Raw genomic sequence first — 54383 nt, forward strand, 5'->3', positions numbered from 1 at the left:
TCATGGCCTGGTCGTGAGCGTCGCCGAGGCTCGGCTGATTGGCCGCGTCGCCGGCCGCACCGTCCTCGAGCACGGCCAGGACCGTGCCGTCGACGGCCTTCACCGTGAGGCGGATTTCTGCCCGGTAGACGACCGTCCAGCGGGGCTTGCCGTTCGGCTGCGCGGGCGGGTGCTCGATCTGGGCGACCAGATCCAGGGACTTCGTCTCGATGTTGAAGCCACCGAACCCGAAGACGCGGATCAGGTGCCGGCGGATGTCCCACGCCTCGAGGTGGCTGTTGCCACGCAGTTGCCGGACCCGGGTCGGCTTGATCGCGTCGACGAGAAAGCCGTACTGGCTGGGTGTCAGCTTGAGGTCCATCTCGTTGCTCACCTCTCGGCGTTCTGGCGGGTGGCCTGCTCGTTGAGGTCGACCCGCTTGCAGTCCGGGCACTTCGAGCTGCCGACGGCGAACAGCAGGTCGAAGGGCGGCCACTCGTCCTCGGGCAGGTCGCAGGTGACGCAACTGTTCACCGCCTCCTCCCGCCACTCGTCCTCGGCGGGGTCGATCCCGTACGAGCGCAGGAAGTCGTAGAGCAGCTCGCCGACCGCACCGCCCTCATCGAGGGCCGCGTACACGTCCTTGGCGATCTCGTCGGCGTGGTCCTTCGCGTAGATCTGCACGTTGCGGAGCACGTCCGCGACGGCGAAGCAGTCGATGGCGATGTGCAGGCACATCTCGCGGAGGTTTTTGTCGGCCTCGGACTGGTCCTTGCCCCGGGTGGCGGTCCATCGGGTCCAGCCCTGCCAACCCATCACGGTGTAGGAGCGGGCCAGCTTGTCGGCGGTGACCTCGTCGACCTCGGTGGGCCATGGGGCGAACTTGTCGGTGTCGGTGGTCATCGCTTTCCTCCTTGGATGAGTCGCAGTGGCTGCTGGCCCGTTTCACAGCCGGGGTGCCGGTCGAAGACACCGGGGGTGCCGTCCGCGCCGAGGGTGGCGGCCGGGTCGACGGGCCACCGGCAGCCGCCGGCGCAGGGCTGGCCGCCGTTGAGGGCGGCGTGGGTGGCGGCGCCGATGTCCGCCCAGGTGCCGGTGGTCACGCCGCTTTCCCGACGTGCGCGGCCGGGTCGGCCTCCCACTCGGTGGCCAGCACCAGTCGGCGCAGCCCGTCGCGGTACTCGAAGTGCGCCTCGGTGGCGTCGGCCACCGTCTTCGCGGCGAACTTGGCGTCGATGTCCTCGAAGGGCTCCAGCAGTTCGAAGACGGTCCGCTCGGCGTGGACGGCGGCCAACGGGTCGATGGTCTTGGGCATGGCGGACTCCTCAGCTCAGCGAGCGGATCGGGACGACGGTGTGCTGGTAGGTCAGGTCCGCGTCGTCGGGTGACGTGACCTGCACCGGCTTGTACGGGTGGGCGATGTGCAGTTCGGCCTTCTCGGACCGCATGGCGGTGAGGGCGTCGGCCAGGTACAGCGGGTTGAACCGGACGGTGATCGGGTCGCCGTCGTAGTCGCAGGTGACCTGCTCGTCGGTGACCGCGGCGGTGTCGCCGCTGCTGGCGCCGACCGTCACCACGTCGTGGTCGAAGTCGAGGACGACGGGCGCGGTCTTGTCGGCCCGGACCAGGTCGGCCCGCTTGAGGGCGGCGATCAGGTCACGGGTGGGTACGGTGGCCGGCTGCTCGGAGCGGCCGGGGAAGAACGTGCGGGTGGCGAGGATGGGGAACTGGTTGTTCATCAGCCGGGTGGTGACGTGGCGCCCGTCGGCGGCCAACCCGAGCAGGTTGGCGTCGCAGGAGACGGTGACGTTGCCGGCCCCGTCGAGCGTCTTGGCGGCGTCGATGAGCATCCCGGCGGGTACCAGCGCCGTTTCGGCACCACCGGCGACCGGTTGCCAGGTCGCAACTCCGATGGCGATGCGGTAACGGTCGGAGGCGGTGGCCTCCAACGTGTCACCGAAGGTGAGGTGGATGCCGCGCAGGAACTCCAGGCCCTTGTTGCCGGCCACCTCGGCGGCGATGCCCACCCGGGCGATGAGCGCGGCCAGGTCGACGGCGGCGATGGTGCCGACGACCGGTGGTGCGGCTGGCAGCGCCGGGTAGTCCTCGACGACCATCAGCGGCAGGGTGAGTTTGGCGCTGCCACAGGTGACGACCATGGTGGTGTCGGTGGTGGTGACGGTGACCGGCTTGTCGGGGAACGTCTTGGTGACGTCGGCGAGGAACTTGCCGGGCACCAGCACCCGCCCGCTGGTGTCGCTGTCGACGCCGAGGGTGGCGGTGACGGCGGTGTCGTAGTCGAACGCGGATGCGGTGACCTGCCCGTCGGCGACGGTGAGCAGGATGCCGGCCGTGATCGGGTGGGTGGGCTTGTGCGGGAGGTGCTTGGCGACCCAGCCGATGGTGTCGGCGAAGGTGCGGGCGTTGGCGGTGAACGCCAGTCGGGCGAGTGTGGTGGTCATGCCGTCACCGCCGGTCCGGCGCCGCGACGCTTCATCTGGCGGCGCTCCCGCTCGGACAGGCCACCCCAGATGCCGAACCGCTCGTCGTGGCCGAGGGCGTACTCCAGGCACTCCGTCTTGACCTCGCACCGGCCGCAGATCCGCTTTGCCTCGCGGGTGCTGCCACCCTTCTCGGGGTAGAAGGCCTCCGGGTCGGTCTCGGAGCAGAGGGCCCGTTCCTGCCATTCGGGCTGGCTGTCCAGCAGGTCGCTTGCGCTGATCACTGGTCCGCTCCTTCCGTGGTCTGGTCGGCGATGTGCGCCCCGCCGGCGGCCCACCGCTGGATCTCGTCGTCGGTGGCGACACCGACGGGTTGGGTCCACTGGTTGGTGGGGGTGATGTCGCGGGGTGCCAGGAGTCCGGTGTCTTGGTCGACGTCGGCGTGGACCTGCTCGCGGGTGCGGGTGACGAGTTGCAGGGTTGCGGGGGTGAGGAGGTGGATGGTTTTGACGGGGGTGGCGACGACGCGTCGGCCGTGTTCGTTGATGGGTCCGCCTCGGTTCCAGCGGTGTCGGCCGACGTACTTGGTGTTGGTGGGTGCCCAGGCGTGGACGGTGCCGTCGCGGAGGTCGTAGCTCACGACGCCACCGCCGGGGTGTAGATGCCGCGCTCGCAGTCGTAGCCGGGGGCGCAGTTCGGGCAGCGGTGCTCGGCGGCAGCCTCGGCCTTCGGCAGGGCGTCCACGGCGGCGTTGAGGGCGGCGATGGCCTCGCGGTGGTCGCCAGCGGTGCTGCCGCTGAAGCGCCACACCTTGGCGGCCTCGACGACGACGGCGTGTGCGTTGGCGCGCTGCTCGACGCGTTCGATGACCTCGGTGTCGTCGGTGCGGCGGTTCGCGGCGGTGAGCTGCTCGCGCACCTTGGCCAGCTCGGCGCGGAGCTTCTCCAGCTCGGTCTTCTCGACCATGGCGAGGGACGGGCGTCCGCAGGTGCAGCCCTCGTCGGCGAAGGCGCAGGTGTTCCAGTTGATGTCGGTCATCGGATGCTCCAGATCAGGACGGTCGCGCAGATCACGATGGCGAAGGCGACGAGCAGGCCACGGAAGGTGCGAACGGCTTCGGCCTGCTCCGGGTCGGTGGTCACGGCTTGTCTCCGTTCGTGCGGGCGGCCCGGGTCATGGCCTCGGCCAGCGCCTCGTAGTCGCAGCAGGGGTCGGGTCGGGTGAAGGGGGCGGTGATCGCGGCGGCGATGGCGTCGAGGGCCATCCGCAGGCGGGTCACGCGTGGCGCCGGGTGACGTAGGAGCCGACCCCGTGGTGCGACCGGATCAGCCCCGTCTCGGCGACCTTCCGGATGGCCCGGCCGACCGTTGCGCCACTCACGCCGTACCGCCGGGCCATCAGTCGAGATCCGGGCACCAGATCACCGGGTCGGAGGTCGCCGCGCTCGATGGCCTCACGGATCCGCTCGGCGATTTGAGCGTCGGTCGGGCGAGGGTCGCGGCTGTCCAAGTCGCGAAGCAGCCACGGGTTGGGGTCGTTGCGCCCGTGCATTACGTGCGCCATTACGCGGACCTCCGGGAGTGGAAGTGGGGCAGGTGCACTCGGGGCAGCCGTGGCAGGCGCACTAGGTCCCGGATCCGCTGCCGGTACACGGCGGCCACCTGGGCGAGGTACGCGGGGGTGCTGATGGCCGTTTCGGCGGCACGCAGTTGGTGGCGCAGGCCCCGCCACGCCCGCCACCAGTCGCCGGCGCGGAAGGCGAGGGCGTGGGTGAGGGCGAGGACGGCAATGGTGATGAGGAGGTCCATCACCGGTCCCACACCTTCATGCGGCGGATCCAGACCTCGTCGACCCCGTTCTCGGTGCCCATCCAGGCACCGACCCCGGTGGCCTTAGGCGTGAAGCCGTAGGTCCGCTGGCACCAGCCCTTGGCCCCATCGAGGTTGGAGAACGCCATCTCGGGGTCGTGGCCCTCGTCGGTCTCGCCCTTGCAGACGATGTAGACCTGCGGCGCGGCCATCTCAGGCCACCTCCCCGCGTGCGGCCCGGGTGCGGACCATGGCGGCCCGCAGGTCGGTGACGGTGGCCCGGCAGCCGTCGATCAGGGCGTCCGTGCCGTCGACCAACTCCTGCAGCCGGGTGAGGTCGGTGACCTGGGGTCCGGGGCGTTCGCCGTTTCCCGTGCCGGGGCCGGTGGGCGGTGGGCTCGTCGGGCCGGGCTGGAACGGTGCGAAGCCGGCGGTGAGGGTGGGCATGTCGCGGAGGTCGTAGCTCACGACGCCACCGCCTTCAGCTCGGAGAGCTTCACCGGCAGGTTCTCGGCGGCGCACTCGAAGCACCCGGCCACGCACACCTCGACGAAGTGAGTGCGCCGGTAGCACAGGTGGCACAGGTTCTTGTTGTGGCTGGAGCAGCAGCTACCGGCGGCCGGCGTCGTCTTGCAGCGCCAGCAGTTCGGCTTGGCTGCGGCCCGTTCCGCGTGCTTCACGGCCTGCCGGTACTCGACCTCGTGACAGATTTCGTAGGCGGTGCGGCGGGAGTCGCCCTCGGCCGCCTGGTCGGTGACGTTCGGTTCGTTGGTCACGTACTCTGTCCCTTCGGTTGGCCCTCCGCTGATTCCTTGCCGGGATGCGGGGGGCTTGCTGCTGTCCGGGCCCGGGTGGGCACCGGGTGGATCAGGCGGCGTCGGCGGACGCGGCGCGGTCACTGCGGCGGCGGGCAATCGCGAGGTAGATCTCCGCGAGCGCCTGGCTCAGGGAGTCGGCCGCGGCCTGGCCAGCGGCGCTGTCGGGGTCGACGGGCGCGATGCGCTCCCTCGGGCCGGACGGCGCGGTCGGGGTGTGGGGGCCGGACGGGGGGTGGGTCATGAGGTCACCTCGAACAGCTCTTCGACGGTTGTCCCGAGGGCCTCGGCCATCCGCATCGCGGTCTCCAAGGTCGGCGTGACCTTGTCTTTGCGGCTTCGGTAGATGCTGCTTCGGTCGATGCCGATCAGCCGGGCCAGCTCGGTTTCGTTGACGTCCCCCCACCGCTTCTCGACTAGCTCGTCGAAAACGTCGGTCCGCATCCGAACCGGGGAGGGTGTTGCACTATCGCTACGGGGCGGTGCTGCGCTCATGCAACGACCATAGGCCGGACAAGCCGCCTGTTGCAACCCTGCAACACATCAGCCGTTCGGATGATTTGAAGTGACCCTGAAAGTCACCTACCGTTGCACCCATGCAACGTGGAGAAAAGGTGAATCGCGCTTGGTCTCGACGGAGTCTGAGACTGCGGCAAGAGCGCCGCACAACCCATCCAGACCCGTCCCGACCTGCGGAGATGCCCCACGGCTTGCTCTACCGTGTCCCGGTGGGCAACCCTGCATCGCAGTCCCGTGGCGCGTGGGCCGCATACGTCACCGCCGTCCGCGAGCGGGTCGGCATGTCAAAGTCCGAACTCGCCAGGCGGCTCGGCGTCGACCGCGGCACCGTCCACCGGTGGGAGTCAGAGACCAGCCGGCCGGAAGACGCCACCGTGGTCACCGCGTTCGCCGAGCTGTTCGACCTGGACACCGACGAGGCGCTCACCGCAGCCGGGCTCCGCGTCAGCGCGACCCCTCCGACGAGGCCAACCCGCGACGCACCCCTCGACCCTGACCTGAAAATCATCATGCGGCGGCTCACCGACCCAGCCACCCCCGAGGCCGAGAAGACGACGATTCGCGCGACGCTGCGGTACCTCGCGAACGTCGCCGAACAGCAGGAGCGCGGCGGGAGCCGCGGCCAGGACGACCGCGCCGCGAACTGATGCCCCGCCGCCGGAGCAACCTCTCCTCCGTGCCGGACCGGCCGGGCCGAGTCGTGTTCTACGTCCGCGTGTCCTCGCTGATGGGCCGCGGCGGCGACGACTTCCACAGCCCCGACGTGCAAAAGTCCGCGATGCGCCGCGCCACGATGGGCATGGAGGAAGTCGGCGTTGTCGACGACATCGACGTCTCTGGCACCCACTTCAGCCGTGACGGCATCGAGAAGGTCCGGGCCATGGCCCGCGCCGGCCACATCGACGCCATCGCCGTGTACGACGTCTCCCGGTTCGGCCGGGACGTACTGGAGTCGCTACTGGTGCTCCGCGAGCTTGCTCAGCACGGGGTGACGATCATCTCGGCGTGCGAACGGATCGACACGTCCACGCCGAGCGGCGAGTGGATGCTGACGAACCTCCTCGCCATCGCGCAGATGCGCGCCAAGGAGATCGGCCGGGGCTGGTCAGGGGCGATCTCGCAGCTTGCTGAGACCGGCAAACACCATGGGCGGCCCCTCGGGTACCAGAAGGTCGACAAACAACTGGTACCCGATCCTGTTGTTGGCCCCGCCATCACCGAGGTGTTCCGCCGGTACGCCGCCGACGAGCCGATCGGCGAGGTCACCGCCTACCTGGCAGCCGTGCGCGGGAAGGCCATGCACACCGCCAACGTCAAGACGCTGCTGCGCAACCCGGCCTACCTCGGGAAGGTTGTTGCCGCCGGTGAAGTCCTCCCCGGTGTGCACGAAGCCTTGACCGATGAGGTCACCTGGCAGCGGGTGCAGAATCGCCTCGCCGCAGAGGCGGGCACACCACCCCGGCACCTTGCGCCGACGTGGTCGCTGGTCGGCCTATGCGAGTGCCCCCACGGGCACAGGTTGCAGCGACAAGCCGACCGGCTGGTCTGCGGCCAGGGCCGCGGGGACGTCAAGGGCTCCGCCTGCGAGGGCGTGGGGCGTCCGCTGCTCGCCCGGGTTGAGGCCGAGGTGCTGAGGCAAACCGCCGAGTGGGCGTCGAATCTGCGCACCGACCATGTCGCGCGGGCGAGCCGCCTGGCGCGGATCACGTCGGACCGCGCGGACCGGGCGAGCCTGGAGCGTGAGGTGAAACGCGCTCGGGCGGGCATGGTCAAGTTGGTGAAGGACAACGCCCTAGAGGGCCTGCCCGAGGATGTATACAGGCAGGCGATGGCTGAGCTGCGGGAGGCCGAGCGCGCCGCCGGGGCCCAGCTCGCCCGCCTCGGTGTCGACGAGCCTTCGCCGGATCCGGAGGTCGCGGCCCGCGGCGTTGACGCGCTGCTGGCGCTGTGGAAGAACCCGGAGGCAACGCACGCGGACCGGAACAAGGCACTGCGGTCCGTCGTGGATCGGGTGGTGGTGCGGTCTGCGGCGCGCTGGCGAGAGCCAGAGGATAAGCGCGTCGAGGTGCTGTTCCGCTGGTGAGCGCTGTTAGCGCTCTGTGATGTCCCACGACTGTTACGTAAGTGTCGAACATCGTCCCTCCAGGGGGGATCGGGGCCTGCCAGCGCGAGTCGACTCGAAACGAGCATCGACACTGAGGGCGCCCTCCGCGAACACCCGTCCCCGACCTGTGGATGACGAACCCACCTGTGGACAACGCCCTGATCAAGCCCTGCTGTGGTACGCCCGACCCACCCGACCCGCCGTCCACGGTTTCCCAGGCCGCCCGAACTGGGTAAGGACTTGATCAACGCACCACCGACAGCTCCACGTCGACGAGAGGTCAGCGCCATGATGATCACTACCATCGGCTCCGCGAACGCTTCCGAGGCGCAGCGATGAGCGCCGTGGCGAACCCGGCCACCGTGGCTGAGTGCCTGCGGGTGGGCGCCGGGTTCTCGCAGGGCGACCGCAACTGGATCGCCGAGCAGTTCGGCACCCTCGACGCCCGGCTCGCCAGCTTCCACGCCGATGCCACCGAGCTGGAGGTGTCGGTGAAGGATCGGGAGGCGCGCGGCCAGAAGGTCACTCTGGAGTGCTGGATCGCCGGCCGACAGAAGATCGTCACCACCTCCGCCGAGGAGGACCTGCACGCCGCCCTCAATGACGTCCGGGACGACCTGCGCCGCAAGCTCAACGACGCCAAGACCCGCCAGGAGCCCCGGCACAACAAGCACCTGCGCGACGTCCCGCAGCCGCAGATCGACACAGACGAGCCCGAGAACCCGGCCCTCCGCGCCGACGAGGAAACCGCCTGACCCACGCCACACCCCCGCGATCTTGCACTTTCGAACGCCGAATGGCGGCAATCGCCCCTTACGCCGGGACACAAAGTGCAAGATCGCGGGGGCGAGCATCGGGCGGGCGTGGGCTACCGCTGGGTAGGTTGGCGGCGTAGCGTCGCGTTCGTGGAACCGGACGTGTTGGGGCCGCCGTACGAGCGGCAGACGATCGACCTGGGCACCGACGACGAAGGCCCCGTTGTCGCGACACTGGTCCGGCGGCGGGCCGAGCGCCCCACCGGGCGGGCCGTGCTCTACGTGCACGGCTTCGTCGACTACTTCTTCCAGACTCACCTGGCTGACTTCTTCGCCGAGCGAGGCTGGGATTTCTACGCGCTCGACCTGCGTAAATACGGCCGGAGTCTGCTCCCGGCCCAGACCCCGAACTTCTGCCGCGACATCAGCGACTACTTCCCCGAGCTGGACGCCGCCGCCGAGATCATCCGCAAGGACGACGGGCACGACACGCTGCTGGCGATGGGCCACTCCACCGGTGGCCTGATCATCTCGCTCTGGGCGGACGCCCGCCGCGACACCGACACCGTCGACGGCCTGGTGCTCAACAGCCCCTTCTTCGACCTGAACGCCCCCTGGGCGGTCCGTCGACCCCTCGCGGCCGCCGCGTCCCGGCTGGGCCGCAGGGCGCCGCACCGCATCCTGCCGTTCGGGCTGGGCACGGTGTACGGCGAGAGCATCCACTCCGACCACCGCGGCGAGTGGACCTACGACCTGGCGTGGAAGCCGCTGGCCGGGTTCCCGGTCCGGGCCGGCTGGCTGAACGCGATCCGCACCGGGCAACGCCGGCTGCGCGCCGGGCTGGACATCCAGGTGCCGGTGCTGCTCGCCTGCTCGACCCGGTCGTTCCGGGGCACCAGGTGGCACGACAACGCGACCCTGGCCGACGCCGTACTGGACGTCGAGCACATGGTCCGCTACGCGCCCCGCCTCGGTCGCCACGTCACACTGGCGCGCTTCGACGGCGGGTTGCACGACCTCACGCTCTCCGGCCCGGCCGTGCGGACGAAGGTCTTCGACGAGGTCGGCCGCTGGGCCGAGGCGTTCCTCGCCGCCGGCCCCACCGCGCCCGCCGACGCCGCGTCGACCGATCCCGGCCCGCCCGACGCCGCGCCGACCGACGCCGCGCGAACGGAGGCGGCCTCAGCTGCTGCCGCGCCCACCGATGCCGACCGCGCTGACACAGCGCCGGGCGACGCGCAGCCGGCCGACCCGGCGAAGGCGACGACGGCCGGCGGCTGACCAGGCCGGGCGCGCGGTTCAGACGTCGCCGGGCGTCGCCGCAAGGACGGCACTGATCCGGTCGAAGGTCGCCACCGGGTGCGCGCCGACACCGGGCAGGACCAAGCCCAGGCAGTACGGGGAAACCTCACCGGTGGCTTCGGCCTGCACGATGAAGACCGGCGCGCCGACGTACCCCGGAGGCAGCTCGGTGGTGATCAGCACGGCGTCCCCGTCGCGGACCACCCGCTCGATCGCGACCTCCAGTGGCCGCGACCCGTCTTCGCGTACCCCGTGGGCCAGCACGAAAGCGGAACTGGTGTCGGCGCCGAGGCGGGCGACCACCTCGGGCCCGGCGGCGATCCCCGCCGGCACCGGCTGGACGCGCCACCGCCAGCCTCCGTCGCCGGCATACCGGTGCAGGCCGGCGGTCGGCAACACGGCGACCCCGTCGCCCGCGAAGCGGGCCCAACCGGGCACGATCTCAGCCTCGGAAATGACGGCCGGGGCCACCCCCGCCGGCTCGGTGACGCTGGCCCGCAGGGTCAACTCACCACCCGAACCGCCCACCAGCTCGGCCGCCGTCAGCAGCGACTCTCCCACCGGGTCGTCGCCGCCCTGGAAGAAGAACGCGGTACCGACGTCGCCCGATGACCGGTACGGCAGGATGGCCCGACCGACGACCTGGCACAGCTCGTAGGCGACGTCGCTCTCGGCGTCGGAATCCAGCAGCACCAGCCAACGGTACGGTCCGGTGCCGGGCCGCCTCGCGGTAACCCGGATGCCCGCTACGAGGCGGACGTGAGACTCTGCTCGGCAACGTGGACGCGGGCACCCTTTCGCCGTCGGGCAGTGGCACGGCGGTACCCTCTGGGCGCGACATCCACGCCACACGCGCCCGTAGCTCAGCGGATAGAGCAGGGGACTTCTAATCCCAAGGCCGCAGGTTCGAATCCTGCCGGGCGCACAGGTACTTCTCTGATCTGACCGGCCCGCGTGGGGCTATTCGTGGTGCGAGCGCGCTACGGTGGCCCCGTGGCAGCCTCGAACGGACGCACCAAGCGCCAGAGCGGCGAGATCGAGACCCTGCTGGCACAGTGGACGAGCGACGCCACCAACGCACCCGCGCGACCCTCGACCAACTCCTGGACCGGTGGCTTGGGGTGGCCGACATCGAGGCGACCACTCGGGGTGTACGCGGCCTGGCTTTCAGGGTCGGACCAGCAGGCAGCCGGGACGCTGGCCGCTCGGATGCCGCTGCGCCCAGTCACTTCAACTTAAGACATTGCGGCGCGCAGCTCGTGCCAAGCGATAGCGGCCGAGCTACGTCACCGACTGGGCAGGCTCGTAGCTCCAGCGTTGCCCATATTCAAGACCTGCTCTACCTTCGACTGAATCGGGCACAGAAATCGTTACGGCAGCGCCCGATCTAACGGTTACACCGATCTTATAGTTGTCGCGCTGGCCGCCATGCAAGCCGCCGGATTGGCTGCAGCCCAGCTGCGCAGGCCAGGCCAGGAAACGGATCCAACGACGAGATCGTCGCCAGATGGCGGCGTGGTGGACTACACGTGTGCCTCGTCGGCTACGCAGGCGATGGCACGAGGCATGGCAAGCGTGCCAGCCTCTACCGCGGTGCTATCGGGGCCACATTGGAAGGGTCCGCGGCCGGCAGCTGAGTGCTGTACGATGCCGGACCCGAAGGGCCGCCGGTCGATCGGTGCGGCGGGTGTGCCGCTACAACCAGTTAGAAGTAGGCCGGCATCCAGGGCGACAGGCCAGTGTTTCTTGGCGCAACGGGCATTCGATTCTCCCGCGCTAGTCGTCCGAGAACATGATCCCCACATCGTCGGGGCCAGGTCTTCGATGGCAGCAGATATAGTCGATCATGAGCAAGCGGTTGCCATCTATGTGTGCTTCGTGAAAGATAAGACTCTCACGTTACGGGAAGTTTGGAGGGGCGCGCATGGCCGAAGGAAGAGGGCTCTCACGACGTCAAGTGCTGCGGGTTGGTGCCGTGGTCGGATCTAGCGTCACCCTGGTCGCACTCTCAGAACAAGCGGCCTCGGCGGATCCCGCCGCGAGCAGCACCCAGGCTACCTCACGGGGTGAATTGGCGAGGGTATCTGCGGCGGATGAACACGGGGCGGTTGTCGGCCCGCCAAACGTTGACAGCCGAAGCGCGATCGGTGCCGCCGAAAAGGTGCCGATCGCCGGTTTCCCAGACGGCATCACGCCTCGCCCGGGTGACCTTGTTACTGTGACCGACCTGTGGCCAGGTCTGGCGGTAGCCGCGGTACCCCTCGTGCACTGGCTGACCGGTGTGCCGAAAGTGGCCGCCGGTGGCGGCTATGAGTTGGCCGGCCAGCGCATCGCTGCGTCACCACTGCTCGACCGCAAGCGTACGTCCAGGATGCAGATCTGCCTCTTGGAAACGGAGCTAGCCGAGGCGCAGGTACTCGCAGTCCGTCAGGCATGACATGCCGGACGTGATTGACGCCAGCGTGCGTTTCCTCGCGGCGGCTGTTCTGCTCTACAGCGGAGCGCAGAAACTCGTAGCACCCGGTGCCATTCGTCAGACGCTTGCGGCGCTTAGGCTGCCGAGCCCGCCGGTCCTGGCCGTAATGGTTGGTGCCGCGGAGTTGATAACTGCAGTTCTCCTGTTGGCCGCTCCTCGCGTCTGGGTGACCCCAACCCTGGTGGTCGCGCTCGGGGCTTCGTTCGCAGGCGCGGCCGCCCTCGCCCTGACCCGTGGCGAATCAGTGCGTTGCGCCTGTTTCGGCCGTGGATCGGAGACCAAATTGGGCAGCACGCAGCTAGCGCTGCTCCCGGTTTGGCTTGGGGTGGCGTGGGTGACGCGCTCCGGGTCGTCTGAGCTTTTCGACGGTATCTCCTGGGTCGCCGTGACGGCGCTGGCACTGTCCCTTGTCATCGCAGTAGGTCAACTGTTACCTCAGGCCCTGCGAAGCAGGAGCTATCTCAAGGTGTTGGAGCGTCAATGGGTTTCCTCTGGATCGTCGTCGCAGCACTAAGCGTAACCATGGTGATCTGCCTGCTGGCTCTCGTTGACCAGTACCAGACCTTGGAGCTGATTCGCGCGGCCCTCAAACTCGAGGATAATCCCTCGCCGATCCCATTTCCGACGGACGGATCGATCAAACCCTCACTGATTGGTCTACCGACGCAGCTAGACACGCAGCCACATCTCACGCTCTTGTTTCTCTCTGTATCGTGCACTACTTGTCGGGCCATCGCCGAGGGCTTGCGCCGTAAGGATCTCGACCATATCTGGATCGTGCTGCAGCAGGCGCATTCCAGCGAGGAGGGTCGCATGTGGCTCGAGGGGATGAACATGCCCGTTGATCGGGCAACTGTCGATCTCGACGAGCGGGTCGCACAAGCAACTCGAATTGACATTGTGCCCTCGGTAATTGTTTACCGGTCAGGTGAACCAATTCTGGCCCAGACGTTGCCGTCCTTTAGGCAACTGCAACCGCTATTGTCTCCTCGGATGTCGTCAGCCCTGCCCGTAGCTAAGGAAGGAACCGTCCGGCTATGACTGATTTAATCGAATGCGTGACGTCAACCGAGACAGCCTCGCTTGCCGAAAGCGGAAGTCGCCGTCGGTTCGCGATCATGGGGGTCGCATCCGCCATTATCGGCGGCCTAGCTGCTGTTGTGAAATCATCCCCGGCGGTTGCCGATTGCCTAGGCTCCCCCTGCTGCTCCCTGGCCAGTTGTACGCGATGCAACTATAACGTTGCGCCAGACCGCTACACGTGCCCGTCAGGCTATTACCGCACCATGTGGACCTGCAAGACCGCGAATGGCCGGATGTATGGTTGCGGTGAGTGCAGCACGGATTCGAGCAGTTGCTGGAGGGGCTCGTTCGCTTGCTCGATCTGGTTCGTATGGTAGCTCTTTGGACGGTCGGACTTGCGGCTGTCGCGGGCTTCGCCCAGCTATTCAGCCCTTGAGGACAGTCTTTTATCGGAGTAATCCGCCCCTTCGTGCAAGGGGATTCATCCCGACTGGCCAAAAGCGGCATGCGCTTCATCGCTATTTTGTCCATCGCGCATGTCGTGATGGCGGGTTTCGTAACAGCGTTGGTGTATCAGGTTGGTAGTCTCATTGCACCGCACGTCGCTGATCGGGTCGCCGTCGTGCTGTGCCTAGTGGCGGCACTGGTGGCGGCCTTCCTCGACGCCAACGCGATCAGAACTGACTCCTTCGCGCCCGGGCTCCAGAGGCAGACGTCGAAGGAGCTTGGGCACCGCGAGAACATGCCGACATGGGTCGCGCCCATGATCTGGGGTTTGGACACCGGACTCATGTGGAGCACCTTCCGGGTCTCTGCGACAACATGGGTGCTGTTGGCTGCTGCGTTGCTGAACGTAGCCCCGCAATGGAGCGGGCTGGTCTTCGGTATCGCGTTTGTTGTTCCGCTGTCGGTGGCTGTCCTGATCGGTCGCGGCAGTCTGAGTCAACTCAGTCGGTCAGGTCCACGGCGATTGGCTCAACTGGCGGCTATTGGCGTGGCGATAGTCCCAGCAGTAGCCGTGGCCGCGACGAGCGTGTTCTGACGGTCGGCTGGGGTTCGGGTTTCCGGCCCCAGCCGCTGTCTGTCACGGGCATTCATCCGTGAGTTCATGGAGTAGCCGACGATCCGGATCGACAACACGTCCTTGATCGCGCATAGGTACAGCTTGCCCTCGCCGGTGCGGCGTTCGGTGATGTCGGCCAGCCACAACCTCTCCGGCGTCAGAGGGTAGTTCCTGCGGTTGCGGCCACTGTGGTGCACCCGGGGATGGTGAACGCCGGTCCGATCGTCAACGACATGACCGGCGTTCAACACGACCTGTCAGCGCCGCAACCATCCGCACGAAGGGTGTGCTCAGCCCTGCTGGTGGCGCTCATTGCGCCGAAGGGCCTCTTCGAGTTGGTCCTCAAGAATGATGATTCGGCAGGCCGAGGCCATGTCGGTGCCCTGGTCGCACATCTCCCGGGCTCTCGCGGCAAGACGCAGTTGGTAGCGGGAGTAGCGACGGTGCCCGCCACTGGAGCGCTGCGGGTCGATCAGCTTCGCATCGCCGAGTCGGCGTAGGAAGTCCTGCGAGCAGCCGAGGATCTCGGCGGCACGGCCCATCGTGTAGGCGGGGTAGTCCTCGTCGTCGAACATGTCGTCGGGTTGAGCCATGGAACCTCCATCACGAGGGCCCCGGTGCTCGGAAGCACCGGGGCCCAAGGGTTGTGGGTCAGGAACACCATCTACCGACAGAACGTCGGCTTGTCTTGTCCGCACCAGCCGTCAGGGACGGCTTCGGGTGCGAGGATCGCATAAGCGTGACCGGAGACCACCTCTCGTTCGATGGAAACTGCGGTGTCCGCGCCCAGCCCACGAACGCGACTGGCAGCGGGCGATCCAACGGTGTAATGCCCTCCCTTGCCTCTGATTTCCTCTGTCGTCCTCCGTGCTGTCCGTCGGTGTCCGAGCCCCACGCGACTTCATGGCCCTGACACGTGCGACGAACCTTTCTCAACCTCGGGCGAAGCCCTGAACGAGCGTCGGCCTCACCCGCTGTCACACGCCTTCCACGTACTACCCAGCGACGGCACGTGCCCGTCGCCGAGATGAGCAGGCCCTAAGGCTTCCTGGGCCCCGCTCCTTCGCCCTCGTGCGGGGCGGCAACGTCAGCGTCTTTGTTTGCTCTCTCGACCCCAGAAACATTAGCCGGGGACGGCACGAAAATCTAGCGCTTCTCCCATAGATTTTTTCCCGACACGGATGGAGGTAGCCCCGCCGACGCCTCGACAGCTAGGCGCGTCACGACGGCCCTGCTCGCTAGAAAGTGCCCGGCGGGTGTCTACGGGTTGGCCGGCCTACGGCGTTAATAGGGCGTGACGTTCGAGGAGTACGCGTTCGCTCGCACTTCGGCGCTGGTGCGGCTCGCCCGGCTGCTGACCGGTGACGAGCATCGGGCCGAGGACCTGGTTCAGGAGGTCCTTGCCCGGGCGTACGCCCGGTGGGGGCGCATCTCGCGGACGGACCAGCCGGACGCGTACGTCCGGCGCATGCTCGTCAACACCCACAACTCGTGGTGGCGTCGGCTCAGCAGCCGGGAGATCTCGGTTGCCGCGGTGCTCGATCGGGCCGACGGGGTGGACGAGGCCGCCGGGATCGCCGAGCGCGACGCGCTGTGGCGGTTGGTCTGTGATCTGCCGGCACGTCAGCGCACCGTGATCGTGCTGCGCTACTACGAGGATCTGGACGACACGTCGATCGCCGAGATCCTCGCCTGTTCGACCGGGACGGTACGCACACACGCCAAGCGGGCCCTGGCGGCGCTGCGTCGACGACAGGGTGCGGCAACCCACGCATGGGCAGGAGAGCTCTGATGTTCAGTGACCTCGACGAGCAGCTCGCCAGCACACTCAAGCATCGGGCGGGAGGCGACATCGACCCGACGCCGATCGTGCGACAGGCCCGGCATCGGGGCCGGCGGTTGCGACTGCGGCGGCGGGGGCTGATCACCGGCGGCGTGGCAGCGGCGTGTGTCGCTCTCACCTCGGTGGTGCTGGCGATCCCAGGCGTTCGGGGCACCGACGACCCGGTCATGCCGGTCGCGGCACTGATGCTGCCGGAGGCACAGAGTGATGGGACCGTACGCCCCGAGGAGGTCGGCGCCGATCCCGCGACAGTGCACTTCACGGCCGACACGCTGGTGAACGGTGCCGACTTCGCCACGTGGCGCACCGGGCGCGGCATCGAGAGCGTCGAGTTCCGGGGTCCGGGCGGTCAGGCCCGTTTCGTGCTGGCGCGCACCGAGGCGTTGCTCGACGGGCTCCAGCAGACGTTGTCGTCGCAGGGGCGACCGCAGGGACGGACCGAGGTGCGGGTCGGCGACCGCTCGGGGGTCGCCTGGTTCGATCCGTCCGGCGACCGGAAGCTGTGGTTCGTCCGCTGGCAGCCCGCCGACGGGCTCTGGGCCCAGGTGGACACCTACGCGACCACCCTTGACGACGCGACGGGTACGGCGAGCCGGATGCGGTTCGACGGCGCCCACCGGTGCGTCGTGCCGTTCCGCCTGGAGTCGCTGCCGACCGAGGGACGGCTGCTGGAGTGCTCGGTCACGCTCGGCCGTTCGGCGCGGGACTTCTTCGTCGAGGGCGCTCTGGTGGTCGGTGACGCGTCCGGCCGTTGGCTGACTGTTCGGGCGCAACCCGCCCCGGCCCGCGACGCCCGACCCGGGGATCTCGTCGCCGGCCCGTACCGGGCTCGTCGGCAGGGCAGTGACGTCCTGGAGATGACCGTCAAGCCCTGCGTCGTCGAGGCGTTCCGCAAGGGTTGGGGGAACGGCTACACCGAGGCGGAGGGCTTGGCGATCCTCGGCGGGTACCAGCCGGCCCGCGACCTCGACCGCCCGGAGACCTGGTGACGCCGGCTAGACGGGCCCCAGCAGGGCGGCCAACGCCTCGTCGCCCTGACCGAGCTGCAGAGCGCCCGTAGCGGGCGCGATCAGGAACCGTCGGCAGCCGTCGAGTTCCACGTACCGGTCGGGGCCTGCTTCTTCGAGCGGGCGCAGCACCGCGAAGCGGCTCGCCGGGGTGGCACAGTCGACCACCGCCCGGCGGTTGGACAGCCCCCGGAGCACGCCCGCCTGACGCTCGGCCGGCAGCGGGCCGCCGTACACGAAATCACCCGGCGGTTTCTCGCCCTCCTGAAGCGACGCGGGCACCTCGTAGACGCAGAGGCGCAGCGGCCCGGCGGTCGAGCGGGCCGGCGGAGGCGGCCCGGGGCGGCCGTTGCGGGTCTCCACCCACACCAGGTCCGTCCACTGTTGGGCACATCCGGCCGCATCGGCCGCCGCAGACTCGACCTGCCGGATGGTACGGGTGTCCACGGTGGCCCACTGCGGCCCGGACAGCGCGGCGATCACCTCGGGGCGCGGCTTGTCGCAGGAGTTCTTCGGGATGTGGGGCCGCAGCCAACGCCCCCGCTCGTCCACCAGTGCGAGCCACGGTGGGATGACCATGCCGAGGGTGCAGGCGACCTCCCCGTCGGCCTGTTCGTCGGGCAGGCGCAGCGCGGTGAGCAGCCGTCCGATCTCCTCGGCGCGTCGCTCGGTGGCGACCTGCTCCTGGCCGCCGTTGGGACCCGGCCGAATCTCCCGCCCGCAGACCACGGCCGCGACCGGTGTGAACGTGGGGTCGACGCGCCCGACCGTCGGCTCGTCCACGGCCGGTGGCGACGTCTCGGTGGTCATCTCGCCGGCCCTGGGCGCCTCCGTGGCGCAGGAGGTCCACCCGTCGACGATCTGAGCCGGAGCGGGTTCGTCGGCCCGACCCGGCCCAACCTCCGTGCCACCGCAGCCGCCCAACGTCATGCCGAGCAGTGCCACCGCGAGTGCCGTGCGGGACGAGCGCATCCGGCTCACCACCTTTCCATCCGGGGATGAGACGGACGACGGGCGCCCCCGGTTCCGGCCGGGTGGTCGCTGCATCGCACACGGTGATCGACTCGGTTTTCATGATGTCGGGTGGTCAGTCGGCTCCGGACACCCCGACTTCCGTGAACGCGAGTGGATCACGCCCGCACGCCGCAGCGCCCGCGCGCCGCAGCGCCCCGAACGCCACAGCGCCCGCACGCCGGCGGCGTGACGCGGACGACCAGCGGGGACGCCGCCGGGTTGACCCGGGCCACCCGCCGGCAGAATGGCCGAATGGCACATCTGGGACTTGTCGCGCTGCTGGTCAGGGATTACGACGAGGCGATCGACTTCTACGTCGGCGGCCTCGGTTTCGAGCTGGTGGAGGACACCGCCCGACCGGACGGCTCACGCTGGGTCGTGGTCCGCCCGGCGGGGGCCCGGGAGACGGCACTGCTGCTGGCCCGGCCGAGCAGCGCCGAGCAGCAGGCCCGGATCGGCGACCAGACCGGCGGCCGGGTCGGACTGTTCCTCTACACGGAGGCTTTCGCCCGGGACCATGCCCGGATGGTGGCGGCCGGGGTGCGTTTTCTGGAGGAACCGCGACACGAGGCGTACGGTTCGGTAGCGGTGTTCGTCGATATCTACGGAAACCGCTGGGATCTCCTTCAGCCCCGCAGCACAGAGTGACACATTAGCGACACTCCGCACACAAGGGATAACCCCGTCACGGTCCGCCATGCTATTGTCCGATGTCGATCTACGCCGCGTGGACCCGGACCGGGTCGTTGTCGGAAGGACACTTCCCGATGCCGGCCGTTGCCACCCCAACCGTGCCGCCGCCCACGCTGGACAATCCGGCCGGCGGGGCCCTGGGCCTCATCTTCACCACGCTGCCAGCGCTGCTGCGGGTGAGCTGCGGGCTGTTCGGCGCGGCGGTCGCGGTGTCGGTGCAGACCCCGCCGGTGCGGCAGGCGGTGCTGCTGCCCGCCGTGGCGGTGCTGACCGGCTGGTCCCTCTGGTACGCACACCGCGCGTTGCGCCACGGCATCGGGCCCGGCCTCGTCGGAGGTGACGTGGCGATCACCGCGCTGACCTGCCTGCTCATCCCGGTGCTGGTGGCGCCCGAGGTGCTGCCCGGCGAGGGCAGCTGGATCGCCGTGCTGGCCAGCACCACGGTGATCAACACACAGGCCACGACCTCGGCGCGCTGGTCGATCCCGGCCGGGCTGCTCGTGATAGCCACCTACGTGACCGGGGCGCAGGCCGCCGGCAACCCCGCCGAAGCCCGGGCGCACGCGGCCACGCTGCTGGCGCAGACCGCCTGCACGGCGATGATGGCGGCGGTCATGCGCCGACGCATCGGCCGGGCGGACCGGGCCTTCGTCGAACACCAGCGGCTGACCCGGGAGGCGCTGGTCGCGCGCGCCGCCCGCGAGGCCGAACGCCAGCAGAACCGCGACCTGCACGACACGGTGCTCGGGACGCTGACCATGGTGGGGCTGGGCGCGGTGGCCGGGCCTTCGGCAGCCTTCCGGGACCGCTGCGCGGCCGACCTGCGTACCCTCGTCGCGCTCACCGACGTCGGCCCGGTGGCCGGTGACGGCCCGGTGCCGCTCGACGGGCGGTTGCGGCTGGTGGCCGGCCGGCTACCCGAGCTTGCGATACGGCTGGACCTGGCGTCCTGCGCCGTCCCGGTCGGCGTGGCCGACGCGATCAGCGAGAGCGCCTACGCGGCGCTGTCCAACGTGGTCCGCCACGCGCCGGGTGCCGGGGCCACGCTGCGGCTGACCCGCGACGCCATCGGCGTCGTGGTCGAGGTCGCCGACGACGGCCCCGGCTTCGACCTGGCCACCGTCCCACCGCACCGGTACGGGTTGCGCGAGTCCATCCGTGGCCGGATGACGACTGTCGGTGGCCGGGCGGACGTGCACTCGGCCGTCGGCGTGGGCACCCGGATTCGGCTGGAGTGGCCCGGTGTCGGCTGACCTGAACGCCCCGGCGCACCCCACCGACGCGCCGGAGACACCGAACCCGACCGGCGTTCCGACGCCCCGGGAGCCGGACTCCCCCGCGGCTCTCGCCGCGCCGGCCGCCGTGGCACACGCGTCCGACCGGGGTGCCCGGATCGCCGCCGTCGCCATCGCGTTGGCCTGGCACGTCGCGATCGCGCTGCCGGCGGTGCTGTCCGCCCGTGCGGAGTTCGCCGCGCCAGCGGTGGTGCTCGGCGCCTGGGTACTGGTCGCCGTGACCGGCGCGATCGCCGGGGTACGCCTGCTGCAGGGCTCGCCACTGCCGCCGTGGCCGCTGGCCGGGCTGCTGCTTGTCGTCGACGCGGCCGTCTTCGCCGCGGCCGGTGAGGGGCAGTTGTTCACCGCCGCCAACTGGGTGTGGGGCACGCTCGGCTGGTTCTTCGTGCTGGCGGTGTGGGGCCGGCGCGTCGTGGGGCTGATCGCGCTGCTCAGCACGCACGCGTTGATCGCGTTGGTCGCGGTGCTCGGGCACGGCCCCGATCCGGCCGACGTGGCCCGCTACGTGATGTACGTCTACGGCACGTTCTCGCTGCCGGTGGCGGTCTTCGTGGGCAGCACCGTCATCGTCGGCCTGGCTCGGGATCGGGCCGCCGTATCGGCCGCCGGCCACGCGATGGCCGCGGAGCGGGACGCCGCCGAGCGGGGCCTTCGGGAACGCCGGGACCGGCTGGCCCTGGTCAGCTCGGCGGCCGGGCGGGTCCTCGGGGACCTGGCCGCCGGCCAGGCCGACCCGGACGACCCGGAGGTGCAGCGCCGGTGCATGCTGGCCGCCGCCCGACTGCGTCGGCTGATCGCCGAGTCCGACGATGTGCCCGACCCGCTGTTGCACGAGTTGCGAGCCGCCGCCGACCTGGCGGAACGCAACGGCCTTCCGATCGACCTGGTCACCATCGGCACCCCGCCGCCGCTGCCGGTGGAGGTCCGCCGCCGGCTGGCCGACCCGCTCACCGGCACCCTCGCCGACGCCCGGGAATGGGCGCGTCTGACAGTGGTCTCCGGCTCGGACGAGGTGGTGGTCGGCCTGGTCACACCGGACCGGGAGGGGCCGGAGTCGACCGGCCCGCCCCCAGGGGAGCACAACGACGGGCCGGTGGAGTACCTCTACGAACGGGACGGAAACATCAGATGGGCGCAGACCCGGTGGCGGCGGTGACCGGCGATCGACCGGTCGGGGTGGCGATCGTCGACGACCATCCGGTGGTGGTCGAGGGGGTCCGCGCCTGGCTCGCCACCGAGCCTCGCCTGACGGTGCTCGCCACCGGCGACGACCCGGACGCGGTGCTACGGGCGGCGCCGCACGCCGACGTCATACTGCTCGACCTGCGACTGCACGGGCGGATGGCGTTGGACAAGTTGGCCGAGCTGAGCGCCGCCGGCCGGCGGGTGGTGGTCTATTCGGAGCACACCGACCCGCAGACGATGCTCGCCGCGCTGGACGCCGGGGCGGTGGCGTTCCTGGCCAAGCACGAGGGCCGGGAACACTGCGTGGAGACGGTGCTGGCCGCAGCGAGCGACCGTCCGTACGTGCCGCCGGCGCTGGCCGGTGCGATGGTCGGCGACCCACGGCCGGACCGGCCGATGTTGTCCGACAAGGAGCGTGAGGCGCTGCTGCTCTGGTTCCAGTCGATGTCCAAGGCGTCGGTGGCCCGGCGGATGCAGATCAGCGAGCACACAGTGAAGCAGTACGTCGACCGGGCACGGATCAAGTACACCCGGGCGGGGCGACCAGCCGCCACAAAGGCGGCACTACTCGCCCGTGCGATCGAGGACGGTCTCGTCCGCCCGGAGGAGATCGGCATCTACCGGTCACAGGCGACACACGACCGGCCGACCCCCTAACAGGCGTCATGACAGGGGCGCTCCGGTCCGGAAGGCTTTCTTACACAGCCAGCTGACCGGAAGGTCGTGACGATGCACGCCGACGCGTCCCCCTTCTTCATCGGTCCCCACCGGTTCGACGCCCCCGACGACGACGTGGGCCCGACCCTGGACCGCCGCTACAACCTGCGACCCATGCCCGGCGAGCGGTTGCTCGGGCGACACCGGCTGCTGGTCGCGGGCTACCTGCTCGGGCCGAGCGAGGTGCGACGCCGCTGGCAGTTGCCCGAGCCGGTCGCGGTGACCGTCACCGACCAGCGGATCTGCTGGGTGGGCAGCGGCTCGCACCTGTCGCTGGTCGCCGACGGCACGCACCGGGCCCGACCGCCGGCCCGACTCAACGGCCTGATGAGCGGTCAGATCCGCTGGCAGTGGCCGTCCCGGTTGGAGCTGCCGACGAGCGCGCCGGACGCCCCGGCCCAGCTGCTGATCGTCTGCGACGCGTTGCGCACCATTCAGCAGCCGGCGTTGGCCCTCAGCGGAATGACGGCCGAGGTCGTGGCGCTGGCCCGGCAGGTCCGGCGGGCGGTTGCCATGTTCCGGCTCAACCGTCCACAACTGGTCGACCTCTCGGCCCAGGAGCGCGACGTGCTGCTGCTGCGGGCCGGCCCCGGTCTGCTCGCCGGCGACACCCGGATCACGCTGCCCGGCTCGTTGCCGGTGGAGTTCCACTCCCGGGACGACTACTACCGCTCAAGACCGGATCCGACCTCGTGGGGCGGGCTCGCCGGCGGCGCAGCATCCGGGCAGCGGTGACACGGAACGTCCGGGTCGGCAGACACCGTCCATCCAGCTAGGGCGTGCGTCGAAGCCTCGGGGCCGCCGAGAACGTCGACACACGCCTTCAGCGTCAGGCGCTGGGGGCGCGGTGCTCGGCGGCGGCGTCCAGAGCGGCGGCCTCCTCCGGTGAGGGCGCGCTGCCCCCCAGGTGCGCGGGCTGCCACCAGGTGTCGTCCGGGCCGGCCGGGGTGTCCGGATAGTCCCGCTGCGCCCGGTCGACGAGGGCGCTGAGGCGGGTGGTCAGCTCGGCGGCCAGCACGTTCGGGTCCGGGAAGTCCGCCGGGCTGATCGGCTCGCCGATCAGGATGGTGATCGGCGTGTGCCGACGGGTCAGAGTGCGCGGGCGGCCCTTGGTCCAGAGGCGCTGGGTGCCCCACAACGCGACGGGCAGCACCGGCACCTTCGCCGAGCGTGCCATCCGGACCGTGCCGCTCTTGAGCTCCTTGACGGTGAACGACCGGCTGATCGTCGCCTCGGGGAAGACGCCGACGACCTCGCCCTGCTTGAGAGCGCCGACGGCGGCGCGGAACGAGGCCGCGCCGGCCTGCCGGTCCACCGGGATGTGCCGCATCCCTCGCATCAGCGGGCCGGAGATCTTGTGGGTGAAGACCGAATCCTTGGCCATGAAGCGGACCAGCCGGCCCGACGCGTTGGCGCCCAGACCGGCGAAGATGAAGTCGAGGTAGCTGACGTGGTTGCTGGCCAGCACCGCCCCGCCCGTGCGGGGTACGTGGTGGGCGCCCTCGATGGTGATCTTCAGGTCGAGGACCCGGAACAGCGTCTTGGCGGCGGCGATAACGGGCGGGTACACGAGCTCCGGCATTCGCAGAATCTACCCTGACCGGCTGGGGATCGGCTGGGTGGCGACCCGGCGGCGGCGACGCGGGCGGCGGCGCCACCGCCGGTTCGGCGGCCGACTCGGTCAGTCGGCGAGGTTGTCCAGGTCCAGTCGACCCCGGGCGAACGCGTCCACCCGGCCCCAACGACCGGGGATGTCCAGCACCTCGATGCGACCCATCCCCACCGGCAGCCGTGGCTCGACCGCCAGGTGACCCTCGTGCGGCTCCAGACCGAGCATGGTGCGCAGCAGCAGCAGCGGGGTACCCGTCGACCAGGCCTGCGGGCTGCACGCCGTCGGATACTCCACCGGGAACTTGGTCAGCTCCCGCGGGTAGCCGCCGAACGCCTCCGGCAGGCGACCGTCGAAGTACGTGGCAGCGTCCAGGATGCCGTTGGCGATGGTCGCGGCCTCCTCGGCGAAGCCGTACCGGCGCAGACCCCAGGCGATGAACGAGTTGTCGAACGGCCAGATCGTGCCGTTGTGGTAGCCGATGGGGTTGTAGCGAGCCTCCCCCTCGGCGAGGGTGCGCACCCCCCAGCCGGAGAAGAGCCGCGGCCCGACCAGGTGCGCGGCGAGTTTCTCCGCCCGCTCCGGTTCGACGATCCCGCTCCACAGCAGGTGGCCGATGTTGGAGCTGAGGATGTCGCACTGCCGGCCGTCCGGGTCCAGGGCCAGGGCGAAGTACCCGCCGTCGTCCACCCACCAGTCCCGGTTGAACCGCTCCTTCAGCTCCGCCGCCTCCCGCTCCAACTGGTCGGCGAACTCCGGGTCACCCCAGAACTCGCGCGCCAACCGGGCCGCGCGGACCTTCGCGTCGTACGCGTACCCCTGCACCTCGCAGGTGGCCCGGGGAAAGGGCGGCAGCGTGCCGTCGGAGTAGGAGATCGAATCCCAGGAGTCCTTCCAGCACTGGTTCTCCAGGCCGGTGTCGGTGTTGCGTCGCTCGTACCAGATGTATCCGGTGCCAACCAGGTCGGCGTAGTTGTCGATCCACCTCAGCGCCGCCCGGGACTCCTGCTCCAACTCCTTGACCAGCGCGACGTCCCCGCTCCACCTCTCGTACTCGTCGAGCAGCACGATGAACAGCGGCGTCGCGTCCACCGAGCCGTAGTACGGCGAGTGTGGCTGCTCCTCGAAGGCCGCGGTCTCGCCGTAGCGCATCTCGTGCAGGATGCGCCCGGGGTCCTCGTCCCGGAAGTCGTCGAACCGGCTGCCCTGCAGGGACGCCAGGATGCGCAGCGTCGTCTTCGACAGCTGCGGGGTGAACGGCAGTGTCTGCAGGCAGGTGAGGATGCTGTCCCGGCCGAACATGGTCATGAACCAGGGCAGACCGGCGGCCGGCAGGGTGGCGCCGCCCAGCGACAGCGGCGAGAAGCGCAGCGCCGCCAGGTCGATCAGACTGCGCCGGTACGTGCTCGCCACCCGGCCGTGCTCGCTGTTGACCTTCGGCGCGTCGGCGATCCACTTCTCCAGGTCGTGCTGGAGGGCGAGCCGCTCGGTGCCGTGTTTGCGCAGGCCGAACCGCAGGTCCCGGCCACCGGGCCCGACCGCGTAGGTCTGGACGTCGATCGAGGCATCCCACTGCTCGTTGGGCTCCAGGTGCACGGTGTACGCGAAGCCCTTGCTGTCGTACCGGGCCGCCATCGACGACGAGATGACCGTCTCCCGCCGGAAGTTTCCCCGCCGGTACCCCAGCCGCAGCCGGTCCGACTCGACCTCGGTGTAGATCTCGCCCTTCTTGTTGAGGATCTCGTCCTTCACCTGGAACAGGTCGGCGAAGTCCGACGCCGCGTCCATCCGGACTTCCAGGTCGACCGGCTTCTCGTCGTGATTGAGGATGGTCAGCTTCTCACAGAAGCTGCCGCCCACCGCGCGCTCGCGGATGATCGACAGCTTCGCGTCCACGTAGTGCGTGGCCATCCCCGGGACCAGGAAGAATCGCGACTCGAAGTACTGCAGGTCGTCGTAGGAGAGCGAGTTGAGTCGCTCACCGTTGATGGTCAGCACCCAGGTCGACAGGAACCGGGTGTCGATGGAGAAGAGCCCGGTGGGCTCGCTCGGCGTCGCCTCGATGTCACCGGTGTCCTCGCAGACGACGAACGTGTTGCCGTCCAGGATCCGGATCGTGTTGCTCTGCCCCATCAGTGCTCCTCCCCCGCGAATCGCCGACGCGGCCCGCGGGCGTCCGGGGAACCCGGAAAGATCCGCTCCACCTGTACGACGAGGCGAGCGTCACCGGACACCGTCATGTCCCCCCGCAACAGCGCGGCCAGGCCGTGCTCGCGCCCCGAGGCGATGTCGTCGAAGAGGACCGGGCTCGCGCCGATCACCGTGTCGGCCTCCTGGTCCTCCTGACTGACGCTCAGCCGGCCGTGGTCGATCCTCAGCAGCCAGTGCCGGGTCTGCGCCCCCTCGTGCAGGTCGATCCGCAGCGTCCCGGAGGTCTTGGCCAGCAGAGGTTCGTACCCCCGCCGGTCCAGGTCCTCGAAGAACCTCGTGGTCGCGTCCACCATCGGGTCCACTCCTCCCAGTTGCCGGGCCGGGGATCCCACCCACCGCGCTCGCGTCGCACGGACGGCCGGCGTTGCACGTCCCCGCACGGGTCCCCGCCGCTCCCCCGCTCAACCTCGCCCGATCCGGGTGAGCAGGGGGGTCGAGACGCCACGCGCCGGCCCTCCCGGAAGGGAGAGCCGGCGCGCGCCGCGGCGGACGGGTCAGTTGTTCGGGTCGTCGGCGCTGATGTCGGCCAGGACCGACTGCGGTTCGCGCTCGACAGCGAGGTCACCCATCGACACCAGGCCGACCAGGCGCCCGTCGTCGATCACCGGGAGTCGGCGTACGGCGTACGTCCGCATCAGGTCTGCGGCGGCCACGGCATCGTCGTACTGACTCACCGTGATCACGTCGCGAGTGGTGATCTGGTTCAACCGGGTCGAGCCCGGGTCCATGTTCTCCGCGACACCTCGGACCGTGATGTCCCGGTCCGTGACGATGCCGACCACACTGTCACCGTCGGTAACCACCACATCGCCGATCGCGCTGTCACGCATCTCCTGCGCGGCTGCGATGAGTGTGTCGTTGCCGTCCATCGTCACCAACCGGGTCGTCATGAACTCTCCGACCGTTGTCATGGTGCTCCCCTCTCGGTGTCGGCACGCACCGTCTACCCGCCGCCCGCCAGGGGGTAACGCCCACTGCCCGCCGGGGCTGTCCGTGTAGGTGTCCGCTGCCTACCGTGGGCGCATGACGACGGGCGAGGAAGAGCTGCGGGAACTGGTCGCCGGCAGCAACTGGCTGACCCGGGCACTGGCGGTGGTCCGTGATTCCGGGCTGCCGGACGCCTGGATCGGCGCTGGTGCACTGCGCGACCTGGTCTGGGGCGAGCGGTTCGGCAACGGGTTCGACCCGGCGCGGGTCCGCGACGTGGACGTGGTCTTCTTCGACCCGGCGAGGCTGACCCGAGCCGACGACGACCGGGCCACCGCGTTGCTGACGGGGATGTGGGCGCAGCCGCCATGGGAGGCTCGCAACCAGGCGGCTGTACACACCTGGTACGCGGCCACGTTCGGCGGCGAGGAGATCGAGCCGTACCGCAGCGTGGCCGAGGCGGTCGCCACCTGGCCGGAGTACGCGACAGCGGTGGCCGTCCGGCTGGACCAGGCCGGCCGGCTGGACATCTGCGCGCCGTACGGTCTGACGGATCTGCTGGGCGGGGTGTGGCGGCACAACCCGGCCCGGGTGGACGTGGCCCTGTCGCGGCAGCGGTTGGCCCGGCACCGGCCGGCGCAGCGTTGGCCCGGCGTGACAGTGATCGAGCCAGGCTGATCGGCTGTGGGCGGGTCGGCCTGGGGGCGGGTCAGTCTGGGCGGCTGGTCAGCCTCGGGGCGGCATGCCGTAGAGCCGCTCGACGTGCAGGCGTAGCACGATCCGACCCTCGTCGACCATGGCCTGGCGGTACTCGGCCCAGTCGGGGTGTTCGCCCCTCAGCCCTCGGTACAGCGCCACCAACTCCTCGACCGTGTCGTCGCCGAGTTCGGTGGCCGGCGGGGTCAGCTCGGCGCGACCTTCGACCACCGCGTACGCCCAGCCGTCCTCGCTGCTGACGTGGAAGCTGGCGCGTGGGTCGCGGCGCAGGTTGGCGGTCTTGGCACGGCCGTCGGTGACCGAGACCCGGATCAGGCCCGCGTCCCGGTCGAAGGAGTAGAGCACCGTCGACAGCTGCGGACGCCCGTCCCGCTTGATCGTGGCGAGCACGCCCATCGACCGGCCGGCCACCAGATCGGTCAACGCCTGCTGGGTCCGGTCATCCGGCATGGTGTCCTCCAGGTTGGACGATCGTCTCCGACCCATCCAAGCACGACCTGCCGGCCGCCGCGGACGACCACGGGAACGGCATGGCGAACACCCGCAACGGCACCGAGCCCCCGCCGACGTACGGCGGAGGCTCGGTGATTGTTCGATGTTGGGCGACCGGGCCGGTCAGCGGCGCTCGGCGGCGACCAGCTCGGCGAGTTGCACAGCGTTCAGCGCGGCACCCTTGCGCAGGTTGTCGTTCGAGCAGAACAGCGCCAGCCCGTACTCGACGGTCTCGTCGGCGCGGATCCGGCCCACGTAGGTCGGGTCCTGGCCGGCGGCCTGCAACGGCGTCGGGACGTCGGTCAGTGCCACCCCGGGCGCGTCGGCCAGCAGTTCGTGGGCGCGCTGCGGGGTGAGCGGCCTGGCGAAGCGGGCGTTGATCTGGAGCGAGTGCCCGGTGAAGACCGGCACCCGGACACAGGTGCCGGAGACCAACAGGTCGGGGATATCCAGGATCTTGCGGCTCTCGTTGCGGAGCTTCTGCTCCTCGTCGGTCTCGAACGAGCCGTCGTCGACGATCGAACCGGCCAGCGGGAGGACGTTGAAGGCGATCGGCTGGGTGAACGAGCGCGGCGCGGGGAACTCCACGGCCGACCCGTCGAAGGCCAGCCCAGCGGCGTGCTCGGCCACCTTGCGGACCTGCTCGTCCAGCTCGGCGACACCGGCCAGGCCGGCGCCGGAGACCGCCTGGTAGGTGGAGACGACCAGGCCGACCAGGCCAGCCTCGGCGTGCAACGGACGCAGCACCGGCATCGCGGCCATCGTGGTGCAGTTCGGGTTGGCGATGATGCCCTTGGGCCGGTCCAGGGCGGCGTGCGGGTTGACCTCGGCGACCACCAGCGGCACCTGCGGGTCCATCCGGAACGCCGACGAGTTGTCGATCACCACGGCGCCGGCCTCGGCGACCCGGGGGGCCAACTCCCGCGCGGTGCCCTTACCGGCCGAGAAGAGCACGATGTCCAGCTCGGAGTAGTCCGCGGTCGCGGCGTCCTCGACTGTCACCTCGCCGTCGCGCCACGGCAGCGTACGCCCGGCGGACCGCGCAGAGGCGAACAACCGCACCTGCTCCGCTGGGAACTCCCGCTCCGCCAGCACCTGCCGCATCACGCCACCGACCTGGCCGGTGGCCCCCACAATGCCGATCCTCATGCCCGCGAGGCTACCGACCCCACCCCCGAAACCGGGACCCCTTTCCCACCCCCCGGGTCCACCTCACACCGCGCCCCACCCCCTAGCCCCCATTCCCGCCGGCTCCCGCCCCCTCCCCCGTCGATCATGAGGTTGTTGCCGCGACACGCCGTGGCGAGTGACAACAACCTCATGATCAACCGAATGGGGCGGGGTTAGGGGAGGAGGTTTCCTAGGGCGGTGGCCTCCAGGTCGTCGCGGATCACTGCGGCGTCGCCCTCGATGACCAGGGTGAGAGCTTCCGGGTGCAGGTGGGTGGCTGCCGCCGCGGAGACCTGGTCCACGTCGGCGGAGAGCAGCGACTCGCGCAACCGCGCGTGGTAGTCGTCCGGCAGGTCGTGCACCACCAGGGTGGTCAGCGCGGAGGCGATCGCCCGAGGGCTCTGCAACTCGACCGAGAGCTGCCCGGCCCGCCAGGAGCGGGCCACCTCCAGTTCCTCCTCGGTCACCCCGGTGGCCTGCGTACGGGTGATCTCGCCCACCGCCTCGACCAGGGCCGGCGCGGTGACCGCCGTCTGCACGCCGGAGCTGACCGCGAACCGACCGAACCGCCGCGACGCGGCGAAGTCGCCCCGGATGCCGTACGTGTAGCCGTGCACCTCCCGCAACAGGTGGTTGAGCCGGGAGGTGAACGCCCCGCCGAGCACGGTGCCGGCGAGCGTCATCGGCACGTGGTCGGGGTGCGCCCGGTGCGGTGACGGGTGGCCCAGCCGCAGCGTGGACTGCACCGAGCCGGGCCGGTCCACCAGGATGATCCGGCGACCGTTGTGCAGCGGCACCTCGATGGGACCGCCGCGCTCGGCGGGGCCACCACCGGTGCCGGCGAACGCCGCGGCGGCCAGCGCGTCCAGGTCGATCCGGTCCAGGTCACCGGCGACGATCAGGGTGCCGGGGCGCAGGAACCACTCCGAGTGGAAGACCGTGACGTCCTCCACGTCCAACCCGGCGACCGACTCCGGGTCGCCGTGCATCGGCCGTCCCCAGCGGTTCTGGGCGCCGAACAGGTCGGCGCGCAGCGCGGCGTCGGCGCGCGGGCCGGGGTTGGCCCAGTCCATCCGGAGGGCGGTCGCCTCGTCGTCACGGACCCGGCGTACGTCGGCGGGGTCGAGCTTCGGCGTCCGCACCGCCTCGGCGAGCAGTTCCACGGCGGCGCTCAGCCGGTCCACCGGGATCACCACGCTGGCCTGGAACGAGTCCCAGTCCAGACCGGTCGAGAGAGCGGTGCCGAGCCCTTCGACGGCGAGCGCGTACGCGGCGGCGTCCCGCTGCGCGGTGCCCTCCTCCAACGCCTTGGCCAGCACGCCGGACAGACCCTCCTTGCCGACCGGCTCCTGACCCGCGCCCACGTCGAGCAGCAGCAGGGCCACGGCGAGGTTCTGCCCGGGCAGGTGCGCGGCGACGACCTGACCACCGGCCGCGGCGCGGCGGACCACCGGCGGGAACCGGTACGGGCGGGCCGCGCCCGGGCCGGGACGGTCGGCGATCAGCGTCATGAGGTCTCCTCGGGCAGGTAGGTCAGGGTCACCCGGTCGGTGGCGAGCACGTCGGCGGCGGCCTCGGCGATCTGCTCGGCGGTGACAGCGAGCAGGGCCGGCAACTGCTCGGCGATGCGGGCCGGGTCACCGAACTGCGTGGTGTACCGGCCGAGCAGGTCTGCGCGGCCGTCGACGGTGGACAGCTGACGCCACCACCCGGTGCTGAGCAACGCCTTGGCCCGATCCAGCTCGGCGGCGGTGACCGGCACGGTGGCCAACTCGTCGACGACCTCGGCCAGCCCTTCGGCGAGCCGCTCGGCGCTCACTCCGGGGCGGGCGGTGGCGGTGGCGATCAGCGGCGCCGGGGCGTGGGCGAGGTCCACCCCGTACGCCCCGACCAGGTCCGGTTGCGCGATCCGCTCGCCGTCGGCGAGGCGCTGGTAGAGCCGGCTGCCCCGGCCGCTGCCCAGGATGGTGGCGAGCACGGTGATCACGTTGTATCCGGGGGTGCCGAACGGGTAGCTGCGGTGGGCGATGTAGACCCGTGGTGCCGGCACGTCGGCGCTCACCGACTCGACGGCCGTCTGCCCGGTGGCGGGGACGGTGCGGCCGTCCGGTGCCGGCGGGATGTCGTCGCGGGCGGGCAGCGCGCCGAAATACTTGTCGGCGAGCGCGAACACGTCGGAGGCGGTGGCGTCGCCGACCACCGTGAGCACCGCGTTGTTCGGCGCGTAGTAGGTCTGGTGGAACGCCTGGAAGGTGGCCAGGTCGGCGGCGTTCAGGTCGGCCATCGAGCCGATCGTCGCGTGGTGGTAGGGGTGCCCCGGCGGGTAGAGCAGCGGCAGCAACCGCAGCCAGGCGTCGCCGTACGGCACGTTCTCGTAGCGCTGCCGGCGCTCGTTCTTCACCACGTCCCGCTGGTTGTCCAGCGTCTCCTGGGTGAGGGCGGGGACCAGGCCGCCCATCCGGTCGGCCTCCAACCAGAGCGCCAGCTCCAGGTGCTCGGCCGGGACCGTCTCGAAGTAGTTGGTCCGGTCCGGGTTGGTGGTGGCGTTGAGCGAGCCACCGGAGCCCTGAATCAGCTTCATGTGCTCGGTCTTCGCCACGTTCACCGAGCCCTCGAACATCAGGTGCTCGAAGAGGTGGGCGAAACCGGTCTGCCCGGCCGGCTCATGTCGGGAGCCGACGTCGTACCAGAGATTGACGGCCACTGCGGGAGCGGTGCGGTCCTCACTCACCACCACGCGCAGGCCGTTGTCCAGTCGGGACGTCTGAATGGGCCAGGGGTAACCGCTGTCGGGCATGCCCCGACGCTATCCGATCTCGGCGGCGGAAAGGTGACGTGCCGTCGGTCGGCGAGCCGACCCGGGCGGCTTCGAAGCCGCCGCGCGGGGTACCGGAGAGCAATGACCGTCACCCCGCCTCCGTTCCGGTCCGCCGGCCGGGCCGCCACCGCCGTCGAACGCGCCGGCACCGCACTCGGCCGGCTGCGCCGCGGCCGGTTGCTGCATCCGGCCGGTCGCTCGTTCGTCGGCGAGACGGTGATCTGGGGTACGCCCGGACCGCCCACCGGGGTCGCGCTGCTGGACCAGCCCGGCCGGTACCGGACCACCATCCGGCTCTCCAAGGGGACGCCGACGCCCGGCAGTTGGCCCGACGTCCTGGGCCTCGCGCTGCGCCTGCACAGCGACGGCGGCCGGCCGTTCGACCTGCTGGTCAGCTCTAGCGGCGCGGCCCCGGTGCTGCGGAACCTGCCGCTGCCGCGACGCCGCTTCACCGGCACGTACAGCACGATCACGTGCTTTCGCGCGGGCCCGCGCCGCCTCTGGCTGGCCGCGCTGGCCGACCCCGACTCGGCCGACCTCGGTCGCAGCCTGACCGCGGCGTCCGCCGCGACCCGGACGGACACCCCGCGCCTGGTGCTCGCGGTCGCGTCGGCGGTGGGGCCGTGGCGACTGGTCGGGCAGGTCAGCCTCGGTGCCCAGCTCAGCGCCGAGGAGGACGGGGCACTCGCGTTCGACCCGGTGCGCAACCTGCCACCCGAACTGCGGGTGGCAGGTCCGCTGGCCTGGCTGCGTGACCAGACCTACCGGGGGTCGCGCCGGGCACGCGGGGCGACCGCTCAGTCCGGCGGTTCGACCGCCACCACTGTCTGATCCGAGGTACGACGCTCCAGCACCGTGTCCGGAGCGGCGTTCTGGTCAGCGGTGCGGATGTCCGACTCGGCGAGGATGGCCTCCGCCTGCGCCTCCGGATCGTCGCTGCCCACCGCCTTCTCCTCGGGCAGGAGGTGGTGCGCGCGGGACTCCACCCGGTCCTGATCGCTCTGCTCGTGTGTCATGGCACCCCTGTTACCCCGACCGCGTCCCCGGCACGCGATCTTCACCCCGCATCTTGGGATGACAGCACGGGGGAAGGCGTCCGGTCGGGTACGCTGGCCCGGTGACGCGTTCCTATCGATGGTTTAGGCAGCCGGCTCGCACGCCGGTGACTTCACCATGAACTGATGTCACCACGGACCGAGCCGGCTGGGCAGGAGCTGTCGTTCCTGCCCTTTTGCGTACGAGCAGCCGGCTCGTCCCGGGCACCGGCCCCGGGCACGGTCGGCGAAAGGATGCCCACCGTGACGACCCCGGAGACCGATCGGGTCAGCGATCAGCGGATCGACCGTGTCGTGCCGCTGACCACGCCCGCCCTGCTGCACCACGAGTTGCCCCTGGACGCCCCGCTCGCGGCGGCCGTGTTGACCGGCCGCCGCGCGGTCGGTCGCGTGCTGGACCGCGAGGACGACCGCCTGCTGGTGGTGGTTGGTCCCTGCTCGGTGCACGACCCGGCCGCCGCCCTGGACTACGCGCAGCGTCTGCGGACGGCAGCCGACCGGCTCGCCGACGACCTGCTGATCGTCATGCGGGTCTACTTCGAGAAGCCGCGCTCCACCGTCGGCTGGAAGGGCCTGATCAACGATCCCGGCCTGGACGGCAGCGGGGACGTCAACACCGGTCTGCGGCTGGCCCGGGCGCTGCTGCTCGACGTGCTCCGCCTCGGCCTTCCGGTGGGGTGCGAGTTCCTGGACCCGATCACCCCGCAGTACATCGCGGACACGGTGGGCTGGGGCGCGATCGGTGCCCGCACGGTGGAGAGCCAGGTGCACCGCCAGCTCGCCTCCGGCCTGTCCATGCCGATCGGCATGAAGAACCGCCCGGACGGCAGCATCGGCACGGCCGTGGACGCGATCCGCGCCGCCGGGGTGCCACACGTCTTCCCCGGCATCGACTTCTCCGGCACCCCGGCGATCATGCACACGCGGGGCAACACCGATGGGCACCTCGTGTTGCGCGGTGGGGGCGGCCGACCCAACTACGACGCCGAGTCGGTCGCCGGGGCACTCGACCTGCTCCGCGCCGCCGACCTGCCGGAGCGGCTGGTGATCGACGCGAGTCACGCCAACAGCGGCAAGGACCACCGTAACCAGCCGCTGGTGGCCGCGGACGTGGCCGCTCAACTGGCCGCCGGTCAGCGCGGGATCACCGGCGTGATGCTGGAGTCGTTCCTGCTGCCCGGCCGGCAGGAGCTCGACCCGACCCGGACGCTGGAGTACGGGCGGTCGGTCACGGACGCCTGCCTGGGTTGGGACGACACCGCCGAGGTGCTCGACCACCTCGCCTCGGCCGTGCGGGCCCGTCGGGCCACCCTGCCCACGACGGTGTGACCGCCGACACCACGACCGGCGGAACACGAGCGGGGGTCGGCTCGTTGACTGGGGTGTCGGTGTGTCCAATGTCCCCGGGCCTCACCTAAATAGCCTTCGCGGAATACCGTCCGGCTGGAGCCGCGTAGTGCCACTCGCCGAGAGGCGACCTGCACACCGACACCAGCGCCGCCCCCGGCCCACAAGGCCGGGGGCGGCGCTGTCGCTCTGCCCGCCCCCGCCCCCGCTCTGCTCTGTGTCTCCCTTTGCTCTGCACCCCTCCGCGCACCACTCACGGCGCGTGACCGTCGCATCGGCGGGTGCAGAGCAAAGGAAGGGTTGCGGGGGCCGTCGGCCCAAGCGCGCAGGCCAGCCGGCGGGGTGACGTTTGACCGATTCCGCCCCGGGTAGCTGATCGACGTGACCGACGACTCACCACTGGCCGACGAGCCGGACACCCGGGCACTCGACGACCTGCTCGACGGCATCTTCCGAGGCCAGGAGCGGGTTGAGCAGGCGGAGATCTACCGTCAGGCGGTGGCCGCAGAACTCCCGCCGGAGCTGCTCGCCCGCATCGACGCGCTCCCCGAGGGTGAGTACGCGGTGGACGAGGCCAGTGACCTGCTGGGCGGCTCGGTCGGCTGAGCGACCGCGGAAGGGACACCGACATGACACACCACGAGGATCACGACGAGAAGGTGCCGGCGCTGGGTCAGCCCCCGGAGGGCAGGGACACCACACCCGAGCCGGACTTCGCCAACGAGCACGACCGCACGGCGGTGGATCGGGACATCATCACCGGGGCGGACGAGGACGAACGGGAACCGGAGTCGCCGCACGGTTGGTCCGGCATGCAGCGCTGACGGCTTCAGAAGAAAGGGGGACCGGCGCAAGGCCGGCCCCCCTTTCTTTGGCTCTCAGTCGTCGTGCCCACCCTCGGCGGCCTGCTGCGCCGTCGCGTACGCCATCTGGAGAAAGTCGGACGCGGCGACCGCCGTCAGCGCGGTCGCGACCAGGCGGGTGAGCCGGGGCGCGAGCACCAGGCCACCGGTCAGCCCGGTGGCCACCCAGACCGCCAGGCAGAACGGGCAACTCAGGAGCTCGCCGATGGCGTGCCGGGTGGGGCTGCCCGAGTCGCGGACCTGCTCCATCACCTCGCCGCTGCCGATCGGGCGGTCGTAGCGGGTGAAGGGCGCCCGCAACGGGCTGGTCACCGCGTCCTTGGACAGCAACCGGCTCAGCTTGTGCGTGGCAATGGAGAGCAGCACCACGTCGGACGGCGCGGGACGCTCCGGCACCGGCCGGCCAGTCGCCTTGACCAGGCCGGCGAGAGCCCCGGTCACCCCGGCATAGGCGCCCATCGCCACCAGGTAGCCGCCGAGCGGCCGGTGCTCGTGCGGCGCGTACGCCCGGCGTAGCCGGGCCGCCTTCTGCCGCAGGCCAGTGTCGCTCACCCGATCTCCTCACGTGTCATGGTGGTGCGGGAACGGCGTCGCGCGTGGCCGGCTCAGCCGGCCTGGAGGTTGTCGGCGACTTCGCGTGCAAGGTTGGTGAGCGCCTCGTCGGCCAGCTGGTCCGGGCCGGGCCCGCCGAACCCGTCGGCCAGGTCCAGCTGGATCCGCGCGCCACCGGAATCGGCCGGCTCCACCCGGATCTCGGCGGACCAGTCGTCGGCGTCACTGTCGCCCCAGCGGGCGCGCAGCTCCTCGCCGCTGATCTCCGCGGCGGGGCTGCCGTCGCCGCGCAGCGGCTCGGGCAGCCAGGCCGAGGCACGGTCGGGGTCGGTGGCCGTGCTGAAGACCACCTCGGGTGGCGCGGACATGCCGCGCACGGCGCGCGCCGGCATCACGCGTCCCGCAGGCGGCTGGGATCGACCTCGCGACCCGGGTGTCGGGCCAGGTACTCGGTCTCCAGCTCCGCCGTGCGCCGGAGGTGGTTCGCGAGTGCGGAGTCGGCAGCGTGCCGCAGGGTGTCCAGGCGGGTTCGGTGCAGGCTGTGCATCTCGCGGATCAGGTCCTCGTCGGAAAGCTCCGTCGGGTCGATGCCGAGCAGGTCGTCGTCGAGGCCGGGAGCGCCGGCCGGGTCGGCGAGCTGATCGCCGCCCCACTCGGGCACCCGCTGCTCCGGGCTCGTATCCGCGCTGCCGCTGGACGCAAAGCCGTCCTCACGTACCGATCCGGTCATGATCGCCCCCCTTGATCTCGTTTGGGCTGGCGTCTAAACGATTGCCCAGGCGCGGTGATGCCAAACCACACCGGCGAGGCGATGACTACGACACGGTGTCGGAGACCGGTAGCGCCCCCGGTACCCTCAATGCCATGAGGCGGCTCTGGACCCCGGCGTGGATCGCACGCCACGTGGCCATGGTCGTGCTGGTCGTGGGCTTCCTGGGGCTGGGCTGGTGGCAGATCAGCCGGGCCACCGCCGGCAACAGCCTGAGCTGGGGGTACGCGGTCGAGTGGCCGATCTTCGCCGGCTTCGTGGTCTACGTCTGGTGGCGTGAGGTGAAGCTGGCCCGCCGCAGGGCGGCGGAGGCTGACGCGCCACCCGCGGATCCGGCCGTCGAGCCGGCGCCGGCGGTCACCACCGGGTCCCGACCGGGGGTACGCCGCCCGGTGCGGGTGTCCAGGGTGCCCGCCACCGGCGACGTCGTCGAGGACAACGACCTGGCCGCCTACAACCACTACCTGTCATGGTTGAACGCCAATCCGGGCGCCCGGCCCGGCGACTATCCCGGCTGAGCCGGGTTCGGAAGGACGGACGAAGGTGGGCGCTGCCCTTACCCGGTACCGCGTGATCGCCTGGATCGTGGGCGTGGTGCTGATCCTGCTGGTCGTGGTCGGCATGCCGCTGAAGTACGCGTTCGACAATCCGGTCGTCGTGGAGACGATCGGGCCGGCGCACGGCTTCCTCTACATGATCTACCTGGTGGCCGCGTTCGACCTGAGCCGCCGAGCCGACTGGCCGCTGAAGCGGATGCTGCTGGTGATGCTGGCCGGCACGGTGCCGTTCGTCTCGTTCTACGCCGAGCGCCGGGTCAGCGCCTGGGTTGCCGCACCGCAGGAGGAACGGACTCCGGAGCCCGTCCTCCCGCGCTGACGGTGAGCGGGCGTGAAGATTGGTTGCGCCGACCTTCACGCCCCTCGGCGGGCGAGTAGCCATCCGGCCAGCGCCAGAGCGGCTCCGACCGCCACCAGCAGGATCGAGTCGACCGCCACCAGTCCCACCAGAATCAACACCGCTCCCGCCACCGACAAGGCATACGCCTTCGGGTTGCGGGCAGCGGACGGCGGCCGTACTCCTTTTTTGACAGGTTTCGTCATTCTGTCTCCCCTATAACTCAATTATCAGCGCTGGGTGTTTTCTTCGCGTTCTTCCTGTCGATCCTCATCGCGCGAAGTATCAGGCCACCGGCGATGGCAGGGATTGCGCCGATCGGCACGAAGTACCAGGACATCAGAAAGAACAGCGAGCCGTCGGTACGCCCGTTCTCCGCCACGAAATGCTCCGGGTCACTCGGATCCACCCAGATGGTCATCGCCTGGGGCGGCGGGCTGCTGCAGACCGCGAGCTTGGCGCAGGGGATCCAGTCGTGATGCTGCTCCCCCTCGTACATGTAGTAGACCTCGATCCGGTCGATGCCGCTGCCTCGGGCGTCGCCTCCCTCCCGGTCGGTGAGGGTGGCCGGAACCTGCACGCCTTCCACGCGCAGCCGGTCCGCCTCCGATGAGTCCCACCACCGATAGCCGAGCGAGCTGCCGAGCAACCCCAGGCCTATCAGGAGCAGAAGCATCGCCGTGCGGAGCAGTTTCCGCTCATCCTCAGTTGCATCGGCCAACCACACGCGAGAAACCGTCCCTACCTCTTCGTCACGACGTCCCCATCGATCGACCCACCCTAGAACCCAGCCGAGGGCTGGAACAGCCCTCGGCTGGGTTCGTCACCACGCGAAGGGGTCGGTGAACGGGACGCCCATCTGCCACTTCGCCACGCCGCTTGGCGCCGACACCGCGACCCAGCCCAGTTGGGCAGCCAACGCCCTTGCAGCGGCATCGGTAGCAGTGCGATCCAGCCCGCCTCGAGGTCTGTACTGCTCCTTCCAGGAAAGGCTGTAGCTCCCGGTCGGATGACGCCAGCTTCGCGGCGCGGGGACGGTGTTGCCCATCCGCGTCGTCTTGTACAACGGCACCGCTGGGATGAATCTGTACGAGGCATAGTCGATCACCGCCCCGCCCAGAGCTCTCGCCCAAGCCTCTGGCGACTTCACCCCACTCTTCGAGGAGTAGAGGTCCATGCCTCGGCCGCCCACGGCGACCCCCAAGCCGATCCCGCCGGCAATCGCGCAGACCCCAGCCGTGGCGACGATGCAGAGCGCCGCGCCGGTGATGCCGACCGTGCCGGTGACCCAGTCCCGGTTACCCCGCCACCACTTCTTCACCCCCTCCGAGCCGCTGGTCAAACACTTCCAGTCCTTGAAGGCGCACTTCGGACCATCCAGCTCACCCTCGGGCTTCTCAGGAATGGGTGCCGGGGGGCAGACCGGAGTACTTGGGATATGCACTCGGGGCTTCGGCGGCCCTGCGGGTACGTTCGCCGTAGGGCCCTGCCAATTCAGAGCCGATCGCCAGACATTCAGCACCACTCGCGCCACCAGCCACACACCCGGCAAGCCGGAATACTCCATCGGGATCCAGTAGAGCGTGTTGCCCACCCCACCGAGGCAGACGGATCCGCCGTACCGGCAGAAGAGGTAGTAGTCGGCACGGTAGTGGTAGCGGTAGCCGCCCTTGGTGCTGGTCCAACTGTCGCTTCCGAGGTACGTCCAACTGCCACCGGGCTCCCGGCCAGTTGGATCGGACTGCGTGATGGGGCTGTTGCCCGCGTAGGCGTACCCATTCATCTGCTCGGGGGCGTCCATGTTGAACACCGGGTCAACACTGACGAACCGACCGAGCCCTGGGTCGTACTCGCGTGCCCCTAGATGGGTGAGCCCCGTGTTGTCCACCGTTCCACCTACGAAGCCCTTGCTGTTGGGCCAGGCCGGCGATCCGCCACGGGCCGTGCCGTACGGCGTCTGTCGACGCACGGTGAACTGCTGGTTACCTGCGTTGACCGACACCTGGGCGGTGCCCTGATGGTCGCTGCCGAGCCACACCAGCCCTGCGGCGGTACGAGATGCGATCGTCTGCCCGTTGAAGGTGTAGTAGCGGGTGCAGGAGAGGTTGCCGTCGGAGGTGCGGTATCGCACTTCCTGGCCCGGAAGGTAGAGCGTCTTCCCGGTCGGGTCCTTACGGATCAGCCGATTGCCGTCCGCGTCGTATATGTAGCTGGTGGGGCCTGTGCTGTCGGTGCTGGTGGCCAGCAGACCCTCCGGATCCCAGGTCAGGGTTTGGGTACCGGCGGTGGCCGTCGGCCGGGTCAGCGTATTGCCAGCCGCGTCGTAGGTGTAGGAGGTGGTTGCGGTGACCACCCCGTTGACCTTGGTAGTGGTGCCGTTGAGTGCGTGTGGCCGGACTCCGCCGCCGGCTGGATATCCGTAGTTGTAGGTGGTGACGCGCTCGCCGGAAGAATTGCTGCGATCGGTCTCCTCCAGCCGGCGACCGGCCTTGTCGATGTCCCACTCCAGCCAGTACTTGGCTGGACCACCAAGGGCAGAGACGGTCGGTGCGGCGTTGCAGTCGCCGTCGGCCGGCGTCCACGCCTGCGCCAACTGCCCCCGGTAGTCGTGTTGGAAGCACTGGTGGTCGGCTCCGCCCGTGGCCGCCATGTCGGACACCTTGGTGATGTTGCCGACCTGGTCGTAGCCGTAGCGAACATCCGTGATCTTGTGCGGCGCGATCGAATCACGATCGGTGCTGCTACCGGACACCCGGCCAGTTTCGAGTTCGTACGTGAACGAGCGGAAGACTCTCGATCCCGTCTCCGAATAGAGGCCGGTGTACATCTCGTACTGATCGACCTTGCCGAGTGCGTTGTAGTCGGTGTCCGCCACATAGCTGGATCTGGGTCCGGCGCCATATAGCGTGGTCATCTGTTTCGGCAGCCCGGAAACGGGGTCGTAGTGCTGAAACAGCGTCTCCACCGGCAGGTCCGCACTGGCAGGAAGAGACCCGGAGGCCACACTGCCATCGACGTTGTAGGTGGCGCCGAAATCGTAGGTGCCAGCCAAGCCGGTCTCCGATGCCGGAATGACCACCTGCGAACCCGTGGGCTGATAGTTGTCGTTGTATCCCGTGATCTTCATCTGGTAGGCAGCCGTGCCAACTGCCCTGCTGCTCTGCGTGAGCTGTCCCTTGGCCAGGGTGTCGTACAACCACTCTGCCCGCAGCTTCCCACCCAACTGGTTCTCGTAGACCGCTCGCTTGCGGCCGAGCGAGTCGTAGGCGTAGACCAGCTTCTGGTTCAGGGCGTCCGTCGTAGAGGTGACGCGGTCGGCGTTGTCGTAGGTCATGCTGGTCGGCCCGCGGTCCGGGTCGGTGGCCCCGATGCGCCGGCCACGGATGTCGTAGTTGAACGTCCACTGGTTACCCGCCGGATCGGTCACTTGATCGAGCAGACCCTTGCGGTTGTAGCGGTAGAGAGTCGACTCGTAGGTGCCGGTCGGGGTCGAACCGTGGTACTGGCGTAGCTCCACGGTGCGTCCCTGAGCGTCGCCCACCTTGGAATCGACGGTGCCGCCCAGCGGTGGCGTGGTGTCAACCCGGTCGCCCGCGTAGTAGGTGCGGGTCCTGTTCCGTTCGGCACCGTACGGCTGGAAGACCGACGCGACCGCCCGACCCACCCCGTCGTACTCGGTCCGCATCTGGGTCGGGACGAAGGCCCCTTCCGTCGAGGTGACCAGGGTGGTGCCTGGCGAGCCGGTGGTGTGGTACGCGCTGTAGGACTTCACCTCCCGACCGGCGGTGTCGTAGAAGGTGTCGGTCAGCAGGCGGCCGCCGGACGGTGACGCGGCCTGGGTCTGCCGCTTGCGGAGCAGGCCGTCGTAGAGCTCGTACCGTTCGACGTAGTTGCCGGCCGAGTTGAGGGCCTTGGTAGTGATCACCGAGGGCGCGTCGGCCCGGATCAGATAGTCGTAGGTGGTGTTCGCCGGTTGGGTCGTCTTGTCACGGCCTGGGCCCCAGAGCGCTTTCAGTCGGCCGAGGCCGTCATAGCTGGTCTCGGTACGCTTACCGTTGGCATCGGTGACCTTGGTTGCCAGGCCCCAGCCAGGCTCCAGTTCACTCGTGATGGCATGGCTCAGTGGGTTGGTGACCACGAGACCGGTCACCGGGCCACCACTGGCCGGGACGTACGCCGTAGTGGACCGAGCGTTCACCGCGTCCCAGGCCTCCGTTACCCGGCCGTAGACGTCGTACGCCGCCCGAGAGACGGTCACGAAGGACGGCGCACCGGCGGTCCAACCCGACAGCTCTTCGTTCCGGGTGGCCTCGCCGCGCGTCGGCGCCACACCGTGGGTGTTGCCGTCGTAGGAGACCCGCTCCACCGAGATGACCTTGTCCTCGGTGAGGCTGGCGGGGTTCTCCGCGTCAGCACAGCGGACCGCGTAGGTGGACTTGGTGTGCGGCTGCCCGATGAGCCAGTTCGTCGTGTTGTTCGCGTACTCGGTCTTGACACACTGCTCGTCACCGACGTTGTCGGCGTCGCCCAGATCGTCCACCTTGGTCGGCAGACCCTTGCCGTCGAAGGTGGTGTACTGCGAGGTGACCCGCTCACCACGGCCGGCGTCCAGCGTCATCCTGTTGTGCCGACCGGACACATCCACGAATCTCGCCTCGACGAGGTCACCGTTGATCGTGCGTGAGGCGGTAGCGGAGGACTGCCAGGGCTCGTTCACCTCACGGGACACGACCGCGCCCTCGGGACCGTTGAACGTGGTTTTCTCTCGTTCCATGCCGGCGTAGGCGTCCTCGTCCTTCACCGTCGCCACGCCGGTTCCCGTCACCGGCACGTTGCGGGTACCGGTCGGCTGCTTGTCGCCGTGCATGCCGCGGAAGTACTTGGTCTCGACGTAGGTCTGCTCGCCAGGGTCACCGACGGTGACGCCGACCTTCTCGTATCCCCGCCATACCGACCAGGTCTTGTCCTGCTTCCCGATCAGTCCGTCATCGTCGGCGTAGTGCCATGCCGGATTGCCGATATAGCTGTACGAGTAGGCGGTCCGTGGACTGCCGTTCGGAGGTACGCCACCGGTGTGGTCGATCTCGTAGATGGTGGTCACCACGTACTTGTGGAACCAGTCGGTGACCGGGTTGGTGTAGCCCTCCGGTGTCCAGCGGACCGGGTAGCAGCGCATCGTGTTGTTGTGCGGGGCACTGGGCATCCGCGATCCGGCGATGCAGTCCGGCTCGGAGTAGGTGACGTTCACCGTGCCACCGCTCTCGCTGCGGATCGCCGCGAGACGCATCCAGTTCATGGCAGCCGAGTGGTCGATGGTGTCGACCCGATTGCTGAGCTGCGTCTCGGTGAACTCGATGTCCGGCACCGAGGCGGCGGTGCCGACCAGACCCTCGTGGGAGATCTTCTTCAGGAACAGACCTGCCCTGGTGCCGTCACCCGGATCGGGGAATGTGTGGGTGAGGGTCCATCGCTCCACGTTGCGGTAGGCGCTACCGTCGCGGACCTGTGTGGTCACTGTCGACAGCCGCTTCTTCGACCAGAACGTGGGCGCACCGACCAGGCAGGAGTCGCCGGTGCACTCCTGGTCCCAGGGGGTGTCGGGCCAGTGTGCCGCGTCGTGGTTGGAGCAGTCGTTCAGGCACCGGTCCGCTGCGGCGAAATCCACCCGCATCGGCGCGGCCACGCCACGGTAGAGCGAGTCGGTGCTGACACCGCCGACCGCGGTGCGGTTGTCGGTGCCGTACTCGATCCGGGTCAGGTAACCGCCCCGGGTGTAGGAGGCGACGTCGTCCGTGGTGTTGTTGCGGGCGTATCCGTTGGACTCCTTCGCGTACCAGAGCGACATGGTGTTGCCGTGCGGGTCGACGACGTAGTCCAGGTTCCACCGCCACGCCTGCATACAGTCTGAGGCGGCGAAGTTGGAGCCCCGGCAGGGCTCATTGGGGTCGTTACCGAAGACCGGGACCGTCCAGGCGGAGTTGGTCACCGCCTTGTCGGTGGTCCAACCGGCCAGCTTGTGTCGACCGAACCAGTACTGGGTGCCGTCGGTGGTGGTGACCTTCCAGTGCTCACCGTCGTTGTCACCGTTGCCGTACGACGTGCCACCGACGATGCGCTCGGCCCGGGTGCCGTTGTCCCGGCGCAGGTGCCAGTAATCGTCAGTGGCGTTGTAGATCAGCTCGCCACCGGCGCCACCGAGCGACATCGTCGCGTTGTTGGTCTCCCAGCACAGGTCACCGGTCTTGGTGGCGTTGTTGTTGTTGTCGCCGTCCATGTCCTGCCCACAGGACCGGTAGCGCCGTTCGATGAAGTCGCCGGGGACGAACTCGAAGCCCTCGCCCACCCAGGATGGCTGGTTGTTGGAGGCTGCGTGCCGCCCGTCGACGCTCTGCGCGGAGTAGGACAGCTTCATCTCCGGCGTCGGTCCGTTGAGCCCTGGCGGGTTGCGCATCGGGTACGACCAGGTGAAGTCACCGGAACTGCTACCGGCCGACCAGGTCGCCGAGGGCGAGAGACTGGTCGCGCCGTAGTCGCCGGCCGCACCGGAGGGGCCGGCGGTCAGAGCGAACAGGCTGCCCTGCGCCGCCAGGTCGAGGCTGCCCTTCTCCGTCATCCGAGGCTCGACCGGCACCGAGGCGGTCGCCGTACGTGCGGTGAGGTCGTTGCGGGTCGGCAGGACGGTGCCCGCGCACTCGGGACGCTCCGGGGTGCCGAGGGCACAGGCTGGCAGGGAGACCAGGCGTAGCCGGCTCGCCCAGTCGGCACCGTAGGCCGTGGCGAATGCCCGGTAGTCGACGCCGAGGTCGACGGTGCCCCGTTGGGCGGCACCGTCGACCCGGGCGACCCGGAGCAGCACGCCTTGGATCCGCGCCTGCTCGGCGGCCCGCTGGTCGAGAACGCTGACCCGGACCCGGCTCGGAACCGAGCTGGCACCGCGGGCGGAGGCCGCAGGACGGTTCACCCGCACCGGCAGCGCCCCGGCTCGGGCGGGCGAAGCCGCTCGGCCCTGAGTCGTTGGCCCGGGCAGGTCGACCTCGGCGGTGCCCGCCGACGGCCATTGGGGGGCCGGTTGCGCGGAGGCCTGCGGCCCGGCCGCCTTGGCCGCCACCTTGCCGGCGGGCACGGTACGCACAGGTACCGGTTTGACCTTCGCAGCCTTCGGTGCCGTGAAGGGGTCCGGTGTCGATGCTCGAGCTGGCGGTACGAACAACGTCGTGGCGGTTAGCGTCACCACCAGAAGCATCACGACGAATGCCCTGGTTCGGCTGGGTTTGGACGACGGCACGGACGTGTAAATGGACAGGCTCGACTGCACCGGGTTACCTCCGAGAGGGGTCCGAGGAGCGACGGCAGTGGGTAAGACCGGCCGTGGTCAGGAAGTTGGTGGGTTGATCCGTAGGCCAAGGCCGGCACGGAGTACCGGTTGCCGGTGTGTGTACTGAAGAGCTGCTGTGCCGTCGGCACCCTCGAGGCCGATGGTCGCCGCGCCACCGCGCTCCACGAACGTCCCGTCGAGATCGGCGTAGGCGAAGCTGTATCCGCCCGCCTCGTCGAGGATCAGCTGGAAGGTGACTCGGATGTTGGGGTCCTCGTAGGAGGACACGTTGCGCCACTCGATGACGAACTGCCGGCTCGGTGCCGCACCTCGGAGCGCGGTCCGCACGCTGGCCGAGGAGTCGACCACCCAGTCATGCCAGAACGGGTAGATGCCGTTAGGCGGGCTACCAGCCGACGGGATCGGATAGGGGTACGGGGACGGCGCCTCCGGGTTGGCGAAGCTGACCAGCCCGTTGGTGTCCACCCAGGCCGAGCTGACCGACTGCCCGAACAGCGTGACGGGGAACGGCAGGTCGACCCTTGTGTCCCGGTCGTCACCGGTGAGGGACAGGACCGCACCGTCCGCGGGGGTGTACGTGATCGGTTGTTCCGCGATGGTGTAGCCGGCGCCGGCCGGAGTTGCCCCCACGGCGAAGTTGACGACCCGACTCGTACCAGCCCCGACGGTGGCGTGCTGCACCGAGGAGCCATGGCAGGCACCGGTGGGGCTGGTGGCGATCACCGCATACGAACCGCTGGGAACGCTCGTGACCTGGTAACCGCCCGTGGCCGAGGTAGTGGCGGTCTGCCCGCCGACCGCCACTGTCACGTCAGCCGCTGGTGCTCCCTGGCAAGTGACCGTGCCGGTCACCGTACCCAGTCCCGGTGGGCTGGGTCGGAAGGTGACGCCCTGGCCGCTGGTCAGGCGCGCCTCCCGGTGCAGGTACTGGAAGGCCACGTTGCCGGCGGCGTTCTCGATGCCGATGGTCGCCTGACCACCGCGCTCCCTGGCGTCAGCAGGGTCGATGTCAGCGTAGGCCAGCGAAATGTCGCCGTTCTCGTTGAAGATGACCTCGAACGACGCGCGATAGGCCTTGTTGCCCGAGCGGTACACGTTCCGCCATTCGACCACCCACTGCCGGTTTGGTGCCGCGCCGCTGAGCTTCGTGGCGATCGCGCTTGAGGCGTCGACCCCCCAGTCGTCGAAGAATGCGTACACGGCGTTGTCGATCGTCCCGCCCAGCTCGTCGTACGGCAGGGGGGTTGGCATTGGAGTGTCCGTGTCGATGCCTTCGAGGCTGCTGAAGCTGATCAAGCCGTTGGAGCTGATCCAGGCGGAGGTGTGGGTCTCCCCGTAGAGCTTGATCGGGAACGGCGCGGTCTTCTGCCAGACCTTGTCGTCGCCGCGCCAGGTCTCCACCACGTCACCGGGGATGAAGGTGACCGGTCCGGCTTCACAGGAGTAGCCGAACTCGTCACCGTTGGACATCACGGAAAGGTCGAGGTCCTGGGCGCCACCGCCGGGATGGTTGACGAACTGGCGGGCGTACTGGCCGACGCACCGGTTGTCGGCGCCGACCGCGCCCACCACCTGCTCTCCGATGGGCACGTTGGCGAACTGGTAGCCACCATCCGCCGCGGTGACCGTCGTGCGTCCGCCCGGGTCGAGGGTGACGGTGGCGCCGGCAATCGGTTCACCCGTTCCGGCGGTCGTGAGGGTGCCGCTGATCGAGCCCGGCGGCGCCGGAGTGAAGGTGATGGAGCCGTTGCTGATGACCGCCGGTTCCATGAAGGAGTAGAGCTTGGCGACGGCGCCGGAGGCACTCTCGATGCCGATGGTGGCGCTGGAGCCCTTCTGGACGAGGTTGGTGAGAGTGCCGTAGTGGAAGGCAACCCGCCCGTCCTCGTGCAGCATGACCTCGAAGCTGGTGCTGTAGATCGCGGTGAAGGTCCGCAGCTCGATGTTGTACCACTCGACCACGTAGGTACGGTTCGGCGCGGTCCCGATGGTCTTGGTCCGTATCGCGCTGCTGGAGGTGAGTCCGAGTTGGTCGTCCCAGAACGGGGCCACCACCGCATTGGGCGCGTCCACCCTCGGCATGTTGGGGTTGATGACGGTGATCGGAGCTGCGTCGAAGCTGATCAACCCGTGCACGTCCACCCAGCCCGTGGTGTAGGTCTTCCCGTGCAGTGTGAACGGGAACGGCAGGGTCACCTGCGACGTGCCGTTGGGCAGTGACAGCGGAGTGTCAGCGGTGACATAGCCGGACGCGCCGATGGTGCAGGCGTAGCCGAGACTGCCGTAGTCGACGGTGAGTTGCAGCGCCCGCACCGTGTCCTCGGTCAGGTCGACCTGGCTCTCCACCGATGGGCCACACCGGTAGTGCTGGGTGGACGAGATGGTGTAGCTGTCGGCCACCACGTTGGTGAAGCGCCATGCCCCTCCCGCGCCGGTGGTGGTGCTCAGCCCGGTCGGGTCGAGGGTGACTGTCGCGCCGACCACCGGGTTACCCGACGGGTCGACAAGGGTGCCGGACAGATCGTGCTTGGCCAACGGCTCGGTCGTCGGAGGGATGGCGAAGGTGATCGCCTGACCGGTGGCCAGTGCCGGAGTCGCCGCTGAATACACCAGGCCGTCGTCGCCGCCAGGCGCCTCCATCCCCACCACCGCGTTGGCCCCACGCTCAGCGTCGTTGTCGAGCTGGTCGTAGTTGGTGGTGACGGTGCCGTCTGCGGCCAGCAGGACCTGGAAGGAGAGCCGCTGTGCGGTCGACGACTTCCGGTGCACGTTTCGCCATTCGATGACGAACTGTTCGCTCGCACCAGTTCCCACCGTGCCGGTACGCACACTCGCCGATGAATCCACGACCAGGTCGTCCCAGAACGGGGCGAGCAGGCCGTTCGGGTCGGCCGGAGCGGGCAGGGCACCCCCGGTGTACGGGTGGGATCCACCCGGGTCGGTGAAGGAGACGAGACCGTTGGTGTCCACCCAGGCGCTGCGGTACGCGTGGCCGTAGAACGGGAACACGAAGGGCAGTGCCACCTCACCGACCGCATCGTCACCCGTCAACGCGAGCATGGTGTCGGCGGCGATGAACGGTTTCGCCGCGGTGGCGCAGGTGTGCCCCTCGTCGTCCCGATACGCCTGCAGCGGGAGATTGACGCCGAGCCCCTGGCCGTCGATCTCCCACGGACCGCTGGTGCCGGACAGCCCACAACGGCCGCCGAAGGAGCCGACGAGGGTGTAGACCCCGGGTGCGAAGCCAGAGAGGCTGAACACTCCTTCGGGGCCGCTGGTCGTCTGCGCCCCACCCGGTTCCAGCCGGACCGTGGCACCCTCCAGCGGCATCCAGTTCTCGTCGTAGACGGTGCCGTAGACGAACGCCGTCACCTTGACCGTGAAGGACGCCTGAGAGATTCCGCCGAGTCGACCGCCGTCGTCCAGGGCTGCCACGTAGATCAGGCGCGTCCCGGTGGTGGCGCCGACACTGAAGGTGACCGTGGCGGTCCCACCGGCGACGGTCGCATTCACCGTGCTACCCAGCGAGGTGTCGCCGACGCTGTACCGGAACTTCGTGATGTTGGTGTCGCCACCAGCGTTGAAGGTGACCTGGAGCTGCCCCCCGGCGGTCACCTCGGTGCCGTTCGGGAATGACACCACCGGTTGCAGGGGCGTGGCCAACTCGGCGAGCTTGGTCGAGGTTTCGACGAGGTTGTAGACCCGGATGTCATCGACGGCGCCGGTGAAGAGGCCGTCATCAGCCCCGCTCCACCTGCGCTTGCCGACGGTTATCGAGCCGGTGGCGTTGAAGCCGCCGACCAGCGTCGTCGTCGCGGTCTGAGCCACCCCATTGACATAGAGAGTCATCTTCTTGGTGGCACCGTCGTAGGTCGCCGCGATGTGAGTCCACTTTCCGGCGGTGGCCGCCGAGTTGGAGAGGACATGATGCAGCGCCGTGTCGGTGGTGTCCGCCGTAGACATAGTGAATCGCCACCGCTGACTCCCGCCGGAGTAGCCCAGACTGTAGGCGTGCGACTGAGTGCCGTTGGCGCTGAGCACGGCCTGGTAGCCGGTGGTCGGTACGGTCGGCAGTCGAACCCAGGCTGCCACCGTGAAACTCCCGTCAGTACGTACCGGGATGGCCGCGCCCGTGTCCGGGTTCGGGGTCAGCACCGAACCTGTCAGTGAGCCCGTTGTGCTTCCGTTGAGACTGAGCGCGGTGCCGACACCGGCCCGACCCGGCGTCCGGGTTCCCGACGGGGCCAGGGTGAGTGTGTTGCCGTGGCCGGTGGCGTCGGCAGCGGTGTTTCCGGTCTCGTCGAATGTCCAACGGGCCGCCGGACCGGATCCGGCCCGTACGGAGAAGGTGTAGGTAGCCGGTATGAGCGAGTACCTACCGGAGTGGTCCCGGGACCAGACGCGCAGGGTGTTGACCCCGTCGTGCAACGGCATGACGCTGATCGAGGCACTGAAGTCCGACCGGGCCGGCACGTTCTGCGCGCCGGTGAGCACTCCCGAGTCAAGGGTCCAGGCGTATTCCTTCACCTCGTACGCACGCTGCGTCGGCGGCGCCACGGTGAACACACCCGCCACGCCGACCCCACCGCGCGGCGTACCGTCGCTGCTGTACGTGGTGGAGGTGAGGCCCCCGGGCTCCTTCGGAGGTGTCGCGTCCACTGTGAACTCGCAGGTGCCGGACCAGTCGCCGTAGACCGCGCCGTCCGACGTACGCGCCTGCCACACATAGGTGGTGCCGTCCACCAACCGGCCGGACGGAATCTGCTTCGACACCGCCGACGGGTTGCCCGACGCCTGGGAGACCTTGTTGGTCTCGTTGCGCGAGCCACCGAGCGGCCACCAGTAGAACCACGTCGTCAGGGACTGCTGCGAGCTGTCCGGGTCCGACTGCCTGACCGACAGGTACGGGGTGGCGTTCAACACGTACGGTCGGGAGTTGCCGACGGCGCAGGGCTTACCGTCCGACTGGTGTCCCGACGGTGGGTTGGGTTTGGTGTTGTAGGTGATCGAGAGCTTCGGCGTCGAGTGCTTGAACCGCTTCCACTGGTTCTTGGTGCCCTCGTCGACCGCCCGGAGCCCCACCGTCAGGTCGGCCCAGCCGCTCTTTGCCGCCCGGTCGACCATCCGGGTGACGTCGAACTCGATCGTCCCGGTCCCCAGGCAGCCGTGTGCCCCACCAATCTTGCGGTTCGCCGCCGTCTGAGCGGTGTAGCTACTGTCCCAACTCGGCTGGTTGTTCCAGGTCGTGGAGGATGAGATCTTCCCGGTGAGCCAGAGCTTCGCGTTGGACTTCGGGTTGCAGGTCCAGGAGTGGAGTTGCTCGATCCGGAACTCGGCCTTGCCGATGATCTTGCCCTTGACCGCGCTGGTGTTCATCCGAAACAGAGATCGGATGATGTGATCCGCGCAGCCGTCACAGTCTTCGGTACGACCGGCCCCGGCAGCGCCGTAGGTGGATGCCCGCTGGAGGGCTGTGGAGTTCTGCCAGAACGAGCTGGACTTGTGCTTGCTCCACACCGATGTCCAGGCGTTGCTGGCTATCCCTCCGGTCCACGACGGGTCGATGTAGATGGGTAGCTTGGTCCGCGGGTCGTCCAGCATTGCCCGATCCGGCACGATGGTGAGGGAGTCGCGGCTGACCGTCACCGGCATCACCGCTCGCCGGGCAACCCCGGCAGTGCCGGCGGGCGCGTCGGTCGATCGGGCGCCCTGGCCAGCGAGGTCCGGCTCCGCGCCAGCGAGCGTGGCGTCCCACATCAGCGGGGCGGGCGCACTGAAGACGTTTTGGCCGCCGGCGTCGCGGGCCGCCAGACCACCGCCGGGCGCCGGACTGACCGTCACCCCTTTGCCCGCCAGACCGAAGCGCAGGGATCTGAGCTTCGGGTTGGCCGCTGCCTTGCGGGTGTGCACCACCAACACCTCGGAAAAGCCGAGGGCGCTGGCTGTCACCCGCAGGTCGACCTCGGGCAGCACGTTGCGGTAGACGGCGGTGGACCCGTCAAGCACCGGCGCGGGCAAGCGTCCGGGCCAGGAGATCGCCAACTCGCGGGCACCGTCGCGGAGCCGAGCCAGCGGCGCGCTCTCGCCCCCCGGGGAGAAGACCATCGGGAGCACCGACGCCCTGGGGGCAAGCCCCTCCGAGGTCGCCTTCAGGACAGTGTCCACTGGCACCCAGGAGTCACCCTTGCGCACCCGCACCGGATCGAGGCTCTGCTCCAGGGTGAGCGATCCGTCGGGGTTGAGGAACGTCTGGGCGTACTCGGTGCGCTCAGAGAGAATCTCCACCTGCCGGTCACAGGTGGGGAGCATCGCGCGTGCGCTCTTGGCGTCCGGCTGGACATCGACGCAGGCAGCGGTGGGCGTTGGCGGGGCCGATCGGGCCGGAGCAGCAGGTGGGACGAGCACCGAGGCCGGCAGGAGTGCCATGACCAACAGCGCCGAACTGCGTTGACGAATGCCCCAAAAGGGCGTGCGACGCCCACCATGAACCACCATGTACAGCCCCCGTGTTGATTGATCCGCCTCGGCGGAGCGCTCAACATACTGAGCCGATATTCAGTTATCAATATTCAAGATCAGCGAGTTCACGCCTGGTGCGTCAACGGCCGAAACACGGCCGGCTGGGGCGTAAGGGTCTGCACTGCCCAGAATGGTCAGTCCGCCAGAGGGTCACGTGGACCGGTCGCGCCGCATCAGCGGTTGGGCCGCCACGGGTCCGCTTCCGCGATCGGGTCGACCCAACTGCCGTAGCGGTTGACCTCCCGGGCCCGGAGCAGCGACCGGGTGACCTGGCCGAACTGCCGTTCGTCGTCGGCGCTGAACAGCAGCACCTCCGAGCCTTGGTACCACCCCCACAGTTCGTGTGGCGGCGGGCGCCAGCGATCGCCGACCAGGGCGAGAGCGGCCGGGAGCAGAAACACGGCGCCGAGAATCAGGTACGCACCGGCGGTGAGTCGGTGCAGACCGCCGGTGAAGCCGAGAAGCACCCCCACACCGCCGAGCATGCTGGCGGTGATGACCACGGCCCGGACGGCGATCCGGTCGTGCGGACCCCGGGTGGTACGCAGATGGGTCAGGTCGGCGACCCGGTAACTGTTTCGACCGATGGTGAACCGGTCGACGGTCACGATGATGCCGGGCCGCGCGTACAGCAGGGTCGACCGGGCGCCCGGCACCGTTCGCGGCGGTCGCGTCTTTGCGCCTTCACGATTCACGGTTCCTCCCGAAGGGGACGGTTGGCCGAGTGGGCTCGCTGGCGACAGTCATCGCTGTCTGCCGACGGGATTCCCGGCTCCGAACTTCATTGTGTTGCGGCACCGCCAGTCGACCTGGGCATTTACCGGGTCACGACAGCTCACCCCGACTGGGTGAGATCGCCGATAAACCGCATCCATTTCAGCTTTTATCGGTTATGGCCACCAGGAATCCGGCGGCATAAGCCCGGAACGACGAAAGTCATAAATCTGTCAGTACGCCGCGAAAAGGACGATGTTCCTTCGTTCGCAGGTGTCATCAGCCACGATGGCGCCACCCAGCCCACCGGCCCGACCCGCAACTCTCCCAACTTTCGCCCCTGCTTCAACTGCGAGTCACATCCGTCTCGGGTTAGGTTGGGCGAGCCGGTCCGGCCCAGTGCCGTCCGCCCGGGTGGCCCCGGCCGGTGTCGTCGAGGGCGTCAGCAGCCCCGGCGGCCGTGGGAGAGGGGCCTTCCGCTCTTGTCATCCCTGAGAAATCTGCTGCGCACCGTGGCGCTGGTCGGCATGTCGGCCGCGCTGATCGCCCCGACGGCGGTGGCCCAGGCCGAGCCGTCCCCCGCCGACCTGACCCGCCGGATCGAGACGTCCTCGGCCGAGTTGGAGCGGGTCGTCGAGTCGTACAACAAGTTGCGTGAGGAGATCAAGACAAACGAGGCCGCCGTGGCCCGATTACAGACCCGCATCGGCCCGCTCGAACAGCAGGTCGAGCAGAGCCGGGCCGACGTGGCCGAGATCGCCTCCACCGCGTACAAGAGTGGCGGTCTGCGCACCGCGGACGCCCTGCTGCGCGCGGGCGGCTCGGCTGCGCTGCTGGACCGGCTCGGCACGATCGAGCAGCTGACCCGCCAGCGGCAGGAGAGCATCTCCGGCTTCACCGCCGACCAGCGGCAGCTGCTCGACGAGAAGGCCCGCCTGGGCACGACCTTGACCCGGCAGGCCGCACAGGCCCGTCAGCTCGCCACGGCCAAGAAGCAGATCGAACAGGACCTGGCCAAGCTGTACGAGCTGCGCCGGCAGGCGTACGGGGCCGCCACCGAGCGACCCGAGCCCACGGCAGCGACGGCCGAGTCCAGGAACGTGCCCGCCGTGTCCGGTGCTGCCGGAACAGCGGTGCGTTACGCGTTCGGGGCGATCGGGAAGCCGTACAAGTGGGCGGGCGAGGGGCCGGACGGCTACGACTGTTCCGGGCTGACCCTGGCGTCCTGGCGGGCGGCCGGCAAGTCGCTGCCGCACAGCGCCCGGATGCAGTGGAGCGCTGTCGCCCACATCGGGCGGGGCGAGCTACGCCCCGGCGACCTGATCTTCTACAGCGGGCTGGGGCACGTCGCCCTCTACGTCGGCGACGGTCAGGTGATCGACGCGCCCAGCGCCGGTCGCAACGTGCTCAAGCGGGGCATGAACATGATGTCCATCCACGGTTACGGCCGGGTCCGCTAACCACTGTCACTGACGGCGAACGGCCGGCGTCCCCCTATCGGACGCCGGCCGTTCGCCGTCATTACTACCAGGTCAGGCCGCCTGCAGCCCCTCCGCCCGGGCCAGCTCACGGAGCCGGCCGAGGGCCTGGATCTCCAGTTGCCGGATCCGCTCGCGGGACAGCGAGAACCGTGACGCGACCTCGGTGAGCGAGTGCTCCCGGCCGTCCTCCAGCCCGTAGCGGGCCCGCATGATGCCGGCGGACCGGTCGTCGAGGTGGTTGAGCAGCCCCTCGATGCGCTGCCGCTCCAGGCCGCTGAGAACGATGTCCTCCGGCGACGGCGCGTCACTGTCGGCGACCAGGTCACCGAGGTTCGTGTCGCCGTCGTCGCCCACCGGGGTGTCGAGCGAAACGGTGTCCTGCGACCAGCGGCGCAGCTCGTTCACCCGCTCGACGGTGACGCCGAGGGCGTTGGCGATCTGCTCCGGCTCCGGGTCGCTGCCCAACTCACGGGTCAGCTGCCGGGCCACGTTGCGCATCCGGTTGACGTCCTCCACCAGGTGCACCGGCAGACGGACGGTGCGCTCCTGCTGGGCGATCGCCCGGCTGATCGCCTGCCGGATCCACCAGGTGGCGTAGGTGGAGAACTTGTAGCCGCGCTCGTAGTCGAACTTCTCGACCGCCCGGACGAGGCCGGTGTTGCCCTCCTGGATCAGGTCCAGCATGGGCATCCCCGAGCGCACGTAGCGCCGGGCGATCGACACGACCAGTCGGAGGTTGGCGCGGATGAAGAGGTCCTTCGCCCGCTCGCCCTCGACGACCAGCCATTCCAGGTCGGCCCGGTCGACACCGGCGGGAACGGCTTCCTCACCGAGCAGGTGCTCGGCGTAGAGGCCGGCCTCGATCGCCTT

60 protein-coding genes, 1 tRNA gene and 1 pseudogene (2 of these 62 cut by a window edge) are annotated in these 54383 nt (G+C 69.4%); 24 read left to right on the forward strand and 38 right to left on the reverse strand.

Annotated features, from left to right (window positions below; translation table 11 throughout):
* The 16 genes from ACIBEF_RS00630 to ACIBEF_RS00705 form a co-directional block, all read right to left on the reverse strand.
* Positions 1–361 carry the 5' end (the start) of a Rad52/Rad22 family DNA repair protein gene (locus tag ACIBEF_RS00630; RefSeq protein ID WP_396789953.1) on the reverse strand. Its footprint begins 473 nt before the window's first position, so the window shows 361 of its 834 coding nt (coding positions 1–361); the start codon lies at positions 359–361; the stop codon falls past the left edge of the window.
* Between the two features lie 8 nt (positions 362–369).
* Complete coding sequence (locus ACIBEF_RS00635; RefSeq protein ID WP_396789955.1) at positions 370–882, reverse strand: hypothetical protein; 513 nt, start codon at positions 880–882, stop codon at positions 370–372.
* Positions 879–1082, reverse strand: coding sequence for a hypothetical protein (locus tag ACIBEF_RS00640; protein WP_396789956.1), 204 nt, complete (start codon positions 1080–1082; stop codon positions 879–881). The genes ACIBEF_RS00635 and ACIBEF_RS00640 overlap by 4 nt, the downstream gene beginning before the upstream one ends.
* Positions 1079–1294, reverse strand: coding sequence for a hypothetical protein (locus tag ACIBEF_RS00645; RefSeq protein ID WP_396789958.1), 216 nt, complete (start codon positions 1292–1294; stop codon positions 1079–1081). The genes ACIBEF_RS00640 and ACIBEF_RS00645 overlap by 4 nt, the downstream gene beginning before the upstream one ends.
* Before the next feature lie 10 nt (positions 1295–1304).
* Positions 1305–2441 (reverse strand): DNA polymerase III subunit beta, encoded by a 1137-nt coding sequence (dnaN, locus tag ACIBEF_RS00650; RefSeq protein ID WP_396789959.1) that lies wholly within the window; start codon positions 2439–2441, stop codon positions 1305–1307.
* Complete coding sequence (locus ACIBEF_RS00655) at positions 2438–2704, reverse strand: WhiB family transcriptional regulator (protein WP_396789961.1); 267 nt, start codon at positions 2702–2704, stop codon at positions 2438–2440. The genes dnaN and ACIBEF_RS00655 overlap by 4 nt, the downstream gene beginning before the upstream one ends.
* Positions 2701–3060, reverse strand: coding sequence for a hypothetical protein (locus ACIBEF_RS00660; protein ID WP_396789962.1), 360 nt, complete (start codon positions 3058–3060; stop codon positions 2701–2703). The genes ACIBEF_RS00655 and ACIBEF_RS00660 overlap by 4 nt, the downstream gene beginning before the upstream one ends.
* Entirely contained in the window at positions 3057–3458 is a 402-nt protein-coding gene (locus ACIBEF_RS00665; RefSeq protein WP_396789964.1) for a hypothetical protein, read from the reverse strand. Before ACIBEF_RS00665 ends, ACIBEF_RS00660 begins: the two co-directional genes overlap by 4 nt.
* A 100-nt stretch (positions 3459–3558) precedes the next feature.
* Positions 3559–3699 (reverse strand): hypothetical protein, encoded by a 141-nt coding sequence (locus tag ACIBEF_RS00670; protein ID WP_396789966.1) that lies wholly within the window; start codon positions 3697–3699, stop codon positions 3559–3561.
* The gene (locus tag ACIBEF_RS00675; RefSeq protein WP_396789968.1) at positions 3696–3983 is read right to left on the reverse strand and encodes a GntR family transcriptional regulator; all 288 of its coding nucleotides are present in this window, start codon (positions 3981–3983) and stop codon (positions 3696–3698) included. The genes ACIBEF_RS00670 and ACIBEF_RS00675 overlap by 4 nt, the downstream gene beginning before the upstream one ends.
* Positions 3983–4228, reverse strand: coding sequence for a hypothetical protein (locus ACIBEF_RS00680; RefSeq protein WP_396789970.1), 246 nt, complete (start codon positions 4226–4228; stop codon positions 3983–3985). The genes ACIBEF_RS00675 and ACIBEF_RS00680 overlap by 1 nt, the downstream gene beginning before the upstream one ends.
* Entirely contained in the window at positions 4228–4440 is a 213-nt protein-coding gene (locus tag ACIBEF_RS00685; RefSeq protein WP_396789971.1) for a hypothetical protein, read from the reverse strand. Before ACIBEF_RS00685 ends, ACIBEF_RS00680 begins: the two co-directional genes overlap by 1 nt.
* A gap of 1 nt (position 4441) precedes the next feature.
* Positions 4442–4696: a hypothetical protein gene (locus ACIBEF_RS00690; protein ID WP_396789973.1), complete on the reverse strand. Its 255-nt coding sequence runs from the start codon at positions 4694–4696 to the stop codon at positions 4442–4444.
* Positions 4693–5004 (reverse strand): hypothetical protein, encoded by a 312-nt coding sequence (locus ACIBEF_RS00695; RefSeq protein ID WP_396789975.1) that lies wholly within the window; start codon positions 5002–5004, stop codon positions 4693–4695. Before ACIBEF_RS00695 ends, ACIBEF_RS00690 begins: the two co-directional genes overlap by 4 nt.
* Positions 5005–5095: 91 nt before the next feature.
* Positions 5096–5287: a hypothetical protein gene (locus ACIBEF_RS00700; RefSeq protein WP_396789977.1), complete on the reverse strand. Its 192-nt coding sequence runs from the start codon at positions 5285–5287 to the stop codon at positions 5096–5098.
* Entirely contained in the window at positions 5284–5538 is a 255-nt protein-coding gene (locus ACIBEF_RS00705; RefSeq protein ID WP_396789978.1) for a helix-turn-helix transcriptional regulator, read from the reverse strand. Before ACIBEF_RS00705 ends, ACIBEF_RS00700 begins: the two co-directional genes overlap by 4 nt.
* Before the next feature lie 233 nt (positions 5539–5771).
* Here ACIBEF_RS00705 and ACIBEF_RS00710 point away from each other — a divergent pair, with 233 nt between their 5' ends.
* From ACIBEF_RS00710 to ACIBEF_RS00725, 4 genes are all read left to right on the forward strand, one after another.
* Positions 5772–6209: a helix-turn-helix domain-containing protein gene (locus tag ACIBEF_RS00710; protein WP_396789980.1), complete on the forward strand. Its 438-nt coding sequence runs from the start codon at positions 5772–5774 to the stop codon at positions 6207–6209.
* Positions 6210–6238: 29 nt separating this feature from the next.
* Entirely contained in the window at positions 6239–7645 is a 1407-nt protein-coding gene (locus ACIBEF_RS00715) for a recombinase family protein (protein WP_396789981.1), read from the forward strand.
* Positions 7646–8001: 356 nt separating this feature from the next.
* Positions 8002–8421, forward strand: coding sequence for an HPF/RaiA family ribosome-associated protein (locus ACIBEF_RS00720; RefSeq protein ID WP_396789983.1), 420 nt, complete (start codon positions 8002–8004; stop codon positions 8419–8421).
* Positions 8422–8571: 150 nt separating this feature from the next.
* Positions 8572–9702: an alpha/beta hydrolase gene (locus tag ACIBEF_RS00725; protein ID WP_396789984.1), complete on the forward strand. Its 1131-nt coding sequence runs from the start codon at positions 8572–8574 to the stop codon at positions 9700–9702.
* An 18-nt stretch (positions 9703–9720) separates the two neighbouring features.
* Here ACIBEF_RS00725 and ACIBEF_RS00730 read toward each other — a convergent pair whose 3' ends face one another.
* On the reverse strand, positions 9721–10416 hold the full coding sequence (locus tag ACIBEF_RS00730; protein WP_396789986.1) for a hypothetical protein: 696 nt from the start codon (positions 10414–10416) through the stop codon (positions 9721–9723).
* 159 nt (positions 10417–10575) lie between these two features.
* On the opposite strand from ACIBEF_RS00730, the gene ACIBEF_RS00735 reads away from it, so the two are divergent.
* From ACIBEF_RS00735 to ACIBEF_RS00755, 5 genes are all read left to right on the forward strand, one after another.
* Positions 10576–10648: transfer RNA gene (locus ACIBEF_RS00735), tRNA-Arg, on the forward strand.
* Positions 10649–11941: 1293 nt separating this feature from the next.
* Positions 11942–12160 (forward strand): hypothetical protein, encoded by a 219-nt coding sequence (locus ACIBEF_RS00740; protein WP_396789987.1) that lies wholly within the window; start codon positions 11942–11944, stop codon positions 12158–12160.
* Between the two features lies 1 nt (position 12161).
* A complete protein-coding gene (locus ACIBEF_RS00745) occupies positions 12162–12713 on the forward strand; it encodes a DoxX family protein (protein ID WP_396789990.1) in 552 nt (183 codons plus the stop codon).
* Positions 12680–13240 carry a hypothetical protein gene (locus tag ACIBEF_RS00750; protein WP_396789992.1) on the forward strand — a complete coding sequence of 187 codons (561 nt, stop codon included), beginning with the start codon at positions 12680–12682 and terminating at the stop codon, positions 13238–13240. Before ACIBEF_RS00745 ends, ACIBEF_RS00750 begins: the two co-directional genes overlap by 34 nt.
* A gap of 487 nt (positions 13241–13727) precedes the next feature.
* Positions 13728–14264 (forward strand): hypothetical protein, encoded by a 537-nt coding sequence (locus tag ACIBEF_RS00755; protein ID WP_396789994.1) that lies wholly within the window; start codon positions 13728–13730, stop codon positions 14262–14264.
* Positions 14265–14311: 47 nt separating this feature from the next.
* On the opposite strand, the pseudogene ACIBEF_RS00760 reads toward ACIBEF_RS00755, so the two are convergent.
* Both ACIBEF_RS00760 and ACIBEF_RS00765 read right to left on the reverse strand, forming a co-directional pair.
* Positions 14312–14440, reverse strand: a pseudogene (locus ACIBEF_RS00760) (IS3 family transposase); the annotation flags it as partial.
* 135 nt (positions 14441–14575) lie between these two features.
* Positions 14576–14878, reverse strand: a complete 303-nt coding sequence (locus ACIBEF_RS00765) for a MerR family transcriptional regulator (protein ID WP_357202949.1) — start codon at positions 14876–14878, stop codon at positions 14576–14578.
* A 701-nt stretch (positions 14879–15579) separates the two neighbouring features.
* Between ACIBEF_RS00765 and ACIBEF_RS00770 the strand changes: the two genes are divergently transcribed.
* Together ACIBEF_RS00770 and ACIBEF_RS00775 are read left to right on the forward strand one after the other, a co-directional pair.
* Positions 15580–16077, forward strand: coding sequence for a SigE family RNA polymerase sigma factor (locus ACIBEF_RS00770; protein WP_396789996.1), 498 nt, complete (start codon positions 15580–15582; stop codon positions 16075–16077).
* Positions 16077–17117, forward strand: a complete 1041-nt coding sequence (locus ACIBEF_RS00775; protein WP_396789998.1) for a hypothetical protein — start codon at positions 16077–16079, stop codon at positions 17115–17117. Before ACIBEF_RS00770 ends, ACIBEF_RS00775 begins: the two co-directional genes overlap by 1 nt.
* Before the next feature lie 6 nt (positions 17118–17123).
* On the opposite strand, the gene ACIBEF_RS00780 is transcribed toward ACIBEF_RS00775, so the two are convergent.
* Entirely contained in the window at positions 17124–18107 is a 984-nt protein-coding gene (locus tag ACIBEF_RS00780; protein WP_396790000.1) for a hypothetical protein, read from the reverse strand.
* 294 nt (positions 18108–18401) lie between these two features.
* On the opposite strand from ACIBEF_RS00780, the gene ACIBEF_RS00785 reads away from it, so the two are divergent.
* From ACIBEF_RS00785 to ACIBEF_RS00805, 5 genes are all read left to right on the forward strand, one after another.
* A complete protein-coding gene (locus ACIBEF_RS00785) occupies positions 18402–18797 on the forward strand; it encodes a VOC family protein (RefSeq protein WP_396790002.1) in 396 nt (131 codons plus the stop codon).
* Positions 18798–18916: 119 nt separating this feature from the next.
* Positions 18917–20095 carry a sensor histidine kinase gene (locus tag ACIBEF_RS00790; protein WP_396790415.1) on the forward strand — a complete coding sequence of 393 codons (1179 nt, stop codon included), beginning with the start codon at positions 18917–18919 and terminating at the stop codon, positions 20093–20095.
* On the forward strand, positions 20085–21293 hold the full coding sequence (locus tag ACIBEF_RS00795) for a hypothetical protein (RefSeq protein WP_396790004.1): 1209 nt from the start codon (positions 20085–20087) through the stop codon (positions 21291–21293). The genes ACIBEF_RS00790 and ACIBEF_RS00795 overlap by 11 nt, the downstream gene beginning before the upstream one ends.
* Entirely contained in the window at positions 21266–21979 is a 714-nt protein-coding gene (locus ACIBEF_RS00800; protein ID WP_091405585.1) for a response regulator transcription factor, read from the forward strand. Before ACIBEF_RS00795 ends, ACIBEF_RS00800 begins: the two co-directional genes overlap by 28 nt.
* 72 nt (positions 21980–22051) lie before the next feature.
* Positions 22052–22774, forward strand: coding sequence for a hypothetical protein (locus ACIBEF_RS00805; protein WP_396790006.1), 723 nt, complete (start codon positions 22052–22054; stop codon positions 22772–22774).
* 94 nt (positions 22775–22868) lie between these two features.
* Here the strand turns inward: ACIBEF_RS00805 and ACIBEF_RS00810 are convergent, their stop codons facing one another.
* The 4 genes from ACIBEF_RS00810 to ACIBEF_RS00825 form a co-directional block, all read right to left on the reverse strand.
* The gene (locus ACIBEF_RS00810; protein ID WP_396790008.1) at positions 22869–23621 is read right to left on the reverse strand and encodes a lysophospholipid acyltransferase family protein; all 753 of its coding nucleotides are present in this window, start codon (positions 23619–23621) and stop codon (positions 22869–22871) included.
* 99 nt (positions 23622–23720) lie between these two features.
* The gene (locus ACIBEF_RS00815) at positions 23721–25781 is read right to left on the reverse strand and encodes a glycogen debranching N-terminal domain-containing protein (protein WP_396790009.1); all 2061 of its coding nucleotides are present in this window, start codon (positions 25779–25781) and stop codon (positions 23721–23723) included.
* A complete protein-coding gene (locus tag ACIBEF_RS00820) occupies positions 25781–26152 on the reverse strand; it encodes an SCP2 sterol-binding domain-containing protein (protein ID WP_396790011.1) in 372 nt (123 codons plus the stop codon). Before ACIBEF_RS00820 ends, ACIBEF_RS00815 begins: the two co-directional genes overlap by 1 nt.
* A gap of 201 nt (positions 26153–26353) precedes the next feature.
* Complete coding sequence (locus ACIBEF_RS00825) at positions 26354–26770, reverse strand: CBS domain-containing protein (protein ID WP_030333361.1); 417 nt, start codon at positions 26768–26770, stop codon at positions 26354–26356.
* A gap of 112 nt (positions 26771–26882) precedes the next feature.
* Between ACIBEF_RS00825 and ACIBEF_RS00830 the strand changes: the two genes are divergently transcribed.
* Positions 26883–27464: a nucleotidyltransferase family protein gene (locus ACIBEF_RS00830; RefSeq protein ID WP_396790013.1), complete on the forward strand. Its 582-nt coding sequence runs from the start codon at positions 26883–26885 to the stop codon at positions 27462–27464.
* A 48-nt stretch (positions 27465–27512) separates the two neighbouring features.
* Here ACIBEF_RS00830 and ACIBEF_RS00835 read toward each other — a convergent pair whose 3' ends face one another.
* The 4 genes from ACIBEF_RS00835 to ACIBEF_RS00850 form a co-directional block, all read right to left on the reverse strand.
* A complete protein-coding gene (locus tag ACIBEF_RS00835) occupies positions 27513–27953 on the reverse strand; it encodes a PPOX class F420-dependent oxidoreductase (RefSeq protein ID WP_396790417.1) in 441 nt (146 codons plus the stop codon).
* A gap of 165 nt (positions 27954–28118) precedes the next feature.
* Complete coding sequence (locus tag ACIBEF_RS00840) at positions 28119–29144, reverse strand: aspartate-semialdehyde dehydrogenase (RefSeq protein WP_355008946.1); 1026 nt, start codon at positions 29142–29144, stop codon at positions 28119–28121.
* A 194-nt stretch (positions 29145–29338) separates the two neighbouring features.
* Entirely contained in the window at positions 29339–30676 is a 1338-nt protein-coding gene (locus tag ACIBEF_RS00845; protein ID WP_396790016.1) for a M16 family metallopeptidase, read from the reverse strand.
* A complete protein-coding gene (locus ACIBEF_RS00850) occupies positions 30673–31962 on the reverse strand; it encodes a pitrilysin family protein (RefSeq protein ID WP_357206497.1) in 1290 nt (429 codons plus the stop codon). Before ACIBEF_RS00850 ends, ACIBEF_RS00845 begins: the two co-directional genes overlap by 4 nt.
* A gap of 102 nt (positions 31963–32064) precedes the next feature.
* Here ACIBEF_RS00850 and ACIBEF_RS00855 point away from each other — a divergent pair, with 102 nt between their 5' ends.
* Positions 32065–32814, forward strand: coding sequence for a phosphodiesterase (locus tag ACIBEF_RS00855; protein WP_396790018.1), 750 nt, complete (start codon positions 32065–32067; stop codon positions 32812–32814).
* Here the strand turns inward: ACIBEF_RS00855 and ACIBEF_RS00860 are convergent.
* Positions 32781–32999, reverse strand: a complete 219-nt coding sequence (locus tag ACIBEF_RS00860; protein WP_396790020.1) for a hypothetical protein — start codon at positions 32997–32999, stop codon at positions 32781–32783. The genes ACIBEF_RS00855 and ACIBEF_RS00860 overlap by 34 nt on opposite strands.
* A gap of 273 nt (positions 33000–33272) precedes the next feature.
* Between ACIBEF_RS00860 and ACIBEF_RS00865 the strand changes: the two genes are divergently transcribed.
* From ACIBEF_RS00865 to ACIBEF_RS00875, 3 genes are all read left to right on the forward strand, one after another.
* Positions 33273–34367: a 3-deoxy-7-phosphoheptulonate synthase gene (locus ACIBEF_RS00865; RefSeq protein WP_357206493.1), complete on the forward strand. Its 1095-nt coding sequence runs from the start codon at positions 33273–33275 to the stop codon at positions 34365–34367.
* A 390-nt stretch (positions 34368–34757) separates the two neighbouring features.
* Complete coding sequence (locus ACIBEF_RS00870) at positions 34758–34991, forward strand: hypothetical protein (protein ID WP_355009012.1); 234 nt, start codon at positions 34758–34760, stop codon at positions 34989–34991.
* 23 nt (positions 34992–35014) lie between these two features.
* Positions 35015–35209 (forward strand): hypothetical protein, encoded by a 195-nt coding sequence (locus tag ACIBEF_RS00875; RefSeq protein WP_355052229.1) that lies wholly within the window; start codon positions 35015–35017, stop codon positions 35207–35209.
* 54 nt (positions 35210–35263) lie between these two features.
* On the opposite strand, the gene ACIBEF_RS00880 is transcribed toward ACIBEF_RS00875, so the two are convergent.
* From ACIBEF_RS00880 to ACIBEF_RS00890, 3 genes are read right to left on the reverse strand one after another with little or no spacing between them, the layout of a single operon-like run.
* A complete protein-coding gene (locus tag ACIBEF_RS00880; protein ID WP_355008951.1) occupies positions 35264–35800 on the reverse strand; it encodes a DUF1360 domain-containing protein in 537 nt (178 codons plus the stop codon).
* A 53-nt stretch (positions 35801–35853) separates the two neighbouring features.
* Positions 35854–36192, reverse strand: coding sequence for an SRPBCC family protein (locus tag ACIBEF_RS00885; RefSeq protein ID WP_396790022.1), 339 nt, complete (start codon positions 36190–36192; stop codon positions 35854–35856).
* Positions 36192–36533 carry a DUF6158 family protein gene (locus ACIBEF_RS00890; RefSeq protein WP_393220805.1) on the reverse strand — a complete coding sequence of 114 codons (342 nt, stop codon included), beginning with the start codon at positions 36531–36533 and terminating at the stop codon, positions 36192–36194. The genes ACIBEF_RS00885 and ACIBEF_RS00890 overlap by 1 nt, the downstream gene beginning before the upstream one ends.
* A 131-nt stretch (positions 36534–36664) precedes the next feature.
* Between ACIBEF_RS00890 and ACIBEF_RS00895 the strand changes: the two genes are divergently transcribed.
* Both ACIBEF_RS00895 and ACIBEF_RS00900 read left to right on the forward strand, forming a co-directional pair.
* Positions 36665–37087, forward strand: coding sequence for a hypothetical protein (locus ACIBEF_RS00895; protein WP_357228907.1), 423 nt, complete (start codon positions 36665–36667; stop codon positions 37085–37087).
* Between the two features lie 25 nt (positions 37088–37112).
* A complete protein-coding gene (locus ACIBEF_RS00900) occupies positions 37113–37445 on the forward strand; it encodes a DUF3817 domain-containing protein (protein WP_396790024.1) in 333 nt (110 codons plus the stop codon).
* A 35-nt stretch (positions 37446–37480) separates the two neighbouring features.
* Here ACIBEF_RS00900 and ACIBEF_RS00905 read toward each other — a convergent pair whose 3' ends face one another.
* The 5 genes from ACIBEF_RS00905 to ACIBEF_RS00925 form a co-directional block, all read right to left on the reverse strand.
* A complete protein-coding gene (locus ACIBEF_RS00905) occupies positions 37481–37669 on the reverse strand; it encodes a hypothetical protein (protein WP_387354595.1) in 189 nt (62 codons plus the stop codon).
* Positions 37670–37686: 17 nt separating this feature from the next.
* A complete protein-coding gene (locus ACIBEF_RS00910) occupies positions 37687–38190 on the reverse strand; it encodes a DUF3592 domain-containing protein (protein ID WP_396790026.1) in 504 nt (167 codons plus the stop codon).
* 96 nt (positions 38191–38286) lie between these two features.
* Positions 38287–44595 (reverse strand): RHS repeat-associated core domain-containing protein, encoded by a 6309-nt coding sequence (locus tag ACIBEF_RS00915; RefSeq protein WP_396790028.1) that lies wholly within the window; start codon positions 44593–44595, stop codon positions 38287–38289.
* A gap of 240 nt (positions 44596–44835) precedes the next feature.
* Positions 44836–51225, reverse strand: a complete 6390-nt coding sequence (locus ACIBEF_RS00920; protein ID WP_396790030.1) for a carboxypeptidase regulatory-like domain-containing protein — start codon at positions 51223–51225, stop codon at positions 44836–44838.
* Positions 51226–51491: 266 nt separating this feature from the next.
* A complete protein-coding gene (locus ACIBEF_RS00925) occupies positions 51492–52013 on the reverse strand; it encodes a DUF6232 family protein (protein ID WP_396790032.1) in 522 nt (173 codons plus the stop codon).
* A 501-nt stretch (positions 52014–52514) separates the two neighbouring features.
* Here ACIBEF_RS00925 and ACIBEF_RS00930 point away from each other — a divergent pair.
* Complete coding sequence (locus ACIBEF_RS00930; protein ID WP_396790034.1) at positions 52515–53492, forward strand: NlpC/P60 family protein; 978 nt, start codon at positions 52515–52517, stop codon at positions 53490–53492.
* Positions 53493–53564: 72 nt separating this feature from the next.
* On the opposite strand, the gene ACIBEF_RS00935 is transcribed toward ACIBEF_RS00930, so the two are convergent.
* Positions 53565–54383, reverse strand: partial view of an RNA polymerase sigma factor RpoD/SigA gene (locus ACIBEF_RS00935; protein WP_091405669.1) — the 3' portion only. 171 nt of this gene lie beyond the right edge of the window; 819 of the gene's 990 nt are visible here — the last part of the coding sequence; its start codon lies off the right edge, out of view; the stop codon is at positions 53565–53567.

The sequence above is a fragment of the Micromonospora sp. NPDC050795 genome (assembly GCF_044456785.1).
Classification (GTDB): Bacteria; Actinomycetota; Actinomycetes; order Mycobacteriales; family Micromonosporaceae; genus Micromonospora.

What these genes read in the sequence shown, in the direction of transcription:
- ACIBEF_RS00705 (WP_396789978.1), bottom strand. Translation starts at nt 5,538, where the DNA reads ATGAGCGCAGCACCGCCCCGTAGCGATAGTGCAACACCCTCCCCGGTT.
- ACIBEF_RS00830 (WP_396790013.1), top strand. Translation starts at nt 26,883, where the DNA reads ATGACGACGGGCGAGGAAGAGCTGCGGGAACTGGTCGCCGGCAGCAAC.
- ACIBEF_RS00815 (WP_396790009.1), bottom strand. Translation starts at nt 25,781, where the DNA reads ATGGGGCAGAGCAACACGATCCGGATCCTGGACGGCAACACGTTCGTC.
- ACIBEF_RS00840 (WP_355008946.1), bottom strand. Translation starts at nt 29,144, where the DNA reads ATGAGGATCGGCATTGTGGGGGCCACCGGCCAGGTCGGTGGCGTGATG.
- ACIBEF_RS00805 (WP_396790006.1), top strand. Translation starts at nt 22,052, where the DNA reads ATGCACGCCGACGCGTCCCCCTTCTTCATCGGTCCCCACCGGTTCGAC.
- ACIBEF_RS00820 (WP_396790011.1), bottom strand. Translation starts at nt 26,152, where the DNA reads ATGGTGGACGCGACCACGAGGTTCTTCGAGGACCTGGACCGGCGGGGG.
- ACIBEF_RS00810 (WP_396790008.1), bottom strand. Translation starts at nt 23,621, where the DNA reads ATGCCGGAGCTCGTGTACCCGCCCGTTATCGCCGCCGCCAAGACGCTG.
- ACIBEF_RS00665 (WP_396789964.1), bottom strand. Translation starts at nt 3,458, where the DNA reads ATGACCGACATCAACTGGAACACCTGCGCCTTCGCCGACGAGGGCTGC.
- ACIBEF_RS00720 (WP_396789983.1), top strand. Translation starts at nt 8,002, where the DNA reads ATGAGCGCCGTGGCGAACCCGGCCACCGTGGCTGAGTGCCTGCGGGTG.
- ACIBEF_RS00860 (WP_396790020.1), bottom strand. Translation starts at nt 32,999, where the DNA reads ATGACACACGAGCAGAGCGATCAGGACCGGGTGGAGTCCCGCGCGCAC.
- ACIBEF_RS00765 (WP_357202949.1), bottom strand. Translation starts at nt 14,878, where the DNA reads ATGGCTCAACCCGACGACATGTTCGACGACGAGGACTACCCCGCCTAC.
- ACIBEF_RS00755 (WP_396789994.1), top strand. Translation starts at nt 13,728, where the DNA reads ATGCGCTTCATCGCTATTTTGTCCATCGCGCATGTCGTGATGGCGGGT.
- ACIBEF_RS00750 (WP_396789992.1), top strand. Translation starts at nt 12,680, where the DNA reads ATGGGTTTCCTCTGGATCGTCGTCGCAGCACTAAGCGTAACCATGGTG.
- ACIBEF_RS00905 (WP_387354595.1), bottom strand. Translation starts at nt 37,669, where the DNA reads ATGACGAAACCTGTCAAAAAAGGAGTACGGCCGCCGTCCGCTGCCCGC.
- ACIBEF_RS00835 (WP_396790417.1), bottom strand. Translation starts at nt 27,953, where the DNA reads ATGCCGGATGACCGGACCCAGCAGGCGTTGACCGATCTGGTGGCCGGC.
- ACIBEF_RS00645 (WP_396789958.1), bottom strand. Translation starts at nt 1,294, where the DNA reads ATGCCCAAGACCATCGACCCGTTGGCCGCCGTCCACGCCGAGCGGACC.
- ACIBEF_RS00785 (WP_396790002.1), top strand. Translation starts at nt 18,402, where the DNA reads ATGGCACATCTGGGACTTGTCGCGCTGCTGGTCAGGGATTACGACGAG.
- ACIBEF_RS00885 (WP_396790022.1), bottom strand. Translation starts at nt 36,192, where the DNA reads ATGCCGGCGCGCGCCGTGCGCGGCATGTCCGCGCCACCCGAGGTGGTC.
- ACIBEF_RS00790 (WP_396790415.1), top strand. Translation starts at nt 18,917, where the DNA reads ATGCCGGCCGTTGCCACCCCAACCGTGCCGCCGCCCACGCTGGACAAT.
- ACIBEF_RS00635 (WP_396789955.1), bottom strand. Translation starts at nt 882, where the DNA reads ATGACCACCGACACCGACAAGTTCGCCCCATGGCCCACCGAGGTCGAC.
- ACIBEF_RS00920 (WP_396790030.1), bottom strand. Translation starts at nt 51,225, where the DNA reads ATGGCACTCCTGCCGGCCTCGGTGCTCGTCCCACCTGCTGCTCCGGCC.
- ACIBEF_RS00845 (WP_396790016.1), bottom strand. Translation starts at nt 30,676, where the DNA reads ATGACGCTGATCGCCGACCGTCCCGGCCCGGGCGCGGCCCGCCCGTAC.
- ACIBEF_RS00865 (WP_357206493.1), top strand. Translation starts at nt 33,273, where the DNA reads ATGCCCACCGTGACGACCCCGGAGACCGATCGGGTCAGCGATCAGCGG.
- ACIBEF_RS00855 (WP_396790018.1), top strand. Translation starts at nt 32,065, where the DNA reads ATGACCGTCACCCCGCCTCCGTTCCGGTCCGCCGGCCGGGCCGCCACC.
- ACIBEF_RS00875 (WP_355052229.1), top strand. Translation starts at nt 35,015, where the DNA reads ATGACACACCACGAGGATCACGACGAGAAGGTGCCGGCGCTGGGTCAG.
- ACIBEF_RS00800 (WP_091405585.1), top strand. Translation starts at nt 21,266, where the DNA reads ATGGGCGCAGACCCGGTGGCGGCGGTGACCGGCGATCGACCGGTCGGG.
- dnaN (WP_396789959.1), bottom strand. Translation starts at nt 2,441, where the DNA reads ATGACCACCACACTCGCCCGACTGGCGTTCACCGCCAACGCCCGCACC.
- ACIBEF_RS00745 (WP_396789990.1), top strand. Translation starts at nt 12,162, where the DNA reads ATGCCGGACGTGATTGACGCCAGCGTGCGTTTCCTCGCGGCGGCTGTT.
- ACIBEF_RS00825 (WP_030333361.1), bottom strand. Translation starts at nt 26,770, where the DNA reads ATGACAACGGTCGGAGAGTTCATGACGACCCGGTTGGTGACGATGGAC.
- ACIBEF_RS00700 (WP_396789977.1), bottom strand. Translation starts at nt 5,287, where the DNA reads ATGACCCACCCCCCGTCCGGCCCCCACACCCCGACCGCGCCGTCCGGC.
- ACIBEF_RS00685 (WP_396789971.1), bottom strand. Translation starts at nt 4,440, where the DNA reads ATGGCCGCGCCGCAGGTCTACATCGTCTGCAAGGGCGAGACCGACGAG.
- ACIBEF_RS00780 (WP_396790000.1), bottom strand. Translation starts at nt 18,107, where the DNA reads ATGCGCTCGTCCCGCACGGCACTCGCGGTGGCACTGCTCGGCATGACG.
- ACIBEF_RS00775 (WP_396789998.1), top strand. Translation starts at nt 16,077, where the DNA reads ATGTTCAGTGACCTCGACGAGCAGCTCGCCAGCACACTCAAGCATCGG.
- ACIBEF_RS00895 (WP_357228907.1), top strand. Translation starts at nt 36,665, where the DNA reads ATGAGGCGGCTCTGGACCCCGGCGTGGATCGCACGCCACGTGGCCATG.
- ACIBEF_RS00850 (WP_357206497.1), bottom strand. Translation starts at nt 31,962, where the DNA reads ATGCCCGACAGCGGTTACCCCTGGCCCATTCAGACGTCCCGACTGGAC.
- ACIBEF_RS00675 (WP_396789968.1), bottom strand. Translation starts at nt 3,983, where the DNA reads ATGGCGCACGTAATGCACGGGCGCAACGACCCCAACCCGTGGCTGCTT.
- ACIBEF_RS00680 (WP_396789970.1), bottom strand. Translation starts at nt 4,228, where the DNA reads ATGGACCTCCTCATCACCATTGCCGTCCTCGCCCTCACCCACGCCCTC.